We start from the raw sequence: 42,539 nt of genomic DNA on the forward strand, positions 1-42,539 counted from the left end.
GGGGTCGCCCCCACCCCGCCGGGGGGCCGTGGGGGCCGCTGGCGGTGTGGGCGGGGGGTTCTGGGGGGGGGCGGGGGGGGGGGCCCCCCCCCCCCCCCCCCGGGGGGGGGGGGGGGGGCCCCCCCCCCCCCCCCGCCTCCAGTCCGTTCGTGGTCGCGTCTACCGCGTCCGGTCGCTGCCCCCGGCAGCGTCGCCGTGGTCCTCGATCTCACCCTCGACCGTCTCGGGCGGCAGCTCGACCTCGACGCGCTCCGCCGTGAGGCGAGCGGCCCGTCGCGCGAACACGCGGTCCAGGACGACCGCGACCACCGCGCCGACGAAGGCGCCGATGGTGACGCCCCACAGACTGAAGTACCCCACCAGGCTGCCGAAGCTCGCGGTCTCCTGCTGGTCGCCGCGGTCGATGTTCATGGTCAGCGACACGACGATCAGCGTCGCGACGAAGCCGAGGAGCGCCCCGCCCACGATGAAGACGCCGAACTTCGGGGCACGGCGGATCGTCACCTCGTCGGAGGAGGTGACGGCGTTCGGCGCCGGAGCCGGTCGTTCGTCGGGTCGATCGGTGTTGCTCACCCGTCCATTGTCCCCCACTGTGGGACGTGCTCAGGCCTGCACGGGCGGTCAGATCCGGGGGAGGATGGTCGACACCGATCGGTATCCCACGCGGAGGAGGTGAGGCGGATGCGCGAACGGACAGCACGTGCGGCCCGTGTCCCGGCCCGTGTGGCGTGGCCGCTCCTCCAGCGTCGTGAGGAGGACCGGGCCGTCTCCGTCGTCGCCGAGCACCGGTGGAGCGTCGCCCTCGTCGGCGCGCCGGGCCTCGGCAAGAGCTCCGCGGCCGCTCGCGTGACCGACCGTGTCGCCGGTCGGGACACCTCCGGCCGGACCCTCGTCGTGCCGATCACCGCGGTGGCTGCCAGCCGGTCGATGCCGTTCGGCGCCGTCGCCGAGCGGTTCGGCGAACTGCCCGGATCGCTCGCGGAACTCGTCGGCGCCGGCGGGGCCGAGCAGCGCCTCCGCGAGACCGAGGACCTCGCCGACCGCGACGTCCTGCTCCGGGTGGACGACGCCGACCACCTCGACGCGATCTCGGCGCGGTACGTCTCGTGGCTCGTGCGGGAGCAGGGTGCGCGTCTGGTGCTGACCTGCCGTGACTTCACGGCGCTGCCCGAGCCCCTCCGCGCGCTGTGGCAGGACGACCTGCTCGAGCGGATCGACCTCGAGCCGCTCGACCTGCACGAGACGTCCTCGCTCATCGCCGAGGCCCTCGGTGCCCAGCTCGAGACCGCCTCCGCCGAGCGGGTGCACCGTGCGACGGCCGGCAACCCGCTCTACATCCGCGAGGTCGTGCGGTCCGCGCTCGCCTCCGGAGCCCTCGACCAGACCGCCACCGGGTGGTACTGGCGCGGCCGGGTGACGGCGTCGAACAGCCTCGCGGACATGTACCGCACCGAGCTCGGCTCCCTGCCGGAGGACCTCCGCGACGTGGTCGACATCGTGGCCCTCGCCGACCCCATCCCCCTCGCCCGGCTCGTCGGTCTGGTCAGCGGCGGGGACGTCGACCGCGTCGTGGCGCTCGGGCTCGTCCGGATCGACTCGCTCGAGGACGGCGCGGCCGTGGTCCGGCCGTCGCACCCGCTCGTCGGCGAGGTCGTCCGCGCGCTCGTCCCGGTGGCGCGGCGCACCGCACTGTTCGCCCGCGCCAACGCCTTCCGCACCGACCGCCCCGAGGGTGCACCGCCCGCCGCACGGCTCCGCGCCGCGCTCTGGTCGCTCGAGTGCGGCGTGCTCCCGCCCGTCGACCAGCTGCTCGACGGCGCCCAGGTCGCGGTCCGGCTGCAGGAGCACGAGAGCGCCGTCGCCCTGGCCTCGGCTGCCCTCCGCACGACGCTGACCCCGACCGAACGGGTGGCCGCGCACTGCCTCCGGTCCCTCGCGTACTCGTACAGCACCGGTCGCGAGGCCGGCCGGGCGGACGCCGAGGCCGCCTGGGCCGTGGTCCGTTCCGCCCCGGACGAGGTCGACGACACCGCGGTGATCGAGGCGTGCGAGACCCTGGCCAACATCCGGCAGTTCCACGACGACGACACCCTGGCCGCGGTGGCCCTGACGGACGTCGCGGTCCGCTTCGTGTCCGCCGACGGGGCCGAGCGGCTCCGGCTGCTGCGGCTGGCGCACCTCGGCTGGGGCGGCCGCTTCGACGAGGTCCGCGCCGAGCTCGAGCGGACGGGCATCGTGCACGCACCGACGATCCCGTTCGCGTTCCTCTGCCTGGCCCCGTGCGCGGTGATGGCCCTCGCGACCGCCGGTCGGCTCGACGACGCCGCGGCCCTCGGGAAGGCGTGTCTGGCGACCGCGGTCGAGCACCTCGAGGACGCCCCGTGGAGCGTCGGCGAGATCGTCTCCGTCATGCACCAGCTGCAGGTCTGGCGCGGCGACATCGCCGAGCTCATCACCGAGGTCCCGGTCCGGCGCTCCAGCCCGTACCTGAAGTACGACTTCACCCTGGAACTCATCGGCGAGGGCAACCTCGCGCTCGGTCAGCGCCGCTGGGACGACGCCGTCGCCGCGTTCTCGGCCGCCTGCGAGCGCTACGACGTGGCGGACCACGGCGGCTTCGCGGCGTACCCGTGGGCCCGGCTCGCGATGTCGTACGCCTACGCGGGTCGCGCCGAGGAGGCGACGGCAGCGCTCGAACGGGCACGGTCGACACCGCTCCGGGCGATGCGGATCATCGGCGAGCAGGTCGCCGTGACGATCTCGTGGGCCGAGGCCGTGCTCGGCAACCCGGCCGGTCTCCGGCACGCCGACGAGATCATCGAGCGCGGCACCGCGAACGGGTCCTGGACCCACGTCATGTACGCGCAGACGCTGCACTACACGAACGACATGCTGAACGGGCGGGACTCCGCGGCGTCGCTCGACCGGATGCGCACGGCGGCCGCGCGGGTGGACGGCCCGCTCGCCGGCGCGATCGTCGAGTACGCCGACGCGATCCGCGCGGACGACCGCACCCGTATCATCGCGGCGCAGGGCGTCCTGGCGACGCACGGCATGGCGGTCACCGCCGGCCGGTCGAAGACACCCCTGACGAACCGCGAGTACGAGGTCGCGAAGCTCGCGGCCGAGGGCCTGAGCAACCGGCGGATCGCGGAGTCGCTCGGCCTGAGCGTGCGGACGATCGACGCGCACCTGTCACGGGTGTTCACGAAGTGGGACCTGCACGCGCGCACGGAGCTCGCCGAGCTGCTGTGAGCTCCGTGAACTGCTGCGCTCCGTGAACTGCTGCTCCGGGCGCAACGGACCGTCCGGAAGTCGCAGGTCCGTTGCGGAATGCAGCACGACTCGCCGGAACAGTTGACACGGTGTGACAAATGTCGCGTACCTTTGACCCTGTCGCCGGGTTCGGACCCGTTCGGGTCGGGTCCGAATCCCGGCGACTTCTACGGTATTCGGCCGGTTGGTGACGTCACATCAGTAGGCACTACCTAATTCGGTTAGTCCACCTACGCAAGTGCGTGCGTACCGGCCTGGAGGCACGGGTCGGGCCCGCCACGCGCCTCCCGTCCGTCGCCGCGGACCGTTTCAGACGTCCAGCCGGACCGGCAGGAACGCCGTCAGGTCGGCACGCGATCCGGACGCGCTGACGCGCGACTGCGCGACCGCCTCGTCCCAGCGGAGCGCGCCGGTGGCGAGCGCCAACCACGTCGCCGCGTCCGTCTCGATGACGTTCGGCGGGGTCCCACGGGTGTGCCGCGGGCCCGGCACGGCCTGCACAGCGGCGAACGGTGGGACGCGGACCTCGACGCTGTTGCCCGGGACCTCGTCGGCGAGGCGCTGCAACGACCAGCGGACCGCGGTCGCCAGGTCGGGCCGGGCGGTCGAGCCCTGCTGCACGGCGGCGAGAGCTGCGCGGCCCTCGGCGTCCTCGATCCTCCTGGGTGGCATGTCCACAGGCTAGCCGTCGCATCGCAACCGGCGAGTCGGGATCGGTAGGGTGATCGGGTGCGAATCCTCGTCCTCGGTTCCGGTGCCCGCGAGCACGCGATCATCACGGCCCTCCTCGCTGAGCGGGCCGGTCACGTCATCACGGCTGCGCCCGGCAACGCCGGCATCGCCGCCGACGTCGAGACGGTGTCCCTCGACCCGACGAACGGTGCGCTCGTCGCCGAGTACGCGATCGAGAACGGCATCGAACTCGTCGTCGTCGGGCCCGAGGCGCCGCTCATCGCGGGCGTCGCCGACCCCGTCCGGACCCGGGGCATCCCGGTGTTCGGACCGAGCAAGGCCGCCGCGCAGCTCGAGGGTTCGAAGGCCTTCGCCAAGCGCATCATGTCCGAGGCAGCCGTGCCCACCGGACGTCCGGTCTACGCCGGCACCGTCGACGAAGCCGTCGCGGCGATCGACGAACTCGGTGCCCCGTACGTCGTGAAGGCCGACGGGCTCGCCGCGGGCAAGGGCGTCCTGGTGACCGAGGACCGCCAGGCCGCCATCGACCACGCCACCTACTGGCTCCAGCACGGCCACGTCGTGGTCGAGGAGTTCCTCGACGGTGAAGAGGTCTCGCTGTTCTTCCTGAGCGACGGGCACGACGTCCGGCCGCTCACCCCCGCACAGGACTACAAGCGCCTCGGCGACGGCGATGCCGGGCCGAACACGGGCGGCATGGGCGCGTACTCGCCGCTGCCGTGGCTCGCCGACCGCTGGGAGTCGGAACGCGCTTTCGTGGACGAGGTCACCGACCTGGTGGCTCTCCCCACCGTCCGCCGACTCGAGCACGAGGGCACGCCGTTCGTCGGGCTGCTCTACTGCGGCCTGATCGTCACCGAGCAGGGCGTGCGGGTCATCGAGTTCAACGCGCGCTTCGGCGACCCGGAGACCCAGGTGGTCCTCCCCCGCCTGGCGACCCCGCTGAGCGGCCTCATGTTCGCCGCGGCCACCGGTCAGCTCGGCGGGACCCCGACACCGTCGTTCCGTCCGGACGCAGCGGTCGCGGTCGTGCTCGCGAGCGAGGGCTACCCGGAGAATCCGCAGACCGGTCGTCCGATAACCGGGATCGACGCCGCGAACGCCCGCGAGGGGGTCTCCGTGGCGCACGCCGCCACCGGGGTCCTCGACGACCAGCTCGTCGCGACCGGGGGCCGGGTGCTGAGCGTCGTCGCCACCGGGTCCTCCTTCGCCGAGGCCCGCGACCGCGCGTACGCCGGCCTGGGCGACATCACGCTCGAGGGCGCGCAGTTCCGCACCGACATCGCCGCGAAGGTCACCCGATGAGCCCGGCACCCGTGCTCGACGGCTGGCAGCACGTGTCGTCCGGCAAGGTCCGGGAGCTCTACGTCCCGACCGGCACCGCCGACGTCGCGAGCGCCTCCGAACTGCTGCTCGTCGCCTCGGACCGGGTGAGCGCCTACGACTTCGCGCTCGAGCCGCCGATCCCGGGCAAGGGCGAGCTCCTGACGCGGCTGTCACGCTTCTGGTTCACCCGGCTGGCCGACGTCCCGAACCACCTCATCGCGCCGTCCGCCGGCGGCACCCCGGTGCCCGCATCGGTGGCCTCGCGGTCGATGCACGTGATGCCGCTCGAGATGTTCCCGGTCGAGTGCGTCGTCCGCGGGTACCTGGTCGGCAGCGGTTGGGCGGAGTACCAGGAGTCCGGCAGCGTCTGCGGCGTGCCGCTCCCCGCCGGGCTGTCGAACGGCGACCAGTTGCCGGAACCGATCTACACGCCGGCGTACAAGGCGCCGCAGGGCGAGCACGACGAGAACATCTCGTTCGAGCAGACCGTGGCGCTGGTCGGTGCCGAGGCGGCTGCGGCGCTGCGGGAACTGTCGCTCCGGGTGTACTCGGAAGCGGCGGCGATCGCGTTGTCGCGTGGAGTGATCATCGCGGACACGAAGTTCGAGTTCGGGCGCGATGCGTCGGGGCAGATCCGGATCGCGGACGAGGTCCTGACGAGCGACTCCAGCCGCTACTGGGACGCCCGGTCGGGGAACCGCACGGAGTCGTTCGACAAGCAGATCGTGCGGGACTGGCTCAGCGCGAACTGGGACCGGCAGGGGAAGCCCCCAGTGCTGCCCGAGGAGATCGTCACCCGGACGGCCGAGCGCTACCGCGAGCTCATCGAGCGCCTCGGCGCGTAGCGCGCCAGCGGGCGCACGCCCGCTGGCGTGCCCGCCTGCCCGCTTCGCCGCTTGCCCGCGACCGGGCACAACACGCCGCTCACGTCCGCCGAGCGGGCACGAAGTGCCGCCCTCCGGCGTCGAGCGCGACGAATAGTGCCCGCTCGATGTCCGACCCCGCGCGCGTCGGACGTGAGGGACGAGGCGGGGCCGCCCCGCGCCTCCAGGCCGCACGCCCGCCACTTGCCCGGGCGACCGGGCAGAACACGCCACTCGCTTCCGCCGAGCGGGCACGAAGTGCCGCCCACCGGCGTCGAGCGCGACGAATAGTGCCCGTTCGGCGAGCGACCCGCGCGGGCGTCAGTCGCGCGCGACGACGACGACCGTCAGGTCGTCCCCCGGGTCGTGGGTCACCGCACGGGCCCGCACCCGCCCCAGGAACACGTCGATGTCCGGCGCGTCACGCCACATCGCCCCGAGCGCACCGAGGGACGCCAGCGTGGAGTCCCACAGCTCGAGTGCCCCGTCGCTGACGAGCAGCAGGACGTCCCCCTGCTCGAGCTCGAGCGTGCCCGTGACCCGTGCGGCCCCCACCGGGTGCAGGCCGATCGGCAGGTCGTAGGAGCGCAGCACGCTCTCGGTCCCGTCGGCGTGGAGCTGGATCGCGAGGCCGTGGCCGGCGTCGGTGAACTCCATCCGTCCGGTCGCGGTCGTCAGGCGTCCGTGGAACAGGGTCGCGAAGGACTCCGCTCGGGACAGGTCGGGGCCGACCTGCGCCTCGAGCGCCGCCACGGCATCGCTCGAGGACGCCGTCCCCCGCGCGAGCAGGGCACCGCGGATGGTCGCGGCGAGGAGCCCGGCGGACATCCCCTTGCCCATGACGTCCGCGACGGTCACCACGAGCGAGTCCCCGTCGAGGTGCCAGTCGTGGAAGTCGCCGGACACGACGCCGTGCGGCTTCGACATGCCCCCGACGCGGTACCCGGGCAGGTCGACGGCGGAGGGTTCGAGGCCGGCGAGCACCGAGCGGAGGCGGTCCTCGTCGGCGCCGGCGGCCAGCTCGCGCTCCGCCCAGACGCCGAGCTCCTGGAGCAGGGCGAGGTCGTCGGGGTCGAGGGTGCGGGGCTGCGGGTCGATGAGGCAGAGCGTGCCGACCTTGACGTCGTCCTCTCCCGCACGGAGCGGCACCCCGGCGTAGAAGCGGACGTTCGGGTCGTCGACGACCATCGGCATGTCCGCGTACCGGGCGTCGGCACGGGCATCCGGGACGACCACGGGGCCCTCCATCGCGAGGGTCCGGCCGCAGAAGGTGTCCTGCAGCGGGATCGTCGGGCCGAACACCGTGTCGCTCTGCTGCGACTTGATGAAGACGTCGGTCTCGCGGGCGAGGTTGAGGAACGAACCGCTCACGCCGAAGGCCTCTCGTGCAATGCGGGTGATCCGTTCGAAGCGTTCCTCGGCACCACCCTCGACGACGTCGAGCGCGGCGAGCAGCGCGGCCCGCCGGACGGCTTCCGGCGCGGTGCGGTCGGAGACGGCGGAGTCGAGGTGCATGCCCCAACGCTAACGCGCCTACCGGACAGTCCCAGTCCCCAGTACGGAGGACGCCGGGTCCGACCGTGACAGATGTCATGCCGGATCCGTGACGCACGACAGCGGGCCCGGATCCCTCCGCACGCCAGGCTCGGGGCCATGAACGACACACCGGTCATCCAGCTCCGCGACCTCCGCAAGCGCTTCGGCGCCGTGGCCGCGGTCGACGGCGTCGACCTGACGATCCGTCCGGGCGAGGTCGTCGCCCTCCTCGGCCCGAACGGCGCGGGCAAGACCACGACGGTCGACCTCGCGCTCGGGCTGTCCACGCCGACGACCGGCAAGGCCCTGCTCTTCGGCGAGGAACCCCGCTCCGCGGTGGTCACCGGCCGGGTCGGGGCGATGCTCCAGGGCGGCGCGCTGTTGCCGGACATGACGGTCCGGGACGCGGTCGCCCTCGTCGCCGCGGCGCACCGTCGTCCGATGCCCGTCGACGAGGCCCTCCGCCGAGCACGCTGCACCGAGATCGCCGGCCGCCGGGTGAACAAGCTCTCCGGGGGGCAGCTGCAACGGGCGCGGTTCGCCGTCGCCGTGGTCTCCGACCCGGACCTGCTGGTGCTCGACGAACCGACCGCCGCGATGGACGTCGAGGCCAGGCACACGTTCTGGTCGTCGATGCGCGAGTTCACCGACGCCGGGCGAACTGTGGTCTTCGCGACCCACTACCTCGACGAGGCGGACACCTTCGCCGACCGGATCGTCATCATGCGCGCCGGCCAGATCGTGGCCGACGGCACGCCCGCCGAGATCAAGGCGATCACCGCCACGCGCGCGGTCCGGTTCTCCGGGGTGGGGACCGACGCGCACGTCACGTTGCGCGGTCTGCCTGGTGTCGTCTCCCTGGAGGCGCGGCACGACTCCGTCACGCTCCGCTCGGACCGCAGCGACGACACCCTCAGGGCCCTCCTCACCACGTTCCCGCAGGCGCACGACATCCAGGTGGTCGCCTCGACCATGGACGACGCCTTCCTCGCGCTCACCGCCGACACCGCTCCCGAAGGAGTCCTCGCATGACCACCGTGACCGCGTCCGGCCGGCTGCCGATCCGTTACGTGTACCTCGAGACGAAGCGACAGCTCCGCAACGTCCGCGCGATGGTGTTCACCTTCGCCGTCCCGGTGATCATGCTGCTCGTGTTCGGCTCGGCGTTCGGTTCGCAGACCGACCCGACGACGCGCCTGCAGTACCTCGTCGTCACGACCCTGCAGATGGCCTCGTACGGGGCGATGATGGCCGCGCTCAGCCAGGCGTTCGCGATCGTCAACGAACGGTCCATCGGCTGGAACCGGCAGCTCCGCGTCACGCCGCTGTCCGGGTGGGGCTTCATGGTGTCGAAGGTGATCGCCGCGATGGCCTTCGCCGCGGTGTCGATCGTCATCACGGTGCTCGTCGCAACCGTGGGCCTGCACGCCTCGCTCGACCCGGCGCACTGGTTCGCCGCCGGGTTCGGGATCTGGTGCGGGGTGATCCCGTTCGCGCTCATCGCCATCTTGATCGGGCAGTTCGCGAAGCCGTCCTTCGCGCAGCCGCTGTTCATGGTGGTGTTCATGGGCCTGGCGATCCTCGGCGGGCTCTGGGTCCCGCTGTCGGTGATGCCGGACTGGATGGGTTCCGTCGCACACCTGCTGCCCTCGTACTGGCTGAACCGCATCGGGCAGATGGGTGCCGGGGCGACCGGGGCCTCGGGCATGGCCGAGCCGGCGATGGTCCTGGCGGGCTGGGCGATCGTCCTGGCCGCGGTGATCGCGTGGCGCTACCGCCGCGACGCGGCGCGACAGTGACCGACGGTCCTACGCTGGCACGGATGTCCGAGGCGACCAAGACGGCCGAGGCGCGTGGCGCGGAGAACGCACCACGCGCCTCCAGGCCGTCTCCCCGTTCGTTCCCGTGGGCCGTCCCTCCGGGCGCGAGCGACGACGACATCCGCATCGGGCGGCGCCGCTGGTACACCGGCGCGGTGTTCGCGCTCCTCTGGCAGGTGCTCGAGATCATCGCCGTCTGGAGCGACGGGCGGAGCCTCCGGGCGCACGTCGTCTCGACCATCGCCCTCGCCGTCGTCTACGCGGCGTACCTGTTCGCGCCGGAGCTGATGTGGCGGCGGAGCCTGCGCGGCCGGGTCGTCGTGCTGGCGGGCGTCGCCCTGCTGGCGGGGATGCTGCTGTTCGTCGTCGGACCCCTCGCCGTCTGGACCTGGCTGCTCGTCGCCGCGCTGTCCGGGTTCGTCGCCGAGCGGTTCTGGGTCGCCGGGGCGGTCGTGCTCGCGATCCTCGGCGCACAGTTCCTCGTCGCCGCGAGCACCGGGTGGGACGCCGCGGTGAACAGCGGCATCCTCTTCGCCCCGGTCATCACCGTGTCCGTCGGGGCGTCGATGCTCTTCTTCGGCCGGCAGCGCGAGGCGGAGCAGCGACTCGGGGTCGCGCAGGACGAGATCACCCGCCTCGCCGTGGTCGAGGAACGCGCACGGTTCTCCCGCGACCTGCACGACGTCCTCGGTCACTCGCTCACCGTCGTGGCGATGAAGTCCGAGCTCGCCGCACGGCTGGTCGACGTCGACCCGGCCCGGGCGAAGACCGAGATGCAGGACGTCGAACGGCTCTCCCGCGAGGCGCTGCAGGGCCTCCGGCGGGCGGTCAGCGGGTACCGGGAGGCCGATCTCGACGCCGAACTCGTGTCGGCGCGCGCGGCACTGGAAGCCGCGGCGATCGACGCGGTGCTCCCGACCGACGGCGACGCGGCGGCCGACGACGTGCGGAGCCTGTTCGCGTGGGTCTTGCGCGAGGGCGTCACGAACGTGGTCCGCCACGCTGCCGCCAGCCGGGTCCGGGTCGCGCTGACGCGGACCGCCCTCACGATCGGGGACGACGGGACCGGGCTGCTCGACCCGGATGCCGCGTCCACCACTCCCGGCAACGGGCTGCGCGGGCTCCGGGAGCGTGCGGACGCCGTCGGGGCGAGCCTGACCACCGGCACGAGCGACCTCGGCGGCTTCCTGCTGCGGGTCGAGAGGAAGCGACGATGACCGAGACGATCCGAGTGCTGCTCGCCGACGACCAGGCGCTCGTCCGGGGTGCCCTGGCGTCCCTGCTGTCGCTCGAACGGGACATCGAGGTCGTCGCCCAGGTGGCCCGCGGCGACGAGGTCCTCGAAGCAGCACGGTCCTCGCGCGCCACCGTCGCCCTGCTCGACGTCGAGATGCCCGGTGCCGACGGCCTCACCGCCGCCGCCGCCCTCGCCCGCGCGCTGCCCGGGTGCCGATCGCTCATCGTGACGACGTTCGGCCGGCCCGGGTACCTCCGCCGTGCGCTGGAGGCCGGGGCCGCGGGGTTCGTCGTGAAGGACACCCCCGCCGAACAGCTCGCCGACGCCGTCCGTCGCGTCGCCGGTGGGTTCCGGGTCGTCGACCCCGTGCTCGCCGCGGAGTCCCTCGCCGCTGGCCCGTCCCCGCTCACCCCGCGGGAGACCGACGTGCTCATCGCCTTCCGGACGGCACCGACCGTGGCCGGGGTCGCCGGGTCCCTGCACCTGTCCGAGGGAACGGTCCGCAACCACCTGTCGTCGGCGATCGGGAAGACCGCCGCGCGCAACGCGACCGAAGCGCTCCGGGTCGCCGCGGACAACGGCTGGCTCCTGGGGACGGCGTAGCCTTGCCGGTGTGCTCCGTCGTGTCGTCCCCGTGTTCGTCCTCGGCCTCGCCGCGGTCCTGACGCTCGCCGGCTGCGGTGCGCACGACTCCACCGGGCAGGTCTCCGTGACCGTGTCGGCCAACGCGGCGGACCACCCCTACGAGGTGAAGGTCTTCGCGTCCACCGGCAAGCTCTCCGAGCACCAGCGGGTGTTCCCGGGCGGCACCGCGAACTTCGCGGGGGTCCCCCTCGGCGAGGTCACCGTGCGGGCGAACGAGCTCTGCCCGCAGAAGACGACGGTGTCGAACGACGAGGTGGCTGCCGTGACGTTGACGACGACGGGCTGCCGATCCTGAATATCAGATGTGAGTCAGGATGGATCAGACGCCCTGCCTTGCTCCGCCTCGGATCCTTTCGGTAAAGTCGCTCTCGGTAGCTGGAGATGAAACAGTTCTCTGAGCGCCGACTCGAGAAACCCACGCGTGAGCGTGGGTTTCTGCGTTGTGAGGGGCGTGAGGCGATGCTGCTGGCGTACATCGACGAGATCGGGGAGACGGGCGCGTTCATCGCGCGCGACCACGAACGGTTCAACACGAGCCCGGCGTTCGGCTATGCCGGCTTCGTGATCCCGGCCGCCCGCGCGAGACAGTTCGGTGCCGAGTTCGACCGCGAGAAACGGACGCTCTTCCGGACGGAGATCGAGGCTGCCGCGCACCCAGGTCGGTGGGAGCGGAAGGGAGCGAGCATCTTCCGACCGGACAGCCTGCAGCGCTACCCCGAGCAGATCCGTGTGTTCGCCGGGCTCGTGCAACGGGTGAAGACACTCGGGGGATCGCTCTTCTACTACGCCGACGAGAAGCCCATCGGCACACCGAAGCAGACCAGGCTCGACCCGGACGGCCGTGAGACGACGTCGATGCGGGAGGCGCTCAACCGGCTGGCCCGACACGCGGATTCACGGGACGCGAACCTCATGGTCATCATCGATCAAGTGAACGAGAAGACCCGTGCGGCACGGCTCCCCGAGATGTACGGACACATCCTCGGGCGGGCAGCCGATCATCCCGAGATGCGGCGGATCATCGAACCGCCGATGCACGTCGACAGCCAGTTGAGCGCGAACATCCAGTTCGCGGACTGGATCGCGGCATGTGCGACTCGAGCCATCGACTACCAGTTGCTGCGCACGTCGCCCTACCACTGGGTGCCGAGATGCAAGGAGCTGGCTTCGTTGCGTGGTGCGTTCACGCACGAATCGAAGCTGCACCTGTGGCACCGATCGGTCCCGGATCTCCACCACTCAGACGTACTCCGCCCGAACCGGCCACTGCACCCCGACGGTGCTCTCGGCGCCCACATCCCGGCGGCCATCACGCGGCGGATCAAGGCAGCAGCGGAACGCGCACACTCCTCCGGTGCGACGGATCGCTGACAGGCGCCTGACGCGGCGCGGGCAGTCACCCCTCCGCACGCCCCGACCGCCGCAGCGTCTCGTGCGGGCTCTCCCCGAACCGCCGCCGGTAGGCCGCCGCGAACCGCCCGAGGTGCGCGAACCGCCACGCCCGCGCGATGTCACCGACGGTCACGAGCCGGTTCCGTCGGGCGGCGAGCTCGAGGTGCACCCGGTCGAGCCGGACCTCACGCAGGTACCGCATCGGCGTGACCGCGAGCCGCCGACGGAACAGGTCCTGCAGCCCGCGTTCGCTGAGGTCCGCCGCCGCCGCGACGTCCGCGACCGTGAGGTCCTCCCCCGCGTGGTCGTGCACGAACCGGATCGCCCGGCGGAGACGGCCCTCCACGTCCGAGCGCGAGCGGGTGAAGGTCGAGAGCACGACGGTGGCGACCCGTCGGTTCAGGGCTGCCCGTTCGGCACCCACGAGCGTGGGGTCGAGGATGCGGTCGGTGACCTCGTTCAACAGGGTGAGGAGGGGTTCCACACCGGGGTCCGCGGGTGCGGGCTGCACGAACTCCGAGAGCTCGTCACCGTCGCCGAGCACCGCCGGGGCGATGTGCAGCAGCGTCATCGCGGTCGCGTCGGTGTCGAACGCGTAGGCGACCGGTGCGGAGAGCATCATCGGGCGGCCGGCCTCGACCTCCCACTCGCTGCCGTCGTCGGCGGTCAGCGTCGCGTGCCCGTCGGCGAGCACGAAGACGACGTGGTCGGGACGGGGGCCGATCGTGCCGGACTGCGGGCCGTCGGTGCGGATCTTCCGCAGGGAGACCTCGTCGTCGCCGCCGGTGACGTAGTCGAACGTCTGCTCGGACGACGTCATGGCATCCCTCCGATCGGCGTTCGGCGCGCCGGGTCCGGCGGGCCACCGAACGCTACCGCGGGGCGCAGGCACACGCGAGTCCCCCGTCCACGTCGCGAGACGAGGCAGGCGAGCACATGAACCGAGATCACGACGGGTCGGGCACCCCGTCCCACACATCCGCGTGCCGCGACAGCACCGTCCACCGGGACACCGGCCACGTCGTCAGGAACGCTCGCCCGACGACGTCCGACACCGGCACGGTCCCGTGCGCGCGGGAGTCCGCGGACTCGTACCGGTTGTCACCCATCACCCAGAGCTGCCCCTTCGGCACGGTGACCGAGAAGTCCTGCAGCGAAACGCGGTCGGACCCCGGCTGGAGCACGACGTACGACTCGTCGACGGGGTGGCCGTTCACCGACAGCCGTCCCTGGGTGTCGCAGCACGAGACGGTGTCGCCCGGCAGCCCGATGACCCGCTTGATGAGGTCGTCGCCCTGCCCGGGGCCGAGCCAGCCGCCCGGGTCCTGGAACACCACGACGTCGCCGCGCCTGACCGGCACGACACCCGGCACGAGTTCGTTCACGAGCACGCGGTCTCCGATCAGGAGCGTGTTCTCCATCGACGCCGACGGGATGTAGAACGACCGGACGAGGTACGCCTTCACCAGGAACGACGCCAGCAACGCCGCGACCACGATGATCACGAGGTCGCGCAGGAACTTCCACCCGGGGCGCTTGCGCACCGGCACGGTCTGCTCGCTCAATGCGTCAGCACCACCTTCACGAACCCGATGACGAAGGCGACCGCGGCGAGCACGATGCCGCCCCAGAGGCCGAGGAAGGTCGGACGCTTCCCGCTGAACCGCTGCATGAACACGCCGACCATGCCGATGCGGACGGCCAGGATCACGAGCGCGGCGGTCTGCGCCCATGGTGCCGGGATCCACCCGATCCACGCCGCGGCGTAGAGCACCGCGGGGATCAGGCCGGACGTCGCGATCGGGTTGGCGTTGCGCACGATGGTGGCCACCGATTCGCGGCGGGCGTCGTCCGTCTCGGAGTCGTCGGCGCCGAACCCGTGCGCGACGAGGTGCGAGAGGACGTGCGCCAGGTACGTCAGCACCGCGGTCGCGAGCACGGCCCACACGGCCGAGCCGTGGTGGATCGCCTGCGGGTCGACGGCGATGGCCGCGGCGAGCACCGTGATGTTGCCGTAGATGTACGACGACATGCGGTCGCGCATCTGTTCGACGGGGAACTCGGACGGGTCCGGACGGCCGCCGCGGCGACCGCGTGGCCGGTCGGGCAGACGTCGTGTGCGTGGCATCCCTCCATCTTGGCCCTGTCCCGGCGCGCTCCGCCGACAGGACACCGGGTGCGATGCCAAGCTGGGCGCGTCGGCGCACCGCTGCGACGACCCCGACTGGAGGCACGACCCATGTCCCACAGACCCCTCGCCCTGGTGACCGGTGTCGGTCGACGAGCCGGGATCGGCGCCGCGATCGCGGCGCGGTTGGCGACCGACGGCTGGGACCTGGCCATCTCGTGGTGGGGCCCGTACGACGCCCGCGTGCACGGTGCGGCCGATCCGGACGGCGTCGACTCCGTCGTCGCCGAGTGCGAGCACGCGGGCGCACGCGTGACGCGCCTCCCGGTCGACCTGGCGGACCCGGAACAGGCGGCCGCGCTCGTGGGCCGCGCCGAGGCGGAGGCCGGCGCGCCCGTCACGGCGATCGTGATGTCGCACTGCGAGTCGGTGGACTCCGACTTCGAGACCACCACGCTCGAGTCGTTCGACCGGCACATGGCCGTCAACGTGCGGGCGCCGTTCCTGCTCGTCCAGGCGTACGCCGCACGCCTGCGGGCGGGGGCGCCAGCGCCGGAGGACCGCCGACGCGTGATCGCGCTCACGAGCGACCACGTCGCGTTCAACCTGCCGTACGGCACGAGCAAGGGCGCGCTCGACCGCTTGGTCGTCGGGGCCGCGCAGGAGCTCGCGGACGTGCACGTCAGCGCGAACCTCGTCAACCCGGGGCCGAACGACACCGGGTGGATGACCGAGGAGATCCGGCAGTCGGCGATCGCGCAGACCCCGGGCGGGCGCCCGTCGATGCCGAGCGACACCGCGGCGCTGGTCGGGTTCCTCTGCGGGCCGGACGGCGGGTGGGTGAACGGGCAGCTCCTGAAGTCCGACGGCGGGTTCAGCGCGAAGTAGGCGCGCGGGCAACTGTTGCGCGCGCGGCCTTGCGTCATGACCGACGTCGTACGACATCGGCGTTGTCGCATGCCCGCACGCCGGCGCCCGCGAGCATTTAGTTGACGCGTCAACCATTTCGGCGCACACTGGTGACATGCACACGCAGGACCTCCTCGCCGCCGACACCGGGATGGGCGCCGTGACGCTCCGGGTCGCGAACCTCGACCGGATGATCGGGTACTACCGCGAGGGCGTCCAGCTCTCCCTGCTCTCGAACGAGGGCGGTGTCGCCGTGCTCGGTCGTGGCGCGACGCCGATCGTCATCCTCGAGCACGCGCCGTCGATGCAGCACGCCGGCCCGCACGACGCCGGGCTGTTCCACACCGCGATCCTGTTCGACACGAAGGCCGACCTCGCTGCAGCCCTGTACTCAGTCGCGACGAAGTACCCGCAGACGTTCACCGGCAGCGCCGACCACCTGGTCAGCAACGCGTTCTACTTCACGGACCCGGAAGGGAACGGCGTCGAGCTGTACTGGGACCGCGACCGCACCGAGTGGTCGTGGACGCACGGCATGGTCGACATGGCCACCATCTACGTCGACCCGAACGAGTTCCTGCGGGAGAACCTGACGTCCGCCGCGCTCGACGGTGCGGCCGTCGCTCCGGGACGCGTCGGCCACGTGCACCTCTCCGTCGGCGACGTCGCCACGGCGAAGGAGTTCTACGTCGACCAGCTCGGCTTCGCCACCACCGCGGGCTGGGGTGAGGCGCTGTTCGTCAGCGCCGGCGGCTACCACCACCACATGGCGATGAACACGTGGAACTCCCGCGGTGCCGGACGCCGCCAGCTCGCCCTGGGACTCGGACTCGTGCGGATCGAGGTCCCGGCCGCCGACGACCTCGGGGCACTGGTCGCCCGCATGCACGACACCGGGGTGCAGACCGCCGACGACGGCCGGACGGTGGCGTTCGAGGACCCGTGGGCGAACCGCATCGAGGTCACGGCGCCGGGTCGGGGCTGACCGCTGCCCGCACGGGCACTGAGTTCTCGGCCTGAGCGACGCTTCTCGCGCTCATCCGCGCGAGAAGTGTCGCTGCCGCCGAATCTCGGCCCGCGGCGCCGGTCGCACTCCGGCAGGATGGACCCGTGACTGAAGACATCCGGTGGGAGGTGGTCGAGGAGAGCACGCTGTCGCTCCCCGACCACGAAGCGATCGCAGCGCTGCTCGGGCAGGCCTTCCCCGACTGGTCGCACTGGTACGTGGGCGGCCGCGACTACGCGGGCATGCAGCCCGAGCGGCGCGTGATCGGCCGGAGCGAGGACGGCGTCGTCCTCGCCCACGTCGGCATCCGCCGCATGTTCATCACGGTCGGTGGCCAGGACGTGCTCGTCGGCGACACCGGCATCGTCGCCGTGTCGCCTCGGCTGCAGGGAACCGGGGTCGGTCGCGAGCTGATGACCCGCACGCACGCGGTGCTCGAGGGGCTCCGCGTACCGTACGGGTTCCTCGGTGCCGGGGAGAACCGCATCCCGTTCTACGCACGCATGGGCTGGCACGAGATCGACGGTGCCGTGGGCACGTTCTCCGCGTTCACCGCGGACGGCGCCGGCATCTCGGAGACCGAGCAGGGTGGCTGGATGGTCCTGCCGGTCGCGGAGCGACTGGAGGACTGGCCGGCCGGCCCGATCTGGCTGAACGGCCAGCAGGTCTAGAACTCGCTTGAACGACGGACGGGAGGCACGGTGCCAGCTGGCACCGTGCCTCCCGTCCGTCAGGGGTCTCGCTGGGCTTACGCCTCGACCGCGACCGTCTCCGGGTCCTCGTTCGAGCCCGGGGCGCTCGGCACGACCGCGGCGCGCACGCGCGCACCCAGGTCGGCGTCGACGTTCGTCCAGTACGCGAACACACGCTCGCGCAGGTCGTCGCGCGTCACCTTCGAGACGTGCCCGGCGATGTTGCCGACCAGGCGCTCACGGGCGGCGTCGTCGAGGACCTCGCGGACGAGGGTGCCGGCCTGGCCGAAGTCGTCGTCCTCCGGGTGGAGCGTCGCAGCGGAGCGCTGCAGCGCACCGTCGGACTCCCAGCCCGGGGTGTCGTCGGTCGCGGCGGGGTCGGCGTGCGCACCACCGAGCGTGTTCGGCGCGTAGACGGGCACCTCGGACTTCTGGAAGTCGAAGCGCATGGCGCCGTCCTTCGAGTACGAGTGCACCTCGTTCTTCGGGGCGTTCACGGGCAGCTGCGCGTGGTTCGTGCCGACGCGGTAGCGGTGGGCGTCCGCGTAGCTGAAGATGCGCGCGAGGAGCATCTTGTCCGGGCTCGCCGCGATGCCGGGCACGAAGTTCGAAGGAGCGAAGGTCGCCTGCTCGATCTGCGCGAAGTAGTTCTCGGGGTTGCGGTTGAGCTCCATCGTGCCGACCTCGATGAGCGGGTAGTCCGCGTGCGGCCACACCTTCGTCAGGTCGAACGGGTTGAAGCGGTAGGCCGCGGCGTCCTCGTAGGGCATGACCTGCACCTTGAGGGTCCAGCGCGGGTTGTCGCCGCGCTCGATGGCGGCGTGGAGGTCGCGGATGTGGAAGTCGGCGTCCTCGCCGGCGATGCGGTCCGCGTCCTCCTGCGTCAGGGTCTTGTGGCCCTGCTCGGTGAGGAAGTGGTACTTCACCCAGAAGCGCTCGCCCTCGGCGTTGATCCACTGGTAGGTGTGCGAGCCGAAGCCGTCCATCTCGCGCCACGATGCCGGCAGACCGCGGTCACCCATGAGCCACGTGACCTGGTGCGCCGACTCGGGCGAGAGGGTCCAGAAGTCCCACTGCATGTCGTGGTCGCGCAGGTGCGAACCCGGCAGGCGCTTCTGCGAGCGGATGAAGTCCGGGAACTTGATGCCGTCGCGGATGAAGAACACGGGGGTGTTGTTGCCGACGAGGTCGTAGTTGCCCTCTTCGGTGTAGAACTTCAGCGCGAAGCCGCGGGGGTCGCGCCAGGTGTCCGGGGAGCCCTGCTCACCGGCGACCGACGAGAAGCGCGCGAGCATCTCGGTCTGCTTGCCCGGCTGCAGGAACGCGGCACGGGTGAAGCGGCTGATGTCCTGCGTGACGGTGAAGGTACCGAAGGCGCCGCCGCCCTTGGCGTGCACGACCCGCTCCGGGACGCGCTCGCGGTTGAACTGCGCGAGCTTCTCGACGAGGTAGTGATCGTGCAGCGCGAGGGGGCCGTCGGCGCCGACACCCATGGAGTGCTGGTCGCTCGAGACAGGGGCGCCGGAGTTGGTCGTCGTGGTGGGGGTGCCGGCCGGCTGGCCGGGCGTCGTGTTCTGGTCGGACACGGTTCCTCCTTGGGTGGAACGGTTGGTTCGGTCAGGGGTGCTCGGGTTGCTCAGGGGGCCTCGGCTGGTCGCCGGGGATCGCGGTGCTGTCAGGCCGTGACGGGTGCCGCTGCGTCGTCACGCTCGGCCGCCGCACACCGCTCGCAGATGCCCCAGTACGTGACCTCGGCGGTGGTGACCGCGAAGCCGTGGGTCTCCGACGGCGTGAGGCACGGCGCGTGCCCGACGGCGCAGTCGACGTCCTCGATCGCGCCGCACATCGTGCAGACGACGTGGTGGTGGTTGTCGCCCGTCCGGCGTTCGTACCGGGCGGGGCTGCCTGCTGGCTCGATCCGGCGGACCAGTCCGACGCCGGTCAGCGCCGCGAGGACGCCGTACACGGCCTGGTGGCTGGTGGTCGGCAGTTCCGCGGCGAGCGCCGTGACGATGTCGTCGGCGGTCGCGTGCGGCATCGTCTCGGTGGCGCGGAGGACGGCGAGCCGCGGTGTCGTGACCCGGAGACCGGAGGCGCGGAGCAGGTCGGCGTCGACGTCCATGCTGAGCCTTTCTTTTGCAGAGATCAAGACAACATCGCCACTGTACACCAGTCGCGTGGACGGTTGGCGACGTCGAAGTATGCCGCAACCGGAATACGAAGTGTCACGATCCGGTCGCGATCAGCTGGAACGACGCTGGGATGCCACGACCTCGCGCTAGCGTCCGGACATGTCCACGAAGCAGGGCCTGCCCGTGCAGGCGAACCACGCTCAGGACGTCCGGGGGATCATCGCGAAGCGGGACCTGGTCGTCGACCTCATCCGGACGGCGTGCGTCGTCCTCGTCGTCTTCGTGCACGTCACGATGGTCGGTGTCGCCGCCGGGCCCGACGGCATCGCGGTGACGAGCCCCCTCCAGGAACTCCCCTGGTACGTGGCCGCCACCTGGATCGGCCAGGTGATGCCGCTGTTCTTCGTGGTCGGCGGGTTCGCCAGCGCGGTCGGGTGGCGGAGCACGGTCGCGCGGGGCGGCGGCGCCCGCGACTACCTCGCCTCCCGGCTCGTCCGGCTCTTCCGCCCCGCGATCCCCCTGTTCGCCATGCTCGCGATCGGGCTCGGCATCGCGACCGCGCTCGGGACCCCGCCGGCCCTGCTGGCCGAGGTCGCGTTCGGCATCGGGTCGCCGCTGTGGTTCCTCGCCGCCTACGGCATCACGCAGTGCTGCGTGCCGTTCATGGTGCGCCTGCACGAACGCGCCCCCTGGCGGACCCTCGGGGTGCTGTTCCTCCTGGCCGCCGCGGTCGACGCCCTGCGGTTCGCGACCGGCACCGCCGAGGTCGGGCTGCTCAACCTCGGACCGGTGTGGCTGTTCGCGCAGCAGATCGGCTTCCTCTGGGCCGACGGGTGGTTCGCACGACGGTCCCGGGTCCTGCTCGTGGTCATCGCGGCGGCCGGGTACGCGCTGCTCGTCCCGATGACCTCGATCGGCCTGTGGGCGCCGGACATGCTGCAGGACCTCAACCCGCCGATGCTGCCGCTCGCGGTCCTCGCCGTCAGCCAGGCCTGCCTGGTGCAGGTCGCGCACGCGCCGCTCACCCGGCTGATGCGGACGCGTGCGGCGCAGGCCACCGTGTTCCTGCTCGGCCGGGACGGCATGACGATCTACCTGTGGCACCTGCCGCTGTTCATCGCGCTGAACGGCGTGGCACTGCTCGTCGGCGTGCCGTTCCCCGACCCGGGTTCGGCGCCGTGGTGGGCCACGCGTGCGGTCGCACTGGTCGTCCTGCTCGGCGTGGCGCTCGGGGTCGCGCGGGCCCTGCGCTGGTTCGACCGTCCGCTCCCCCGGCTCCTGCCCGGCGCCGACCGCCCGGCGTGGCCGGTGCTCGCCGTCGCCGCGCTCTGCACGATCGGCCCCGCGTTCGTCGTCATGCAGTTGCACCTGTCGTTCGGGGCCGCCCTGCTCGGTGCGCTGCTCGTCCCCGCCGGCGTGTGGCTGCTGACGAAGACGGTGCCGGCCCGGGGCGTCACGCGGATCTGAACCGGTTCTCACCGCCCGCAGCCCTCCGGAGGCGTGCTGCGGGCGGAGGATTGTCGTCGGCAGGACGATCCGCAGGAGGCACCCCACGCCGTCGACACCCGAGTTCTGGAGCATCTGGCACGTCGACCCGTTGGCTGCGGTGCTCATCGGCGTCGCCGCGATCACCTACGGGTGGTGGGTGGTCGGAGCAGCACGCCGCGGTGCGCGCTGGCCGTGGTGGCGGAGCCTCGCCTTCGTCGGCGCGCTCGTCCTGTTCGGGATCCTGCAGTTCGGCATCGTCGGCGTCTACGACCAGCAGCTCCGCTGGGCGTTCGTGCTGCGCCTCGCCCTGCTCTTCTTCGCGGTCCCCACCTTCGCCGCGTTCGCCGCGCCCGTCTCGTTGCTGCGGACTGGAGGCCCGCATCGCCTCGCGCAGACCGCCACAGCGATGCTGCGGTCGCGTCCGGCGCGGTTCCTCGGCAACGCGATCGTCTCGCCCCTGATCGCCCTCGCGCTGTTCTGCGTGCTGCTCACCCCGTTCGCGGCGACCATCCGCGAGTCCCCGGTCTGGACCACCGCGATCACGGTGCTCGTGCCGGTGCTGGGGTTCACGCTCCTCACGCCGCTGTCCGAGCCGGGCGTCCTCCGCTCGTCGACGTTCGTCACGGTCGAGTTCCTGCTGGCGTTCGTCGAGCTGATGGCGGACGCGATCCCGGGCATCGTCCTGCGGATCACGAACCACGTGCTCGACGGCTCGGTGGTGCAGGCGGTCGGGCAGCCGTGGTTCCCGTCACCGCTGCGCGATCAACACCTGGCGGGTGACCTGCTGTGGTTCATCGCCGAGGTCGCGGACATCCCCGTGCTCATCTCGCTCTTCATCAGGTGGCAGCGCACCGACCGCCGCGAGGCCCGCACGATCGACGCCCTCACCGACGAGGAGATGGAGGAGCTCACCCGGGCGCACCTGCAGCGCCGGGGGTGAGCCGCGGCGCGCGTCGGGGCTCGCCGCGCGCTGGGGCCGCTCGTCCTCGTCGACTGAGCAGAAATCGTCGGGTCCGATCGCGGCACCCGACGATTTCTGCTCCGTGGGCGCCGCGTCAGACTGCCCAGCGCGGGGCTACTCGCCCGAGTGTCGCCCGTGGTGATCGGTCGCTGCGAGTTCCGCCTCGGGGGTCGCCGGCGCCGCTGCTGCGGCGTGCACCCCGTGACGCTGCTCGGCGGCCGTCGACGATCCGTCCGACACGGCACCGGTCTGCTGCCACGCCACGGTCTGCTTCGGCTTCGCGAGGAACAGCGCCGCCACGATCGCGACGACGAGCACCACGGCCGGCAGGACGAGCGACTGCCCCATCGCCGTGGCGAACGGCTGCTGCAGGAACCCGGGGAGCGCCCCGACCTGCTGCTCGGCACCGCCGCCGCTCGTGCCACCGGTCGACGCCGGGAAGTTCGCCGTGATGCGGGCCTCGATCAGCGCTGCGATGCCGGCGGAGCCGAGGACGGCACCGATCTGACGGGTGGTGTTGTAGACGCCGGAGCCCGCGCCGGCGAGCTTCGGCGGCAGGTTGCGGGTCGCGGAGACCGAGAGCGGCCCCCACATGCACGCGTTGGCGAGACCGAGCAACGTCGACGGCAGCAGGACCCAGCCCCAGTCGGAGCCCGAGGCCAGGAGCGCCCCGAACCAGAAGAGCGCACCCGAGAAGCAGGCGAGGCCGAACGCGGCGACCCAGCGGAGGCTCCAGCGGTTGAGGTTCTTGCCGACGAGCGGCGCGAGTCCGGCGGACAGCACGGCCTGCGGGACGAGCAGCAGCGCGGCCTGGGTCGGGCTGAAGGTCAGGACGTCCTGCGCCCACAGCATGATCGGCAGGGCGAACGAGGAGATCGCGACGCCGACGGCGGTGATGGCGATGTTGGCCAGGGTGAAGTTGCGGTCCTTGAACAGGCCGAGCGGCAGCAGCGGCTCGCCCTTCTGGACGCCCTGCCACACCACGAACGCGGCGAGCACGACGACGCCCGCGATGATGAGCGACCAGACCGAGATCGGACCGGTGATGGTGCCCCAGTCGTAGGTCTCGCCCTCCTGGATGCCGAAGACGAGCAGGAACATGCCGACCGCGCTCAGCACGATGCCGAGGTAGTCGAAGCGGTGCCCGTGGCGGTCGAAGGTCGGGACGAAGCGCTGCGCGAGCACGAACGCGACGATGCCCACCGGCACGTTGACGAAGAAGATCCACTCCCAGCCGAAACCGTCGACGAGCAGGCCGCCGACGATCGGTCCGACGAGCGAGGCGACACCGGCGACAGCACCCCAGAGGCCCATCGCCGCACCGCGGTTCTGCGGCGGGAAGATGCGCGTGATGACGGCCATCGTCTGCGGCGTCATCATCGCGGCGCCGAGACCCTGCACGACACGGGCGATGATGAGCACCTCGATCGACCCGGCCAGGCCGCACCAGAGGCTCGAGAGCGTGAAGACGACGAGACCGACCTGGTAGAGGACCTTCGGGCCGAACCGGTCACCCAGGCGGCCGGTGATGAGCAGTGGTACGGCGTAGGCGAGGAGGTACGCGCTCGTCACCCAGATCACGGAGTTGATGTCCGCGTGGAGCTTCGCGGCGATGGTGGGGGTCGCGACCGACACGATGGTCGAGTCGACGAGGATCATGAAGAATCCGACGACGAGGGCCCACAGGGCGGGCCACGGCTTCTTTTCGACGGTTGTCATCGAGTGCTTTCCTTGTTGGTCTGGGTGGTGTTCGGGGGGACGGCCGGGCCGTCCCAGGGGACGTCGCCGCTCGCGATCCGGTCGGCGGTCCCGGAGAGCCACTCGATCTGCGCGGTGAGCATGACACGGACGTACGACACGTCGAGCCAGAAGCGGCCCGCCAGCTGTTTGGCCTGGAGGCCCGCGGCGGCCTGGTCGTACTCCTCGCGTTCGCCCCGGAGCGCGTCGGCGCGTGCCCGCAGGGCGGTCACCGCGTCCGCAGCGCTCAGGTTGTCGATGTGCGAGACCGCGAGTTGGAACTCCGGGTACTCGTCCGCCGGCTCGGCGATCATGCGGCGGAGACCGTCCTCGAGCGCGGTCCGACCGTGGTCGGTGATCGCGTAGGTCGTGCGTTCCGGGCGGTTGCCCTCGCGAGCGGTGCCGAGCGCCTCGGCGTACCCGAGGTCGACCAGCCGGCCGATCTGGTGGTACAGCGTGCTCGGCCGGACCTTGACGTTCAGGTCCTCGCGCCGCTGCAGCATCGTCTGGAACATCTCGTAGGGGTGCATCGGCGCCTCGGCGAGGAGCCCGAGCGCGGCGAACGCGAGCGGCGTGATCGACGTCATCCGTGCCTCCAGGTCGGTGTTCCGTTTGGACTATTCGACTTGGAATATACGCCTTGGATGGGTTCTCCACAAGCGGTCGGGCGCGCCGCGCGCGCCGCTTAGACTGGTCGGGTCCCACCCACCCCCGAAGCGCTGGAGTGAACACGTGCCAACGATCGTCGTCGAGGTCATGCCCAAGGCCGAGATCCTCGACCCGCAGGGAAAGGCCGTGGGCAACGCCCTGGCCCGACTCGGCAACGCCGACCTGACCAACGTCCGCATCGGCAAGCGCTTCGAGGTGGCCGTCGACGGCCCGGTCGACGACGCCAAGCTCGCCGAGGTCCGTGCGATCGCGGCGGACGTCTTCTCGAACGCCGTCATCGAGGACGTCGTGTCCGTGACGGTCGAAGGCCAGTGACCTCGATGCGCATCGGCGTCATCACGTTCCCGGGCTCGCTCGACGACCGCGACGCCCAGCGCGCGGTCCGCCTCGCCGGCGCCGAGCCCGTCGCGCTCTGGCACGGCGACCACGACCTCCAGGGGGTCGACGCCATCGTCCTGCCCGGCGGGTTCTCCTACGGCGACTACCTGCGTGCGGGTGCGATCGCCGCGAAGGCGCCGATCATGGCCGAGGTCATCGACGCCGCCGGCAAGGGCATGCCCGTGCTCGGCATCTGCAACGGGTTCCAGATGCTGGCCGAGGCCCGCCTCGTGCCCGGCGCGCACACCCGCAACGCGCACCAGCAGTTCATCCGCCGCGATCAGAAGCTCCGCGTCGAGACCACCGGGACCGTGTGGACCTCGGGCTTCAGCGCCCAGCAGGAGATCACGATCCCGCTGAAGAACGCCGACGGTCGCTTCGTGGCGGACCCCGACGAGATCAAGCGCATCGAGGACAACGGCCAGGTCGTGTTCCGCTACGTCGGCGTGAACCCGAACGGGTCGATCGACGACATCGCGGGCGTCTCGAACGAGCGCGGCAACGTCGTCGGCCTCATGCCGCACCCCGAGCACGCGACGGAGCCCGGCTTCGGCCCGGACACCCCCGCGGCGATGGCCTCCGGCACGGACGGCCTCACCTTCTTCACCTCCGTGATCGAGTCGACGCTGGTCAAGTGACCGAGCCGACCGACGCCACCTCAGCAGGGAACGACAACACCGTGACGACCTTCGTGCGCCCCAAGCCCGACACCGTCCAGGACGCCGCCGCGACCCCCGACAAGGACCAGCCGTACCAGGCCCTCGGGCTCAAGGCGGACGAGTACGCGAAGATCCGCGAGATCCTCGGCCGCCGCCCCACCTCGGGCGAGTTGGCGATGTACTCGGTGATGTGGTCCGAGCACTGCTCGTACAAGTCGAGCAAGAACTACCTCCGGCAGTTCGGCAAGAAGGTCACGCCGGAGATGACGAAGAACCTCATGGTCGGCATGGGCGAGAACGCCGGTGTCGTCGACGTCGGCAACGGCTGGGCGGTGACCTTCAAGGTCGAGTCGCACAACCACCCCTCCTACGTCGAGCCGTACCAGGGCGCCGCGACGGGTGTCGGCGGCATCGTCCGCGACATCATCTCGATGGGTGCTCGTCCGGTCGCCGTGATGGACCAGCTCCGCTTCGGCGCGATCGACCACGAGGACACCCAGCGCGTCGTGCACGGCGTCGTCGGTGGCATCTCGTTCTACGGCAACTGCCTCGGCCTGCCGAACATCGGCGGCGAGACCTACTTCGACTCCGTCTACCAGGGCAACCCGCTCGTCAACGCCCTCGCGGTCGGTGTCCTCCGGCACGAGGACCTGCACCTCGCGAACGCCTCCGGCGCCGGCAACAAGGTCGTGCTCTTCGGTGCGCGCACCGGTGGCGACGGCATCGGCGGCGCGTCGATCCTGGCGTCCGACACCTTCACCGAGGGCGGCCCGACCAAGCGTCCGGCAGTCCAGGTCGGCGACCCGTTCGCCGAGAAGGTCCTCATCGAGTGCTGCCTCGAGCTCTTCCAGAAGGAACTGGTCGAGGGCATCCAGGACCTCGGTGCCGCCGGCATCTCCTGCGCCACCTCGGAGCTCGCGTCCAACGGCGACGGCGGCATGCACATCTCGCTCGACGACGTCCTGCTGCGCGACCCCACGCTCACCGCCGAGGAGATCCTCATGTCGGAGAGCCAGGAGCGCATGATGGCGGTCGTCCGCCCCGAGAAGCTCGACGCGTTCCTCGCGGTCGTCGGCAAGTGGGAGGTCGAGACCAGCGTCCTGGGCGAGGTCACCGGCACCGGCCGTCTCGTCATCGACTGGCAGGGTCAGGAGATCGTGAACGTCGACCCGCGCACGGTCGCCGTCGACGGCCCGGTGTACGACCGTCCCGTCGCCTACCCGACCTGGATCGACGCGCTGCAGGCCGACACCGCCGCCTCGCTCGCGCGTCCGGCCGACGGCCCCGCGCTCAAGGCGCAGTTCCTCAGCCTGCTCGGCTCGCCGAACCTCGCGTCGAAGAACTGGGTGACGAACCAGTACGACACCTACGTGCTCGGCAACACCGCGCTCTCCTTCCCCGACGACGGCGGCATGATCCGCGTCGACGAGGAGACCGGGCTCGGCGTCACGATCGCCACCGACGCGAACGGCCGCTACTGCCAGCTCGACCCGAAGCAGGGCGCACGGCTGGCCCTCGCCGAGGCGTACCGGAACGTCGCCGTGACCGGTGCCGTCCCCGCGGCCGTGACCGACTGCCTGAACTTCGGCTCGCCGGAGAACCCCGAGGTCATGTGGCAGTTCTCCGAGGCCGTCGAGGGCCTCGCCGACGGCTGCATGGAGCTCGGGATCCCGGTGACCGGCGGCAACGTCTCGTTCTACAACCAGACCGGGACCACGCCGATCCACCCGACCCCGGTCGTCGGTGTCCTCGGTGTGATCGAGGACGTCGCACTCCGCGTGCCCTCCGGCTGGCAGGACGACGGACACAACATCTACCTGCTCGGCACCACGTCGCTCGAGCTGGACGGTTCGGCCTGGGCCGGCACTGTGCACGGCCACCTCGGCGGTCGCCCGCCGGCGGTCGACCTCGAGCGTGAGAAGGCCCTCGCGGACCTCCTGCACGCGGCGGCGAGCGAGCAGCTGCTGACCAGCGCCCACGACCTGGCGGACGGCGGCCTCGGCCAGTCGCTCGCGGAGTCGGTGCTCCGGTTCGGCCTCGGCGCCCGCGTGGTGCTCGACGAGCTCGAGGCCCGCGACGGCGTCGACACGGCCACCGCGCTCTTCTCCGAGTCGACCGGCCGCGTCATCGTGACCGTCCGACGCGAGGACGACGTCCGCTTCCAGGGCCTCTGCGACGGCCGCGGCTTCCCGGTGCTCCGCATCGGTGTCACGGACGCCACGAGCGGGTCGCTCGAGGTCCAGGGTGCGTTCGAGGCGACGATCGACGAGCTGCGCGGCACGCACAACGCCACGCTGCCGGGCCGCTTCGGGGACGTCATCGTCGAGGACGTGACCGAGGGCTACGTCGGCCGGGGTCCGCTCGACTCCGACGGCGCGTTCTCGCCGCGGACCGACTCCTGACAGCGGTCGACGACAGGATGCCGATCGTCACGCTGCCGTTCGCCGAGCTCGTCGACCGGTTCGGCCCCGTGCCGGACGGCATCGAGCTGGACGTGTGGGACGTCGAGGCGCCGTACGGACGCCCCGACGACGTCGCCATCGCGTTCCTGCCGTTCTACTTCGGCGGGCGGCACCGGTGGCAGTACGTGCACGACCTGCCGAACCTCCAGCTGCTCCAGCTGCCGAGCGCCGGGTACGAGCACGCGGTCCCGCACGTCCCCGGCCACGCGCAGCTCGCGAACGGCCGCGGCATCCACGACGACGAGACCGCCGAACTCGCGGTGGGGCTCGCGCTGACGTCACTGCGCGAGCTCGGGGCGTTCCAGACCGACCGCGCGAACGGGGTCTGGGACGCCCGGACCACCCGTTCCCTGGCCGACCGCCGGGTGACGGTGGTCGGCTACGGGGCGATCGGTTCCGCGATCGCCACGCGCTTCGAGGCGTTCCGCACCGAGGTGACCGTGGTGGCACGCACCGCGCGCGAGCAGGACGGCCGACAGGTGCACGCGTTCGGTGCGCTGCCGTCGATCGCGCCGGAGACCGACGTGCTCGTCCTCATCGCCCCGCTGACGGACGAGACCGAACGACTGGTGGACGCGGACCTGCTCGCTGCGCTCCCCGACGGCGCCCTCGTGGTGAACGTCGCGCGCGGCAAGGTCGTCGACACCGACGCCCTCGTGGCCGAGCTGCAGTCCGGACGCCTCTCGGCGGCGCTCGACGTCACCGATCCCGAACCGCTCCCCGCGGGGCACGCGCTCTGGACGACACCGAACACGGTCCTGACCCCGCACGTCGGCGGCAACACCGACCTGAGCGTCCCGAGGTCGATCGAGCTCATGCGCCGGCAGGTGGGGGCGCTGGCCGAGGGTCGCCCGTTCGAGAACCTCATCGACAACTGACGGCTGACGGCTGACGTCCGACGCGGTTCAGGTCAGTCGCGCCATCCCGAGGCTCGGTGCGACGTCCTCGAACCCGAGCGACCGGTAGAGCCGCTGCCCGGGTAGGTCCCCGACGAGGGTGACGTACGCTCCCTCGGGTGCCCGGGAGCGGACGTCCTCGAGGAGCCGTTCGACGACCCGGCGTCCGAGCCCGCGGCGCTGGTGAGCCGGGTCCGTGGCGATGTCCGCGATGTGGAAGTACCACCCGCCGTCGCCGATCGTCCGCCCCATCGCGACCGGTGTGCCCTGCTCGTCCACGACGTGGCACGCCGACCAGCTGCCCGCGATCGCTCCGGCGCCCTGCTCGGCGTTCTTCGGCGTCAGGCCGGAGTCCCGGCGCAGCCGGAGGTAGTCGGCGAGCGGAGGCGGACCGGAGACGAGGGTGTAGGACGCGTCCATCTCCCCAGTCTGGCCGGTCCCGGTGACACGCACCGTGCCTCCAGGCCGGATCGCAGCGTCCCGGGGGCGACGTGACGCCGCGTCAGACCGGGATGATGCAGGTCGGCGTGCCGACCGGGATCTGCGCGACGGCCTCGCCGGGGACGCCGTCGTCGCCGATCGGCAGGACGGCGATCGCGTCGGACATCTGGTTCGCGACGAGGACGTGTCCGGGCACGCGCGCGAAGTGTCGTGGCCAGACACCGCCCGACGACGCCGAACCGACGAGCGACAGCCCGCCGTCGGAGGCGTCGAGCACGACGATCAGGTCCCGCCCACGGACGGCGACGTACACGAGCCCGGCGTCGTCGACCTCGATGTGGCTGAGCAGGGACTCCCCCACCGAACCCTCGAACGTCGCCGTCGACGCGATGGTCACGAACGAACCGGAGTCGTCACGGCGCAGGCGGTGCACGTGCCCGTCCAGCTCGCCGGCGACGATCAGGTCCCCGTCGTGCCAGGCCAGGTGTCGCGGTCCGACGCCCGGTGCCACGTGGTGGACACGGACGAGCGAGATCGCGGGTTCGGCGGTGATCCGGAACTCGTGCAGGGCGTCGCCCCCGAGGTCCGCGACGAGCACGGTGCCGTCCGGAGTGGCGACCGACTGGTGGGCGTGCGGCCCCTCCTGGCGGTCCTCGACGGGTCCGGTGGCGTCGGGCAGGACCTCGGTCACGACGGCCGCGGCGGGCACGCCGACGTCATCGCTTCCGTGGGTCCCCACGACCCCGTCGCTCGCGAGGAGTGATGCGGCGTGGGACTCGGCCGCCTCGAGCGAGATCGCCGTCACGGTGCCGGAGACGTAGTTGGTGACGACGAGCGAACCGGACGGGTCGACCCGGACGTGGCACGGGGCGTCGCCGCCGGCCGGGGCGTCCCAGAGGTGCTCGAGCGCTGCGCCGTCGCGACGGAACGCCGAGACGCCGCCGTCCGCGGTCTCGGAGACGGCGTAGACGCGGTCTCCCGACACCGCGAGGAAGGACGGGTCGTCCTTGACCGCGACGGTACGGGCCTCGGCGTCACCGACGGGACCGGCAGGGACGATCGAGATCCCCGTGGCGTTGCCGCCGCCCGTGGCGGTGTAGGAGCCGACGAGCAACGCCGGGAGGGTGTCGCTCACGCGTCGCCGCCGGCGATCTGCTCGTGGTGGTGGATGACCTCGGCGACGATGAAGTTCAGGAACTTCTCGGCGAAGGCGGGGTCGAGGTGCGACTCGGCGGCGAGTGAGCGGAGCCGTGCGACCTGGACCTGCTCGCGACCGGGGTCGGCGGCCGGCATGCCCGCGGCGGCCTTGAGGTACCCCACCCGCTGGGTGTACTTGAACCGCTCGGCGAGCATGTGGATCACTGCGGCGTCGATGTTGTCGATGCTCTGCCGGATGCTGCCGAGTTCGGCGACGGCCGCCTGGTCGTACGCGGGCGTGGTGTCGTCGTCGCTCATGCTGCGAGCCTAACGGCCGGGGCTGGCCACCAGGTGTCGGTTACACACGCGCGCGTCCGCCGCCGCAACCTGAGCGGGACCTGAGCACGGCTTCGGAACTGCGAGAATGGGGGTCATGTCGGTCCTGCTCGTGATCTCGAGCGTGTTTGCGGTCCTCGCTGGCCTCGTGCACGTGTACATCTTCTTCCTCGAGTCCGTGGCGTGGACGAGTCCCCGGGTGCGCAAGATCTTCGGCCTGTCGTCGGAGACCGAGGTGCAGGCGACCCGCTCGATGGCGTTCAACCAGGGGTTCTACAACCTCTTCCTCGCGATCGGTGCGGTCCTCGGTGTGGTGCTCGTCGTCGCGGGCAACAGCGCGAGCGGGTGGACCCTCGTGGTGTTCGCGACGGCGTCGATGCTCGGTGCCGCGGTGGTCCTCGCCGGCACCGGCCGCCGCTACCTCAACTCCGCGTTCGTGCAGGGCGCGTTCCCCCTGATCGCACTGCTGTTCGCGTTCCTCGGGTCCACGTTCGGATCCTGACCGCCGCGACCGTCGCACACGCGAAAGCGACAGTGTGCCGCCGAACAACGGCGGCACACTGTCGCTTTGACAGCAAGTTCCGGTAGGTCAGCCGAGCTTCGCCTGGAACTCGTCCGGCAGCTTCTCGAGCGCCCACTCGATCGCCGCGGTGGTCCCCATCGAGAACGCCGAGGACACGTCGGCGTCGTCGAACACGATGGAGTGCCCGGCCTCGACCGACGGCACCTTCTGGAACAGCGGGTCCGCCTCGGCCTTCGACGCGTCGACGTAGATCGGCAGGATGAGCGTCAGGTCGGCGTTCAACAGGTCGAGGTTCTCGTCCGACAGGTGCACCGAGAACGCCTTGCCGGCCTGCTCGTCGATGGCCTTCGGGATGGTGAAGCCGAGGTTCCGCATGAACGTCGAACGGCTGTCCGTGGAGGCGTAGGCACCGAAGCCCTCGGAGCTGTAGGCCCCGACGACGGCGGTCTTGCCCTCGAACTCCGGGTGCGCCTTGCGTGCCGCGGCGTAGGCGTCGTCGAGATCGGAGAGCAGCTTCTTGCCCTCCGCTTCCTTGCCGAGGGCCTTCGCGATCATCGTGGTCTGCTGCTGGGTCGAGGCGAGGTAGTTCTCGCCGCCCTTCGGGATCGCCACGGTCGGCGCGATCGCGGACAGCTTGGCGTAGCGGTCCTTGTCACCGGAGGACTTCACGTCGAGGATCACGTCGGGCTTGAGCTTGAGGATGTCCTCGTAGCTCGGCTCGAGCGTCTGGATGATCTTCGGCGACTTCGTGTAGGCACCCTTCAGCCAGGGGCCGACACCGTCGCCACCGAAGGCGAGCCAGTCGCTCGCGCCGACGGGCTGCACGCCGAGCTCGAGTGCCGTCTCGGCGTCGCCCCACCCGAGGGCGACGACGCGCTTCGGCTGCGACTCGATCTTCGTGGTGCCGAGCGCGGTGGTGATGGACACCGGGAAGGCCCCGCCGGACGACCCCGATGACGAGGAGGACGGGGAGCCGGAGCCGGAGGCGCACCCGGCGAGGACGAGGGACGCTGCGACGACGGCACCGGCAGCGGCAAGCACGCGTCGGAGACGGAGGGGAGTACGGATCACGAAGGGTAGCCTAACCTAACGACCCGGTACGGAAAACGTCTGGATAGGCTGGACGACCGTGGCCGTCACCGATCCCGCCCGCACCCGGCTCGCGGTGCTCGGCTCCCCCATCGCGCACTCCCTCTCCCCCACGCTGCACGCAGCGGCCTACGACGTCCTGGGGTTGCCGTGGTCGTACGGGAGGCACGAGGTCGCGTCCCACGAGCTCGGTGCGTTCGTCGCGGGGCTGGGTCCGGAGTGGCGTGGGTTGAGCCTCACGATGCCGCTCAAGCGGGACGTGCTGCCGCTCCTCGACCGGACCACTCCGCTGGTCGACGAGCTCGGGGTCGCCAACACCATCGCCTTCCGGACCTCCGGCGACACCGTGTTGCGGTACGGGGCGAACACCGACGTCGAGGGGCTCGTCCGACCGGTCGAGGCACTCGGCCACCTGCCCGGTGAGGCGACGGTCCTCGGCGGTGGTGCGACCGCGGCGAGCGCCCTCACGGCCGCCGTCCGGCTCGGTGCGACCCTGGTGCGGCTGTTCCTCCGCGACACCGCGAAGGCCGGAGCACTCGTCGACCTGGCCGTGCGGCTCGGCATCTCGCTCGAGGTCCTGCCCCTGACGGACCTTCCCGGGACACGGCACGGGTTCGTCGTCTCGACCCTGCCCGGTGGTGCCGCGGACACCCTCGAGCTGGTGCCGACCGGGCCCGACGCCGTGCTGTTCGACGTCGCCTACGAGCCGTGGCCCACCGCGGTCGCCTCGCGCTGGGCCGGTGCGGGCGGCCGGGTGCTCAACGGCCTCGACATGCTCACGGAGCAGGCGCTCGGACAGATCCGGTTCTTCCTCACCGGCGACCAGGACGAGCTGCTGCCCGCCGAGGCGGACGTGCGGCGGGCGATGCGCGCCGCCGTGGGGCTGCCGCCCACCCTGCTCAGCTGACGACGCCGTCCACGTAGTACCAGCGGCCGCCCTCGCGGACGAACTCGCTCGTCTCCTCGAGCGTGCCGCGCTCGGTATCGGAACGCCACCACGCGCGGAACGCGACCGTTCCATAGGAGTCGAACGGGCCTCCAGACCGCGTCGACAGCACGTCCAACCGGGTCCAACGCTGATCCGCGTCCAACTCGAGGTCCTCCGGCCGCGTCCGCGGGTGCCACGTCAGCAGGAGGTACTCGGGCAGACCGAGCGCGAACGCGCTGAACCGCGAGCGCATCAGCCGCTCGGCCGTCGGTGCCGCCGCGCCGCCGTGCAGGGGTCCGCAGCACTCCCCGTAGGAGTTGCCGCTCAGGCAGGGGCAGCGCGACTCGTCGGTGACCACGCCGGAACGCTAGTCGACGATCGAGATGGCGACCGTGATGTTGCCGCGGGTGGCGTTCGAGTAGGGGCAGATCTCGTGCGCGCGCTCGGCGAGGCGCTGCCGCTGCTCCGGACGGGCCGACGGGGCGTACACGTCGAGCTCGACCGCGAGGCCGAAGCCGCCCTGCCCGTTGCTGCCGATGCCGACCTCGGCCGAGACCTCGGCGTCGGTGGTGTCGACCTCGAGCTCCTTGCCGGCGGCGTGCAGCGCACCGAGGAAGCACGCGGCGTACCCGGCAGCGAAGAGCTGCTCCGGGTTGGTGCCCTCGCCGCTGCCGCCCATCTCCTTCGGCGGGCGGGTGTCGAGGTCGAGGCGGTCGTCCTCGCTGCGCACGTGGCCGTCGCGGCCTCCGCCGGTGGCGTGGGCGGCTGCGGTGTAGACGATGTCGAGGCTCATGGGTCGAGCGCACCGCGCCTTCCTGAGCGAGCGCTGGGCCGCGGCGTCACGGTGCGGGCTGCCCGCGCTCCCGAAGCCCGCACCCGGGCGTGTCCGGCCCCATGCGAGCCCGCACCCGGGCGTGTCCGGCCCCATACCCGATCGAGTGAGCACCAATCGTCGAGTCGCCGCAGCACACTGGACGATTTCTGCTCCCTCGACCCACGGGTAGCCCGGCACGCGCCACTCTCAGACCGACCGAGTAGAAGAAGTCTCGTGTTCGGACTCGGTTGGCAGGTGCTGTGGGAGCGGATCGGCGACGTCGTCGATCCGCTCCGCGTCCGCCGGGCGATCCGGATCTCCATCGTCGCGGCGGTCCTCGCACTCATCGCAGCCGTGGTCCTGCAGGTGCGGTTCGCCTGGGCGGGAACGTCCGCGCTGGGAGTCGTCGTCACCATCGCGCTGACCACCGCCGGTGTCGGCCTGGTGTGCCTCGGCTGCTTCCGGACCGCACGGCCGGTCGACCCAGCGGTGACGATCAACGGGCGACAGGTCCGTCCGGACACGCTGATGGCCGTGCGCTGGTCGGTCCAGCCGTACCTCGACCGACGCCCCCGCCCAGTCGCTCCGGACGACCGCGCTGCGGTCCTGAACGATGTGCCCCTGCTGCAGCGCGGGTTGATCAGACGGCTGTCCCGGTTCGGTCCGACGATCGTCGGGCTCGCGCTGCTCTGTCTCGGGGCGATCGTCGCCGGCGGCTTCCGCTCCGTCGTCTTCGTGTGGCCCGTCCTGTACGTCGGGATGATCCCGGACATGGTCGTCCGGCTGGGCCGCTCCGAACGCGCTCGCCACCACGCCGCCGGCCGACTCCTACGGTCCGCAGTGGCGACGGGATCCGACCGGTTCGAAGCTGGGCCTGCCCGGTGAGTGATCGACCGCACGCCTGTCGGTGGTCGCGAGCACACTGGGGTCATGTGTGGAAGGTTCGTCGTCTCCGACACCACGGCCGATCTGCTGCCGGAACTGATCGGTGAGCTCGCCGATCGGACCGAGCACGTGGACGAGGACACCGGCGTGGTCGGCACCGGCCTCGTCCCGAGCTGGAACGTCGCTCCGACCGATCCGGTGTTCGCGGTCCGGCAGCGGCACGGCGAACGGGAACTCCCCCGGATCAGCTGGGGCTTCGTGCCGAGCTGGGCGAAGGACTTCCAGAAGCAGCGCCCGAAGCCGATCAACGCGCGCATCGAGACGGTGGCGACGACCGGCATGTTCAAGCGGGCGTTCGCCACGAACCGGTGCATCGTGCCCGCGCAGGGCTACTACGAGTGGGTCGTGCGCGAGGACGGCAAGGAACCGCACTTCGTCCACGAGCCCGGCGGCGCACTCGCCATGGCCGGCGTGGTGAGCGCCTGGCCGGACCCGACGAAGCCCGAGGGCGACCCGGACAAGTGGCGGCTCTCGCTCGCGATCATCACGCGCGACGCCCACGTGGCGCCGGGTGAGGTGCACGACCGGATGCCGGCGTTCCTCACGCCGGACGGCTACGACGACTGGCTGGACCCCGATGGACGAGACACGGACGATCTGCTCGCCCTGCTCGACCACGAGTCACTGACGGTCGCTGCTGGTCTCGAGCAGTACGAGGTCGCGCGCACCGTGAACAGCGTCAGGAACGACGGCCCACAGCTGATCGAGCGGATCGCCTGACCCCAGGCGTCAGGGGCGCCCGTCAGCGACGCACGTCGGGCAGGAGCACGTGGAGCCGCTCGGCAAGCCGCTGCTGTGCTTCCTCGAGGGACCGGAAGTCGCCGACGTACTGGCCGAACGTGTCGGACACGAAGAAGTGCGTTCCCTGACGGTCGACCGTGCCGCCGTAGTACCCGCCGTAGTTCGCGGCCCACAGCCCGGTGTCGGGGCGGGACCACGTGATCCGCGCGTGTTGTGCAGGTGCGACGACCTCGGCCTCGATCTCGGTGATCGCGGCGATGGTGGCGGTGTCGACCGTGACCTCGTCCGCGGTGGCCTCGTGCGCGGCCGCTTCGTGCGCCGTCGCCTCGGCGTGGTGGGGGTGGGCGAAGGCCGTGCTCATGGTGCTCCTCGTGCTGTCCTGCTGTGCTGCGGTGCCGGGTGCTGACCGGTGGTGGTGCGTGGTGCGGAGTGCTCAGTCGACGGGGCGGATCACGGAGGGCAGCATGACGTGCAGCTGGTCCGCGAGCTGTGCCTGCGCCTGCTCGAGCGACTCGAAGTCCCCGACGACCAGTCCGAACGTGTCCGAGGCGACGTAACGGCCGTCGCGCTTGTCGATCGACCCGCCGAAGTAGCCGCCGTAGTTTGCGACCCACTCGCCGTCTTCCTCCTGCGTCCAGCTGAGCTTGGCCCGCGACGGGCGGGAGTGCGGCTCGGCCTGAGCCTCGAGGATGGCGATCGTGTCGACGGTGTCGGTGTCGAGCGTGACCTCGGCTCGGGTGTCGGTGCTGACGGTGGTGCTCATGTCGCTCTCCTTCGCGATCCGGGGTACAACTGCTGACACCAGAACGCTACGAGAACACCCCCTCCCGCCGCCAGCGATGCCCGCGCATTCACGGGTTCCGTCAATCCGCTGCATCAGTGATCCCCGGGTTTCCGGGGCCGTGCGACGCACTTCCGGGGTACAGGGGACAGATCGGGGTACTCGTTCTCCGGCCAGTCCCGGACCGCGCCGGCGATCAGGGTGCGACGCGATCCCGCCGTGCCCGCCACCATCGCCACGCGAGTGCGCCGGCGCCGCCGATGACGAGTGCGACGAGCGCGCTGCCGATCCCGGTCCCGGCCGGGCCGAGTGCGGACCGGAAGACCTCGGCGCCGAACGACGCGAGTTCGAGCGGGTACGGCAGGTACACCCGTGTCCCGAGGGCCGCGGTGACCGCGGTCACGGCGGCCGATCCGCTCCAGAGGACGGCGAGCGCGAGCACGGATCCGATGACCCGCCCGACGCTGGTCAGACCCGTCCTGGCGATGCCGAGACCGACCAGGACGGCGGGCACCCACCGGGTGACGGACAGCACGGCGGACACGGATCCATCGGCGAACCCGACCGGTGACACCAGGAACGCGTCGACCCAGGTTCCCGCGGCGAGCGCCCCCACCGCGACCGCGACGACGACGACGCCCGGCGCGGTCCTCGCGAGCACCACGAGCAGCACGACCGCGAGCGCGATGGCCAGGAGCGTCCCCGCGATCAGTGCGACGAGGTACACCTGCGCGGCGCTGATCGCGGCACCGGTCCCGATCGACCGGTCCGTCCGGAGGCCCGCCCCGGTGACCACGGCGGTCTGCACCAGGGCGACGAGCTGGACGACGAGCAGCCCGGTCACGGCGAGGACGGTGGCGAGCCGACCGGGCAGTCCCCGACGCTCGCCCAGGAGCCGCACGGCGAGCCCGGCGACCGCTCCGCCGACGAGCAGCATCGCTCCGATGAGCCCGACGCTGTACTGACTGAACGGCAGCAGCGCCACGGGCATGTCGGCCGGGTCGACGGTCGGGGTCGCCCAGAGGTTCTGCAGCGGCAGCCGCATGCCCGTGACGATCCAGGGCAGCAGGCCGACCACACCGGACAGCACGCCGGTCCCCACGCCGAGTCCGACCGTGCGCATCCGTGTTCCCCCACCCATCCCGCCAGGCTAGCGGCGGACGTGCGCTCCCCCGGCCCGCGCCGGCATCGCTGCACCCGTGGACACATCCGGCCTGGAGGCGCGACTCGCCACCGTCGACCGGTGACCTCCCACGAGTGGTTGGCTCCCGACCCCGCACGCACCTCCGCGCGCAGCCGACGGTTCGCCGTCGCCATCGCGGCCGCTACGGCGTCGCGGTGCTGCTCATCGGGTTCCGGCGCACGTGGTGTTCTTCGTGCCGCTCGGGCTGCTGGTCGTGGTGTTCGCCGGCGCACGGTGGGGGTGGGCGGGCGCCCTCGCCGGCCTGGTGCTGAGCGCGGCGATCGAGACCGGTCAGGCGCTGTTCCTGCCCGCGCGGTACGCCACGCTCGACGACGTGCTCGCCAACACGATCGGTACGACCGTCGGCGCGCTCCTCGGTGTCGCGGTCCTCAGTCTCGCGGCACGGCGCTCGCGGCCCGCCGATAGGCACCCGGCGTCATCCCGACGAGCGGGGAGAACTGGTCGATGAACTGACTCGTCGTCGCCCACCCGCAGGCCGCGGCGACATCGGTCACCGACTGGCCGCCGGCGAGGAGCACCAGCGCCCGGTGCACCCGCAGCTGTAACCGCCACTGCCGGTACCCCATCCCGGTCTCCTGGCGGAACAGCCGGGTCAGGGTCCGCTCCCCGACGCCCGACCACGCCGCGAGCCCCGCCAGCGACACCGGCTCCGTGAGGTCCCGCTCCACCCGACGCACCACGCGCCGCAACCGGGCGTCACGGGGTTCGGGCAGGTGCAGGGGCTGCTCCGGGGCCGACGCGACCTCGTCCACGATGACCGCACGGAGGTGGGACCGAGCCACCTCGGAACGCCGAGCCGTCGTCGTGATCGCGAGCAGTGCCTCCCGGGCCAGTGCCGACGCGGCCAGGACCGCCGGACCCGACGGGAGGCCCACGGCGGCGTCCTCGGACAGGTAGACGACGCGCATGTCGGTCACCCCGTGGGCCCGGTGCCGGTGCTCGGCACCGGCCGGGACCCACGCGACCCGGTTCGGCGGGGCGATCCACGCGCCGTCGTCGGTGATGAGCGACAGCACACCGGACGCGGCGTGCACGAGGTGCCCGAGCGGGTGCACGTGCGGCGGGACGGTCTCGGCGTGCGCGAACCAGAACGCCGCCTCGGTGCGGCCGTCCTCCGACAGTTTGCCCGGTTGGCTGGAATCCGACATCACCGGGCAGCGTACGTGTTCCGGGCCGAACCCGCTCGGTGGTGTGATCGTCTCATGACCACCGCTTCCGTCCCCGTTCCGACTGCGGCATCCCGGCGCGGACTCCTCGCCGCCTGGTACGTCGGCGCCGGGCTCATGCTCGTCGCGCTGAACCTGCGGATGGGCGTCGCGTCGGTCGGGCCCGTGCTCGGGGCGATCGAGTGGTCGCTGCACCTCAGCCCGTCGGCGGCGAGCCTCCTCACCACGATCCCGGTGTTCGCCTTCGGGGCGTTCGCGTTCCTGACGCCCGTGCTCACCCGGCGGATCGGGCTGCACCGACTGCTCGGCCTGACGATGGCGGTGCTGGCGGTCGGGATCGCCCTCCGTCTGGAGCCGCACGGATGGGCGCTCTACGGCGGCACCGTGCTGGCGGGCGCGGCCATCGCGGTCGCGAACGTGCTCATGCCGGCGGCGATCAAGAGCGACTTCGCGCACCGGGTCGGCCTGATGATGGGGCTGTACTCGACGGCACTGTTCCTCAGCGCGGCGATCGCGTCGGCGGCCGTCGTCCCGCTGACGGGCGCGTTCGGGTCGTGGCGTCCGGCACTGGCGTTCTGGGCCGTGCCCGCCGTCGTGGCGTTCCTGGTGTGGCTGCCGCGTGCGCTCCGGAACCCGGGACACGCTCGGGGGTCACGCGCCGTCGCGGACGCCCCGGTGACGGCCGTCGACGAGCCGACGTTCGCACGGCTGTTCCGCGACCGGGTGGCGATCGCCGTGACGGGGTTCATGGGGCTGCAGAGCCTGTCGTACTACGCGTTCCTGACCTGGGTGCCGACGGTCCTGCAGGACGCCGGGGTCCCCGCGCACGAGGCCGGACTGATGCTCGCCTACTCCAGCCTGCCGGGGATCGTGACCGGGGTGACGGGTCCGGCGATCGCCCGACGACTGCGGCCGACGTGGCTGCCGGTCCTCGTCGTCGTGGTGCTCTGCGCGGCGGGGTTCGTCGGACTCCTCGTCGCTCCGGCCGCCGGAGCGTGGGTGTGGATGACGCTGCTCGGGCTCGGGCAGGGCGGCGCGATCAGCCTGTCGCTGAGCTACATCGTGTGGCGCTCGCCGGATGCCCGGCACACCGCCCACGTGTCGACGATGGCGCAGGGCACGGGGTACCTGCTCGCGGGGCTCGGGCCGCTCGGACTCGGGCTGCTCCACACGGCGACCGACGGCTGGACGGTGCCGATCGTGGTGCTCCTGGCGCTCCTGGTGGTCCAGCTCGTCGCCGGCGTGGCCGCGAGCCGCGACCGGCACGTGCTCGCGCTCGCGCCGCGGGTGTAGTCGCCACGCGCCGCGCGCCGGGTCGCAAGGTGCGAGGTTCCGGACACGGTGGGAGCCCGCGACCCCCGCACACTCGTCGGAACCTCGCACACTGCGGCGCGGGGCCCACCCGCGTCAGCGCACCGCGCGCAGGGCGTCCGCGACCACGTCGAGCGCGGCGGCGATCTCGTCCGCCACGCGTTCGTGCGTCGCCTCCGACCGCCGGTAGGGGTCGTCGACGTCGTCCTCCGCGGGGTCGACCGGCTGCGGCACGGTTCCCCGGAGTCGGGCGACGCGCTCCACGAGCTGCTCCGCGGTCGCCACGCCGTTCAGGTCGGAGGGCTCGAGGGCGTCGAGCACCCGGGCGAACTGCCTGATCGTGAACGCCCGCTTCGCAGCCTTCGGCGCGAGCGACACCACGGCTGCACGGTGCGAGCGCTCCGCCGTCAGCACGAGGTCGGCAGCACCGGCGATCTCCGGCGTCAGGTAGCGGGAGCGGTGCGCCGACGGGTCGCCGCCGAGCCGCTCCGACTGCGCGGCGGCCGGGCCGTCCATCGGGGCACCGTCCTGCGCGATGGTGCCCGCTGACTCGACCGTGAACGCCGGGGCGTCACGGCCGAGCCGCGCGGTCAGGACCTGCGCGCCGAGTGGTGAGCGGCAGATGTTGCCGCTGCAGACGAACAGGACCCGCATCGTCAGGCCGAGGCGCCGAGCAGGTCGTGCCGGACGACGATCGCGTCACGGCCGGGGCCGACGCCGATCGCGGAGATCCGGGCACCGGACATCCCCTCGACCGCGAGCACGTAGGCCTGGGCGTTGGCGGGCAGGTCCTCGAACGAGCGGGCGCCGGTGATGTCCTCGGTCCAGCCCGGGAACTCCTCGTAGATCGGCTTCGCGTGGTGGAAGTCCGACTGGTTCACGGGGACCTCGTCGACACGGACGCCGTCGACGTCGTAGGCGACGCAGACCGGGATCGTCTCGAGGCCGGTGAGGACGTCGAGCTTGGTCAGCACGAAGTCGGTCACACCGTTGACGCGCGCCGTGTACCGGGCGATCGGGGCGTCGTACCAGCCGCAGCGACGGGGACGGCCGGTCGTGGTGCCGAACTCGAAGCCGTTGGCGCGGAGGAACTCCCCCGACTCGTCGAACAGCTCGGTCGGGAACGGGCCCGCGCCGACGCGCGTCGTGTACGCCTTCACGATGCCGATGATCCGCTCGAGCTTGCCCGGGCCGATGCCGGAACCGGTCGCAGCGCCGCCGGCGGTCGCCGACGAGGACGTCACGAACGGGTAGGTGCCGTGGTCGACGTCGAGCATGGTGGCCTGGCCGGCCTCGAACAGGACGGTGTCGCCGCGCTCGAGCGCCCGGTGGATCTCGAGGCCGGTGTCAGCGACCATGGGCCGCAGGCGGTCGGCGAAGGAGAGCAGCGACTCGACGACCTCGTCCGCGTCGATCGCCCGACGGTTGAAGACCTTCACGAGCAGGTGGTTCTTCTGGTCGAGGGCCGCTTCGACCTTCTGACGCAGGATGTTCTCGTCGAAGATGTCCTGGATGCGGATGCCGACGCGGTTGATCTTGTCGGCGTAGCTCGGGCCGATGCCACGACCGGTGGTGCCGATCTGGCGCTTGCCGAGGAACCGCTCGGTCACCTTGTCGATGGTGCGGTGGTAGTGCGTGATGACGTGGGCGTTCGCCGACACGAGCAAGCGGGACACGTCGACGCCGCGGGCCTTCAGCGCGTCGAGCTCCTGGAACAGGACCTCGAGGTCGACGACGACGCCGTTGCCGATGATCGGGGTGACGCCGGGCGTGAGGATGCCGGACGGCAGGAGGTGCAGGGCGTACTTCTCCCCGCCGACGACGACGGTGTGCCCGGCGTTGTTGCCGCCGTTGAACTTCACGACGTAGTCGATGCGGCTGCCGAGGAGGTCGGTGGCCTTCCCCTTGCCCTCGTCGCCCCACTGGGCGCCGATGATGACTGCTGCGGGCATCTGGTTCTCCTCACGTTGGCGGAGGACCTCACGCGACCGTCGGGTCGGTGGTCCACCCGAGTCTATCGGACGGTCACCTCCGCGCCACCTGGCGCGTGCTCGAGATGGTGACGACGAAACGGACTGGAGGCGCGGGGGCCGCGGGCCCCCCCCCCCCCCGCCGGGGGGGGGGGGGGGGCCCGCTCGGGGGCGGCTGTACTGGTGGGTGGAGGGGTAGCCCCCCCGCGGGGAGTGGGCGGGCGCGGCGAGGCGCAGTTGGTTGAAGG

46 protein-coding genes are annotated in these 42,539 nt (G+C 71.6%); 24 read left to right on the forward strand and 22 right to left on the reverse strand.

The window, feature by feature from the left end; all coding sequences use genetic code 11:
* Positions 1-159: 159 nt before the first annotated feature.
* Positions 160-573: a hypothetical protein gene (locus ABIC61_RS16610; RefSeq protein WP_354030806.1), complete on the reverse strand. Its 414-nt coding sequence runs from the start codon at positions 571-573 to the stop codon at positions 160-162.
* Positions 574-681: 108 nt separating this feature from the next.
* Here ABIC61_RS16610 and ABIC61_RS16615 point away from each other — a divergent pair, with 108 nt between their 5' ends.
* Entirely contained in the window at positions 682-3,255 is a 2,574-nt protein-coding gene (locus ABIC61_RS16615) for a helix-turn-helix transcriptional regulator (RefSeq protein WP_354030807.1), read from the forward strand.
* A gap of 330 nt (positions 3,256-3,585) precedes the next feature.
* On the opposite strand, the gene ABIC61_RS16620 is transcribed toward ABIC61_RS16615, so the two are convergent.
* Positions 3,586-3,948 carry a sterol carrier family protein gene (locus ABIC61_RS16620; protein WP_354030808.1) on the reverse strand — a complete coding sequence of 121 codons (363 nt, stop codon included), beginning with the start codon at positions 3,946-3,948 and terminating at the stop codon, positions 3,586-3,588.
* 57 nt (positions 3,949-4,005) lie between these two features.
* On the opposite strand from ABIC61_RS16620, the gene purD reads away from it, so the two are divergent.
* Together purD and ABIC61_RS16630 are read left to right on the forward strand one after the other, a co-directional pair.
* Positions 4,006-5,274, forward strand: coding sequence for a phosphoribosylamine--glycine ligase (gene purD / locus ABIC61_RS16625; RefSeq protein WP_354030809.1), 1,269 nt, complete (start codon positions 4,006-4,008; stop codon positions 5,272-5,274).
* Complete coding sequence (locus tag ABIC61_RS16630) at positions 5,271-6,140, forward strand: phosphoribosylaminoimidazolesuccinocarboxamide synthase (RefSeq protein WP_354030810.1); 870 nt, start codon at positions 5,271-5,273, stop codon at positions 6,138-6,140. The genes purD and ABIC61_RS16630 overlap by 4 nt, the downstream gene beginning before the upstream one ends.
* A gap of 339 nt (positions 6,141-6,479) precedes the next feature.
* On the opposite strand, the gene ABIC61_RS16635 is transcribed toward ABIC61_RS16630, so the two are convergent.
* Positions 6,480-7,673 carry a PP2C family protein-serine/threonine phosphatase gene (locus tag ABIC61_RS16635; RefSeq protein ID WP_354030811.1) on the reverse strand — a complete coding sequence of 398 codons (1,194 nt, stop codon included), beginning with the start codon at positions 7,671-7,673 and terminating at the stop codon, positions 6,480-6,482.
* A 138-nt stretch (positions 7,674-7,811) separates the two neighbouring features.
* Between ABIC61_RS16635 and ABIC61_RS16640 the strand changes: the two genes are divergently transcribed.
* From ABIC61_RS16640 to ABIC61_RS16665, 6 genes are all read left to right on the forward strand, one after another.
* A complete protein-coding gene (locus ABIC61_RS16640) occupies positions 7,812-8,726 on the forward strand; it encodes an ABC transporter ATP-binding protein (RefSeq protein WP_354030812.1) in 915 nt (304 codons plus the stop codon).
* Positions 8,723-9,493 carry an ABC transporter permease gene (locus ABIC61_RS16645; RefSeq protein ID WP_354030813.1) on the forward strand — a complete coding sequence of 257 codons (771 nt, stop codon included), beginning with the start codon at positions 8,723-8,725 and terminating at the stop codon, positions 9,491-9,493. The genes ABIC61_RS16640 and ABIC61_RS16645 overlap by 4 nt, the downstream gene beginning before the upstream one ends.
* 23 nt (positions 9,494-9,516) lie before the next feature.
* Positions 9,517-10,731 (forward strand): sensor histidine kinase, encoded by a 1,215-nt coding sequence (locus ABIC61_RS16650; protein WP_354030814.1) that lies wholly within the window; start codon positions 9,517-9,519, stop codon positions 10,729-10,731.
* Positions 10,728-11,354, forward strand: coding sequence for a response regulator transcription factor (locus ABIC61_RS16655; RefSeq protein ID WP_354030815.1), 627 nt, complete (start codon positions 10,728-10,730; stop codon positions 11,352-11,354). The genes ABIC61_RS16650 and ABIC61_RS16655 overlap by 4 nt, the downstream gene beginning before the upstream one ends.
* 10 nt (positions 11,355-11,364) lie before the next feature.
* The gene (locus ABIC61_RS16660; RefSeq protein WP_354030816.1) at positions 11,365-11,691 is read left to right on the forward strand and encodes a hypothetical protein; all 327 of its coding nucleotides are present in this window, start codon (positions 11,365-11,367) and stop codon (positions 11,689-11,691) included.
* 164 nt (positions 11,692-11,855) lie between these two features.
* Positions 11,856-12,767 carry a DUF3800 domain-containing protein gene (locus ABIC61_RS16665; RefSeq protein WP_354030817.1) on the forward strand — a complete coding sequence of 304 codons (912 nt, stop codon included), beginning with the start codon at positions 11,856-11,858 and terminating at the stop codon, positions 12,765-12,767.
* 25 nt (positions 12,768-12,792) lie between these two features.
* On the opposite strand, the gene ABIC61_RS16670 is transcribed toward ABIC61_RS16665, so the two are convergent.
* The 3 genes from ABIC61_RS16670 to ABIC61_RS16680 all read right to left on the reverse strand — a co-directional run bounded on the left by ABIC61_RS16670 (position 12,793) and on the right by ABIC61_RS16680 (position 14,916).
* Positions 12,793-13,608: a helix-turn-helix domain-containing protein gene (locus tag ABIC61_RS16670; RefSeq protein WP_354030818.1), complete on the reverse strand. Its 816-nt coding sequence runs from the start codon at positions 13,606-13,608 to the stop codon at positions 12,793-12,795.
* Positions 13,609-13,735: 127 nt separating this feature from the next.
* Positions 13,736-14,353, reverse strand: a complete 618-nt coding sequence (gene lepB / locus ABIC61_RS16675) for a signal peptidase I (protein WP_144756234.1) — start codon at positions 14,351-14,353, stop codon at positions 13,736-13,738.
* The gene (locus tag ABIC61_RS16680) at positions 14,350-14,916 is read right to left on the reverse strand and encodes a hypothetical protein (RefSeq protein ID WP_144756237.1); all 567 of its coding nucleotides are present in this window, start codon (positions 14,914-14,916) and stop codon (positions 14,350-14,352) included. The genes lepB and ABIC61_RS16680 overlap by 4 nt, the downstream gene beginning before the upstream one ends.
* Positions 14,917-15,027: 111 nt before the next feature.
* Here ABIC61_RS16680 and ABIC61_RS16685 point away from each other — a divergent pair, with 111 nt between their 5' ends.
* From ABIC61_RS16685 to ABIC61_RS16695, 3 genes are all read left to right on the forward strand, one after another.
* Positions 15,028-15,804, forward strand: coding sequence for an SDR family oxidoreductase (locus ABIC61_RS16685; RefSeq protein ID WP_144756240.1), 777 nt, complete (start codon positions 15,028-15,030; stop codon positions 15,802-15,804).
* A 136-nt stretch (positions 15,805-15,940) separates the two neighbouring features.
* On the forward strand, positions 15,941-16,810 hold the full coding sequence (locus tag ABIC61_RS16690) for a VOC family protein (RefSeq protein ID WP_354030819.1): 870 nt from the start codon (positions 15,941-15,943) through the stop codon (positions 16,808-16,810).
* Positions 16,811-16,935: 125 nt separating this feature from the next.
* Positions 16,936-17,502 carry a GNAT family N-acetyltransferase gene (locus ABIC61_RS16695; protein WP_354030820.1) on the forward strand — a complete coding sequence of 189 codons (567 nt, stop codon included), beginning with the start codon at positions 16,936-16,938 and terminating at the stop codon, positions 17,500-17,502.
* 77 nt (positions 17,503-17,579) lie between these two features.
* On the opposite strand, the gene ABIC61_RS16700 is transcribed toward ABIC61_RS16695, so the two are convergent.
* On the reverse strand, positions 17,580-19,109 hold the full coding sequence (locus ABIC61_RS16700; protein WP_354030821.1) for a catalase: 1,530 nt from the start codon (positions 19,107-19,109) through the stop codon (positions 17,580-17,582).
* An 89-nt stretch (positions 19,110-19,198) separates the two neighbouring features.
* Positions 19,199-19,645: a Fur family transcriptional regulator gene (locus ABIC61_RS16705; RefSeq protein ID WP_354030822.1), complete on the reverse strand. Its 447-nt coding sequence runs from the start codon at positions 19,643-19,645 to the stop codon at positions 19,199-19,201.
* Positions 19,646-19,814: 169 nt separating this feature from the next.
* Between ABIC61_RS16705 and ABIC61_RS16710 the strand changes: the two genes are divergently transcribed.
* Together ABIC61_RS16710 and ABIC61_RS16715 are read left to right on the forward strand one after the other, a co-directional pair.
* Complete coding sequence (locus ABIC61_RS16710; protein ID WP_354030823.1) at positions 19,815-21,122, forward strand: acyltransferase family protein; 1,308 nt, start codon at positions 19,815-19,817, stop codon at positions 21,120-21,122.
* A 139-nt stretch (positions 21,123-21,261) separates the two neighbouring features.
* Entirely contained in the window at positions 21,262-22,083 is an 822-nt protein-coding gene (locus tag ABIC61_RS16715) for a cytochrome c oxidase assembly protein (RefSeq protein WP_354030841.1), read from the forward strand.
* Positions 22,084-22,218: 135 nt separating this feature from the next.
* Here the strand turns inward: ABIC61_RS16715 and ABIC61_RS16720 are convergent, their stop codons facing one another.
* Entirely contained in the window at positions 22,219-23,823 is a 1,605-nt protein-coding gene (locus ABIC61_RS16720; protein ID WP_354030824.1) for a DHA2 family efflux MFS transporter permease subunit, read from the reverse strand.
* Positions 23,820-24,428, reverse strand: coding sequence for a PadR family transcriptional regulator (locus tag ABIC61_RS16725; protein ID WP_354030825.1), 609 nt, complete (start codon positions 24,426-24,428; stop codon positions 23,820-23,822). The genes ABIC61_RS16720 and ABIC61_RS16725 overlap by 4 nt, the downstream gene beginning before the upstream one ends.
* 145 nt (positions 24,429-24,573) lie before the next feature.
* On the opposite strand from ABIC61_RS16725, the gene ABIC61_RS16730 reads away from it, so the two are divergent.
* Genes ABIC61_RS16730 through ABIC61_RS16745 form a run of 4 tightly spaced genes read left to right on the forward strand, consistent with a single transcriptional unit; the run spans position 24,574 to position 28,887 of the window.
* On the forward strand, positions 24,574-24,825 hold the full coding sequence (locus tag ABIC61_RS16730; protein WP_144756263.1) for a phosphoribosylformylglycinamidine synthase subunit PurS: 252 nt from the start codon (positions 24,574-24,576) through the stop codon (positions 24,823-24,825).
* Positions 24,826-24,830: 5 nt separating this feature from the next.
* A complete protein-coding gene (gene purQ, locus ABIC61_RS16735; protein WP_354030842.1) occupies positions 24,831-25,526 on the forward strand; it encodes a phosphoribosylformylglycinamidine synthase subunit PurQ in 696 nt (231 codons plus the stop codon).
* 41 nt (positions 25,527-25,567) lie between these two features.
* The gene (gene purL, locus ABIC61_RS16740) at positions 25,568-27,949 is read left to right on the forward strand and encodes a phosphoribosylformylglycinamidine synthase subunit PurL (protein WP_354030843.1); all 2,382 of its coding nucleotides are present in this window, start codon (positions 25,568-25,570) and stop codon (positions 27,947-27,949) included.
* 17 nt (positions 27,950-27,966) lie between these two features.
* On the forward strand, positions 27,967-28,887 hold the full coding sequence (locus ABIC61_RS16745) for a 2-hydroxyacid dehydrogenase (RefSeq protein ID WP_354030826.1): 921 nt from the start codon (positions 27,967-27,969) through the stop codon (positions 28,885-28,887).
* Between the two features lie 27 nt (positions 28,888-28,914).
* Here the strand turns inward: ABIC61_RS16745 and ABIC61_RS16750 are convergent, their stop codons facing one another.
* The 3 genes from ABIC61_RS16750 to ABIC61_RS16760 form a co-directional block, all read right to left on the reverse strand.
* The gene (locus tag ABIC61_RS16750; protein ID WP_354030827.1) at positions 28,915-29,325 is read right to left on the reverse strand and encodes a GNAT family N-acetyltransferase; all 411 of its coding nucleotides are present in this window, start codon (positions 29,323-29,325) and stop codon (positions 28,915-28,917) included.
* 82 nt (positions 29,326-29,407) lie between these two features.
* Positions 29,408-30,481: a lactonase family protein gene (locus ABIC61_RS16755; protein WP_354030828.1), complete on the reverse strand. Its 1,074-nt coding sequence runs from the start codon at positions 30,479-30,481 to the stop codon at positions 29,408-29,410.
* Positions 30,478-30,801 (reverse strand): chorismate mutase, encoded by a 324-nt coding sequence (locus ABIC61_RS16760; protein ID WP_144756275.1) that lies wholly within the window; start codon positions 30,799-30,801, stop codon positions 30,478-30,480. Before ABIC61_RS16760 ends, ABIC61_RS16755 begins: the two co-directional genes overlap by 4 nt.
* 115 nt (positions 30,802-30,916) lie before the next feature.
* Here ABIC61_RS16760 and ABIC61_RS16765 point away from each other — a divergent pair, with 115 nt between their 5' ends.
* Positions 30,917-31,321, forward strand: a complete 405-nt coding sequence (locus ABIC61_RS16765; RefSeq protein ID WP_222122002.1) for a DUF1304 domain-containing protein — start codon at positions 30,917-30,919, stop codon at positions 31,319-31,321.
* A gap of 87 nt (positions 31,322-31,408) precedes the next feature.
* On the opposite strand, the gene ABIC61_RS16770 is transcribed toward ABIC61_RS16765, so the two are convergent.
* Entirely contained in the window at positions 31,409-32,413 is a 1,005-nt protein-coding gene (locus ABIC61_RS16770; RefSeq protein WP_354030829.1) for an iron-siderophore ABC transporter substrate-binding protein, read from the reverse strand.
* 58 nt (positions 32,414-32,471) lie between these two features.
* Here ABIC61_RS16770 and ABIC61_RS16775 point away from each other — a divergent pair, with 58 nt between their 5' ends.
* Complete coding sequence (locus tag ABIC61_RS16775) at positions 32,472-33,338, forward strand: shikimate dehydrogenase family protein (protein WP_354030830.1); 867 nt, start codon at positions 32,472-32,474, stop codon at positions 33,336-33,338.
* Here the strand turns inward: ABIC61_RS16775 and ABIC61_RS16780 are convergent.
* Complete coding sequence (locus ABIC61_RS16780) at positions 33,331-33,717, reverse strand: YchJ family protein (RefSeq protein WP_354030831.1); 387 nt, start codon at positions 33,715-33,717, stop codon at positions 33,331-33,333. The genes ABIC61_RS16775 and ABIC61_RS16780 overlap by 8 nt on opposite strands.
* Positions 33,718-33,726: 9 nt before the next feature.
* Positions 33,727-34,152 (reverse strand): organic hydroperoxide resistance protein, encoded by a 426-nt coding sequence (locus ABIC61_RS16785; RefSeq protein WP_354030832.1) that lies wholly within the window; start codon positions 34,150-34,152, stop codon positions 33,727-33,729.
* 255 nt (positions 34,153-34,407) lie between these two features.
* Here ABIC61_RS16785 and ABIC61_RS16790 point away from each other — a divergent pair, with 255 nt between their 5' ends.
* Positions 34,408-35,058 (forward strand): hypothetical protein, encoded by a 651-nt coding sequence (locus ABIC61_RS16790; protein WP_354030833.1) that lies wholly within the window; start codon positions 34,408-34,410, stop codon positions 35,056-35,058.
* A gap of 45 nt (positions 35,059-35,103) precedes the next feature.
* Positions 35,104-35,838 (forward strand): SOS response-associated peptidase, encoded by a 735-nt coding sequence (locus tag ABIC61_RS16795; protein ID WP_354030834.1) that lies wholly within the window; start codon positions 35,104-35,106, stop codon positions 35,836-35,838.
* Positions 35,839-35,860: 22 nt separating this feature from the next.
* Here the strand turns inward: ABIC61_RS16795 and ABIC61_RS16800 are convergent, their stop codons facing one another.
* The 3 genes from ABIC61_RS16800 to ABIC61_RS16810 all read right to left on the reverse strand — a co-directional run bounded on the left by ABIC61_RS16800 (position 35,861) and on the right by ABIC61_RS16810 (position 37,781).
* On the reverse strand, positions 35,861-36,220 hold the full coding sequence (locus ABIC61_RS16800; RefSeq protein ID WP_354030835.1) for a hypothetical protein: 360 nt from the start codon (positions 36,218-36,220) through the stop codon (positions 35,861-35,863).
* Positions 36,221-36,292: 72 nt separating this feature from the next.
* Positions 36,293-36,622 (reverse strand): hypothetical protein, encoded by a 330-nt coding sequence (locus ABIC61_RS16805; protein WP_144756292.1) that lies wholly within the window; start codon positions 36,620-36,622, stop codon positions 36,293-36,295.
* A 214-nt stretch (positions 36,623-36,836) separates the two neighbouring features.
* Entirely contained in the window at positions 36,837-37,781 is a 945-nt protein-coding gene (locus tag ABIC61_RS16810) for a hypothetical protein (protein WP_354030836.1), read from the reverse strand.
* A gap of 223 nt (positions 37,782-38,004) precedes the next feature.
* Here ABIC61_RS16810 and ABIC61_RS16815 point away from each other — a divergent pair, with 223 nt between their 5' ends.
* Complete coding sequence (locus ABIC61_RS16815; RefSeq protein ID WP_354030837.1) at positions 38,005-38,292, forward strand: VanZ family protein; 288 nt, start codon at positions 38,005-38,007, stop codon at positions 38,290-38,292.
* On the opposite strand, the gene ABIC61_RS16820 is transcribed toward ABIC61_RS16815, so the two are convergent.
* Positions 38,213-38,992, reverse strand: a complete 780-nt coding sequence (locus ABIC61_RS16820) for an AraC family transcriptional regulator (protein ID WP_354030838.1) — start codon at positions 38,990-38,992, stop codon at positions 38,213-38,215. The two genes, ABIC61_RS16815 and ABIC61_RS16820, sit on opposite strands and share 80 nt — an antisense overlap.
* Before the next feature lie 54 nt (positions 38,993-39,046).
* Between ABIC61_RS16820 and ABIC61_RS16825 the strand changes: the two genes are divergently transcribed.
* Positions 39,047-40,303 (forward strand): MFS transporter, encoded by a 1,257-nt coding sequence (locus ABIC61_RS16825; protein ID WP_354030839.1) that lies wholly within the window; start codon positions 39,047-39,049, stop codon positions 40,301-40,303.
* 114 nt (positions 40,304-40,417) lie between these two features.
* Here the strand turns inward: ABIC61_RS16825 and ABIC61_RS16830 are convergent, their stop codons facing one another.
* On the reverse strand, positions 40,418-40,975 hold the full coding sequence (locus ABIC61_RS16830) for an arsenate reductase/protein-tyrosine-phosphatase family protein (RefSeq protein ID WP_354030840.1): 558 nt from the start codon (positions 40,973-40,975) through the stop codon (positions 40,418-40,420).
* Between the two features lie 2 nt (positions 40,976-40,977).
* Complete coding sequence (locus ABIC61_RS16835; RefSeq protein WP_144756307.1) at positions 40,978-42,273, reverse strand: adenylosuccinate synthase; 1,296 nt, start codon at positions 42,271-42,273, stop codon at positions 40,978-40,980.
* Positions 42,274-42,539 lie beyond the last annotated feature (266 nt).

Origin of the sequence: Curtobacterium sp. 1544, assembly GCF_040544915.1 — a bacterium.
Classification (GTDB): Bacteria; Actinomycetota; Actinomycetes; order Actinomycetales; family Microbacteriaceae; genus Curtobacterium; species Curtobacterium pusillum_C.

Excerpts from the sequence above, each read along its gene's own strand:
- ABIC61_RS16615 (WP_354030807.1), top strand. The coding sequence starts at position 682 with ATGCGCGAACGGACAGCACGTGCGGCCCGTGTCCCGGCCCGTGTGGCG.
- ABIC61_RS16620 (WP_354030808.1), bottom strand. The coding sequence starts at position 3,948 with ATGCCACCCAGGAGGATCGAGGACGCCGAGGGCCGCGCAGCTCTCGCC.
- ABIC61_RS16630 (WP_354030810.1), top strand. The coding sequence starts at position 5,271 with ATGAGCCCGGCACCCGTGCTCGACGGCTGGCAGCACGTGTCGTCCGGC.
- ABIC61_RS16635 (WP_354030811.1), bottom strand. The coding sequence starts at position 7,673 with ATGCACCTCGACTCCGCCGTCTCCGACCGCACCGCGCCGGAAGCCGTC.
- ABIC61_RS16640 (WP_354030812.1), top strand. The coding sequence starts at position 7,812 with ATGAACGACACACCGGTCATCCAGCTCCGCGACCTCCGCAAGCGCTTC.
- ABIC61_RS16645 (WP_354030813.1), top strand. The coding sequence starts at position 8,723 with ATGACCACCGTGACCGCGTCCGGCCGGCTGCCGATCCGTTACGTGTAC.
- ABIC61_RS16650 (WP_354030814.1), top strand. The coding sequence starts at position 9,517 with ATGTCCGAGGCGACCAAGACGGCCGAGGCGCGTGGCGCGGAGAACGCA.
- ABIC61_RS16655 (WP_354030815.1), top strand. The coding sequence starts at position 10,728 with ATGACCGAGACGATCCGAGTGCTGCTCGCCGACGACCAGGCGCTCGTC.
- ABIC61_RS16665 (WP_354030817.1), top strand. The coding sequence starts at position 11,856 with ATGCTGCTGGCGTACATCGACGAGATCGGGGAGACGGGCGCGTTCATC.
- ABIC61_RS16670 (WP_354030818.1), bottom strand. The coding sequence starts at position 13,608 with ATGACGTCGTCCGAGCAGACGTTCGACTACGTCACCGGCGGCGACGAC.
- ABIC61_RS16680 (WP_144756237.1), bottom strand. The coding sequence starts at position 14,916 with ATGCCACGCACACGACGTCTGCCCGACCGGCCACGCGGTCGCCGCGGC.
- ABIC61_RS16685 (WP_144756240.1), top strand. The coding sequence starts at position 15,028 with ATGTCCCACAGACCCCTCGCCCTGGTGACCGGTGTCGGTCGACGAGCC.
- ABIC61_RS16690 (WP_354030819.1), top strand. The coding sequence starts at position 15,941 with ATGCACACGCAGGACCTCCTCGCCGCCGACACCGGGATGGGCGCCGTG.
- ABIC61_RS16705 (WP_354030822.1), bottom strand. The coding sequence starts at position 19,645 with ATGGACGTCGACGCCGACCTGCTCCGCGCCTCCGGTCTCCGGGTCACG.
- ABIC61_RS16710 (WP_354030823.1), top strand. The coding sequence starts at position 19,815 with ATGTCCACGAAGCAGGGCCTGCCCGTGCAGGCGAACCACGCTCAGGAC.
- ABIC61_RS16720 (WP_354030824.1), bottom strand. The coding sequence starts at position 23,823 with ATGACAACCGTCGAAAAGAAGCCGTGGCCCGCCCTGTGGGCCCTCGTC.
- ABIC61_RS16725 (WP_354030825.1), bottom strand. The coding sequence starts at position 24,428 with ATGACGTCGATCACGCCGCTCGCGTTCGCCGCGCTCGGGCTCCTCGCC.
- purQ (WP_354030842.1), top strand. The coding sequence starts at position 24,831 with ATGCGCATCGGCGTCATCACGTTCCCGGGCTCGCTCGACGACCGCGAC.
- ABIC61_RS16745 (WP_354030826.1), top strand. The coding sequence starts at position 27,967 with ATGCCGATCGTCACGCTGCCGTTCGCCGAGCTCGTCGACCGGTTCGGC.
- ABIC61_RS16750 (WP_354030827.1), bottom strand. The coding sequence starts at position 29,325 with ATGGACGCGTCCTACACCCTCGTCTCCGGTCCGCCTCCGCTCGCCGAC.
- ABIC61_RS16760 (WP_144756275.1), bottom strand. The coding sequence starts at position 30,801 with ATGAGCGACGACGACACCACGCCCGCGTACGACCAGGCGGCCGTCGCC.
- ABIC61_RS16765 (WP_222122002.1), top strand. The coding sequence starts at position 30,917 with ATGTCGGTCCTGCTCGTGATCTCGAGCGTGTTTGCGGTCCTCGCTGGC.
- ABIC61_RS16785 (WP_354030832.1), bottom strand. The coding sequence starts at position 34,152 with ATGAGCCTCGACATCGTCTACACCGCAGCCGCCCACGCCACCGGCGGA.
- ABIC61_RS16795 (WP_354030834.1), top strand. The coding sequence starts at position 35,104 with ATGTGTGGAAGGTTCGTCGTCTCCGACACCACGGCCGATCTGCTGCCG.
- ABIC61_RS16800 (WP_354030835.1), bottom strand. The coding sequence starts at position 36,220 with ATGAGCACGGCCTTCGCCCACCCCCACCACGCCGAGGCGACGGCGCAC.
- ABIC61_RS16805 (WP_144756292.1), bottom strand. The coding sequence starts at position 36,622 with ATGAGCACCACCGTCAGCACCGACACCCGAGCCGAGGTCACGCTCGAC.
- ABIC61_RS16810 (WP_354030836.1), bottom strand. The coding sequence starts at position 37,781 with ATGGGTGGGGGAACACGGATGCGCACGGTCGGACTCGGCGTGGGGACC.
- ABIC61_RS16820 (WP_354030838.1), bottom strand. The coding sequence starts at position 38,992 with ATGTCGGATTCCAGCCAACCGGGCAAACTGTCGGAGGACGGCCGCACC.
- ABIC61_RS16825 (WP_354030839.1), top strand. The coding sequence starts at position 39,047 with ATGACCACCGCTTCCGTCCCCGTTCCGACTGCGGCATCCCGGCGCGGA.
- ABIC61_RS16830 (WP_354030840.1), bottom strand. The coding sequence starts at position 40,975 with ATGCGGGTCCTGTTCGTCTGCAGCGGCAACATCTGCCGCTCACCACTC.
- ABIC61_RS16835 (WP_144756307.1), bottom strand. The coding sequence starts at position 42,273 with ATGCCCGCAGCAGTCATCATCGGCGCCCAGTGGGGCGACGAGGGCAAG.